Origin of the sequence: Rhizobium sp. BG4 (assembly GCF_016864575.1) — a bacterium.
Lineage (GTDB): Bacteria > Pseudomonadota > Alphaproteobacteria > Rhizobiales > Rhizobiaceae > Rhizobium.
The window spans coordinates 281,688-338,618 of record NZ_CP044127.1 but is presented as its reverse complement, the minus strand read 5'-3'; the positions used below and the strand labels follow the sequence as shown (position 1 = coordinate 338,618).

Sequence of the window (56,931 nt, the reverse complement as noted above, 5' to 3'; positions counted from 1 at the left end):
GCGGCGTCGGCCTCAATATCGCGGCTGGGATCGCTCAACTCAAGCTTCAAAAAGCTGGCTGAAGCCCCTGAGAAAGAAGTACTGCGCGCGGCCGCCTGCGCGCAGTTTACCTTTCAATTCTATGCTGCCTTAAATCCAAGACGCTGGAACGCGCTCGGGTCAGCACCGGGTTACCGAGACCTTGCTGCGCCATTTGTTTGAGATATCGGATTTGCAACAACTGTCAGCGTGACTTTTCCTTTAACAGAGCCGTCGATCTGTCCCGCCAGCTGGAACCGGAGACTTCAATTCGAGTTAGAGCGAAATGAACGAGATGTTTGCGAAGATCGATGCGATGGATGCGGAGGCGAAACTAGCTTCCGGACTTGTCTACATTCCAGGGCTGGAGAGCGGTATCACGCGAAAGCCTGGGGCCAGCGGATTTCTGTATTACCGACCCGACGGGCGTCGGATAACGGAACCTTCCGAAATAGAGCGCCTAAACGCGTTGGCCATCCCTCCCGCTTATACCAACGTCATCATCTCTACCAACCCGCTCTCCCACCTGCAGGCGATCGGAACAGATGCGCGAGGCCGACGGCAGTATCGGTACCATACCGAGTGGCATGCTGAACGTGGGAAAGCAAAATTCGAGCGGCTCGGCGCGTTCGCCGGCCGCCTTCCCGATCTTCGCGAGAGGGTTGATTTCGATCTTCGATCGCGCGGCCTAAACATGGACAAAGCGCTTGCAACCGTTGTGTGGATGCTCGACAATCTGTACATCCGCATCGGAAATACCGCCTATGCGCAGATGAATAACTCCTTTGGGCTCACCACGCTACGAAGCCGTCATGTGAAGGTCGAGGGCGGAAGCGTGAAGTTTCGTTTTAAGGGAAAATCCGGCAAGGAATGGAACCTTGCCCATAGTGATCGCCGGATTGCAAATGTCGTCAGAAAGCTGCAAGAGCTTCCAGGGCAACACCTGTTTAAGTATGTATGTGATCAAGGCGGATGCCGCCAAATCTCCTCACACGACGTCAACGCATACATCAGGGATATCACCGGCGACGACTTTAGCTCCCGTCAGTTTCGAACATGGGGTGCAACCTGTATGGCGGTGGAGGTTCTGGCATCGCTGGAAGCTGCGACAACGAAGCGGGCGCTCGCACGACAACTCAACGATGCCGTTGATCAGGTTGCTGCCAAACTTGTGAACACCCGTTCGGTCTGCCGCTCATCCTATATTCATCCGGCGGTGTTTGAGGACTTTCAAGCTGGTACGCTTGGAGACGTCCTAAAGCTGACGACTAGAAGCGCGCGGCTGCTGCAGTGGATGGATGAGGAAGAAATCAGGGTGGTGAGATGGCTAAAGAGTAGGCAGGGTGGCACGAGGACCAGCGCCTAAGCTGCGATCCACGGCTGGCGACTTTCCCGGCATTGGCGTCCTCTTTGGCTCTACGACACTGTCAACGACCAAGAGTGGTCCCCCGACCATTGTCGGCGCCGTGCCATGCTCTGGCAATTTCGTCCGTGCAGATCACGACCTGAAGGCCAGGCAGGACTTCCTGCCTGACGCCGATGCGCCGTTGCGAGGATCGCGCAGATTCCAGGCCGTTCGGCCCAAGGCCTCCGCAGCCCACGCGCCTGAGGACACTTCCATTTTGCCATCCGGGATGACGTCCCCGAAGGCCTTGCAGGTAAAAGTCACCGGCACTATTTCTTAGGCGATGACGATGCAGGGCAAAGATTGATGGCAAATCCTTATGAAACGCTCGGCGTCTCACAAGACGCGACGCAGAAGGAAATACAGTCCGCATACCGAAAGCTCGCCAAAAAACTGCATCCCGACCTCAATCCGGGTGACGCGTCAGCCGAAGAAAAGTTCAAGGCAGCCTCCGCCGCCTACGCGATCTTAGGGGATGAGGATAAGCGTGCGAGGTTCGATAGGCATGAAATCGACGAGACCGGTGGCGAGCAGGGAAAACGTAGCTACTATCGCGACTATGCATCAGGGGAGCATAGCCGCTCTCGATACCATAATCCCGGTGGGTTTGCCGATTTTGGTGATCGGGACGATATTTTCTCAAGCTTCTTTTCGGGGGCAGGGGGCAGGGGCACCGCACCGTACCCTGGAGACAATACGCACTACCGGCTGGAACTCGAGCTTCGCGAGGCTGCCAATGGCGCCAAGCGCACCGTTTCCCTGCCAGAAGGCGGCACCCTTGAGCTAAAAATCCCGGCAGGGGCTCGCGACGGACAGATCTTGCGCTTGCGGGGAAAGGGCGCCCCTGGGTACAATAACGGACCCGCGGGCGACGCCCTCGTCGAGATCCACGTTCTTCCTGACCGCCAGTTCTCTCTTGAGGGAGATGATGTCAGGATTGACCTGCCGATTTCCCTTCGGGAGGCCGTTCTGGGTGGAAAGGTCGAAGTCGCCACCTTGTCGGGGACGGTGTCCGTTACGGTTCCGCCATATTCCAGTACAGGCAGAAGGCTTCGTCTCAAAGGCAAGGGGTTTCCCAACAAGCACGGTGGCCATGGTGACCAATATGTCGTCCTGAAAATCGCTCTGCCGGCGACACCGGACGCAGAGTTGACGGACTTCATGACCCGGTGGGAAGCTGGTAAATCCCATAACCCGAGGGGCTTATAGGAGGAGGCGATGAACGATCTTGAGTACTGTCGTATCCTGCAAATCGAAAGTTCAACTCTTCAGATGTGGGTGGAGGAGCGATGGATTATCCCCGGCAGTTCTTCGCAAGCCCGTTCCTATGAGGACGTTGACCTTGCGAGAGGGCGTCTGATCCTCGATCTCATCGAAAGCATGGGCGTCAATCACGCCGGCGTTGATGTGGTCATCGAGCTCGTCGACCAGGTGCACAGCCTGCGTGAGCGGATGCGCTTGCTGATGGACGCGATCGGCAAACAGGATCCTGCGGTCCAAAACGCCCTATGGCAGGCGCTGACCCCAATCCGTTGAGTTAGCGCGGCAATTGCTCAGTCACTCTTGCTCCTGTCGCTCTTATACTCAAACTCCGCACTGGCTGGTCGATCCACGTATCTATGCTTGAAAGCCTCTGCCTTTTCCAAGCGATCGAAGCCAACCGCAACCCAGCGAGATGCAATCATGCTGAAGTTTGCACCGATGACAAAGACATCGGTTTGCGGGAATTCAGCTCCCACATGTCAGCCTGATCAGCGAGCAGCTCGTTGCTGCTCAAGATAAAGGTGAATAGCGCCCGCGCGGCGCTACCAGAGCGGAAAGAGGCTGACGAAAAATCAGATCGGAGTGGCTGGCAGCGTCCGCTTGTGTCCCGAAGCATAATACATTGCCAGCATGCGATTTCTAGAGGTGACGCTGATCTCTCGCCCTTCCAAAAAATCATCGATCTCGTCGTATGTCACCCCGTAGGCATCTTCGTCAGGCTTAAGCGGCGCGTCCGATTCCAGATCGGCCGTTGGTACTTTCAGGACAAGGCTTTCCGGTGCGCCCAAAAACTTGGCGAGTGCCCGAACGCGACGCTTGTTAAGACCAGCCAAGGGGAGCACGTCCGCGGCCCCATCGCCGAACTTTGTATAGAACCCCATCAAAGCTTCCGCAGCATGATCGGTGCCGATAACAAGCCCGCGAGTGGCGCCCGCCAACGCATATTGTGCGATCATACGCTGACGGGCTTTGATGTTCCCCAGGTGGAACTGGTAACGATCGCCATCGACGATCCCCGGAGCGTTGCGACTGATCTCACTCATGATAGCGTCTGACGCCGGCTTGACATCGATTGTAATGACGCGATCGGGTTGAATAGTCGAGAGACAAGCCTGCGCGTCGGACTTATCGGCCTGATCGCCGTACGGGAGCCGAACCGCGATAAACTCCGCCTGATGTCCGCCGCTCCTGAGCCTGGCGACAGATTTTTGCGCCAGAAGACCTGCCGTCAGTGAGTCGACGCCGCCGCTGATCCCAAGCACGAATGACCGACGCGACGCTGCTATGCAGTAGTCTTCCAGAAATGAACATCTCCGTATTACCTCGTGTTCCGCATCGAAATGTTCATGCACACCAAGGGCTTCGATGATGGATTTCTGTTCAGGCGACACTAAGCACCTCCGGGCCGAGAAACGACGGGACTTACAAACTCTTGAGGAGGCAAGCGAACGCTAGTAGCCTGTGCCCGCCGAGTGGGATTGACCAATAACTGCAGGTCGAAACCCTTGAACAATCAGGTGAGCTGATAGTTCCGATTTCATCGTCTTCGAAAAGCCCTCTGTCCAAAATCGCACGAAAAAAGACGCGACGGAACTTCCTCAACGGATCATGGTTCGTCCTTTCCTGGCCACTCGGCACTGTTGGAAACCGGAGGACGCTAGTGACTTGGGTCCATTTGTGCATCGACATGCAGCGAATGTTCGCGGAACCGACGCCATGGCAGGTTCCTTGGATGGCAAAGATTTCTGGCCAAGTTGTCGAGCTGGCCGGACGGTTTGCTGAACGAACCGTCTTCACCCGCTTCTTAACACCGCAACACGGTTCGCAGATGCCCGGAAGGTGGCATGAGTACTATGCCAAATGGGAGTGCATGACACGTGAAAATCTTCCCGACGAACTGCTGAATCTCGTGCCTGAACTGGGATGCTTCGTGCCGCCGGCAAGAGTTTTCACCAAGACCACATATTCGCCATGGGTGAGCGGTCATCTTCACCAAATTCTGACCCACGAACATGTCGACACTGTTGTCATCACCGGCGGTGAAACCGACGTCTGTGTTCTGGCAGCTGTGCTTGGCGCTGTGGACCTTGGATACCATGTAATCATACCGGCTGACGCGGTTTGCAGCGGAGCCGACAACACTCACGATTCAACCCTCGATTTGCTCGGCTCAAGATTCAGTGTTCAAGTCGAGGTGTCCTCGACCGAGCAAATCCTATCCTCAATGCGTTGATGCGAGGTACGGTCGAGAGCTGTGTTGCCGCACGGTCGCGTGAAAGTCCACACGTTGACGAAAGGATCTGTCCTATCGTCGCCAAGCTGGAGCGGACGCCGCTGAGGGTGGGTTCCCATTGACGCGGTGGAACCATCTCCTTCTGAGCCGGCTAGGCCTTACGACAAAGGAAAGTTAAAAATGTTTGTTTCCTCGCCGGTCAAGATCAGAAGCATTGCGATCAGGTTTGACGGGTCGGATCGCTGGCACAAAGCGGTCTCCGTCACAGATCTTGCGGAGCTCCTATTGTCGAGAAGGTGGCCGAGATCATCAGACGACGCGATGTGGCGCACAGCACTCGTAGCCTGCCTCGCTTCCCAACGGAGCGAGGCGAAGGCCGGCAAGGCTCGCAAGGCGTTCATCAAAGCTGCGCTGCGTGCTGCGCTTATCGTCAAGGCCGACACCCGGGTCCATTGATCCTCGCGGCCTTGCGGTACGGCACGTGCGTAGAGACAAGCCGCGCTGATAGCCAGATGCTTGCCGCCACGAACGTGCTCGTTAACCGTGGTCTTGACTTGGACGATCGCATCGCCTTGAGACAGGATCCCCAATGAGGGGTCCGGCACGGAACATCCTGCTCCCTTGTTCATTTCAGAAGCGCTGCAAGCAGTATGGAGGATCAGATGGCTGACGATAGCGTGACAACATATGTCGACCGCCTCTTGCGCGAAGGGTTTGCCGTGGACGTCACGGAAAATAACGTGATCCTCATTCTAGATCCTGCCGACGCTTCAGGCTTGCTGGATGCGCGCGACCCGGCACGCGGAATCGATTTGACGATGCACAAGGATGCCGTCATTGCCTATCTTAGGCAAATTGGTCGGTCGGTGTAGTCGAAGAGTTGCCGACCGTCGCCGGACAAGCTACCAGTTCTCGTTGTGGGGACCTTGACGGTATCTGGGGCATTTTGAACCTCCACCGCGATAGGAATAGCCATGCTGGACAACCTATTTGATACCAATCGAAACGCGGCTTTAAGAAGACCGACGAACCGGCTGGCGAAACCACCGCGCACGCGAAATTCGCTATCGGCTTGACGAGCTCGGCCTGATTAGCTTTTGCAAGACGACCGGGGAAGGGACGCCACGTGGTGACGCCCCGCTGCGTAATTTTGTTGTCACAACGCTTGGCAATAAGACCTTCTAGTAGCGAGGCACGGAGGCGTATCAAGGCGGTGCTTACCGCCACCACTGAACGCCCCGATGGCGTAGATCGGCCAGTTTGTTCCGAAGAAACCGTCAGCAGGTATCGCCGAACCATGAGCCGGCCCACCGTCATGGAGACGGCTGTGAAAATAGAGGGGATCGAAGGGCTTCTTCGGGCTGATGTACAAAAACGTACAATGGGTGGCGGCGACTCAAACGCAGTTTCATATTCTATCGATGCTTTCGATTTTTCAAAACAAGCTACTGGCGCTCTTGCCAGCGGAGGATAGGCTAGCGCTCGCTCCTCTTCTAAAGCGCAGGAAGCTTGCCCGCCACGACCTTCTGTTGAGGGCGCAAGATCATGTGGACAACGTCATCTTCATCGAAGACGGCGTCGTGTCGATTCTCGCCCAGGATCGTCCCGGACTGGACGTTGAAGTTGCAATGATCGGACGGGAGGGCATGATCGGCGCCCAATTGCTCCACGGTGTCTTTACCACTTACATGCCGGTCAAAGTTCGCATTGAAGGATCGGGATACGAGATCGCTGCTCCTGACTTCATCGCATTTTCACGCAAGAGCGCACGGTTTCGAGACCGCATTTGCCGTTATCTTGAATGGCGCCACGTGCAGATGGGAATGATTGCGATGAGCGGGCGCCAAGGTGACATCCCACAAAATATTGCCCGTGTGCTGCTTATGCTACATGATCGCTTGGATGGCGACAGCATCCCCATAACCCATGAAGAGCTTGCGCGCCAAGTTGCCGCTCACCGTCCAGGCGTCACGATAGCCCTGCATCTCCTGGAGGGAGAAAGATTGGTCCGAGCCAATCGTGGCAATATTTTTATCAACGACCGACCGGGCCTGGAAACGCTGGCCGGCGACTTCTACGGCATGCCCGAAAACGCCTGGTTTGAAATATTGGGTGGTCCTTCACCTGGTCCGGTGCTCGCTGACTAAGTCAAGCTGCAATTGCGGCCATTCCCGAGGATTCCCAAGCCGGTCGCTAGCCTCGTTCAAAGGCGTCGCATGGCAGGGAGCTGACAGAAATGACTACCCTATCGTCTTCCTTTCCATCCACGCCATACTAAACGTTATTTCGCCCTAGGAAAAAGGACAGCGCCCCTGGCCCTCACTGCGTCTTGGTTGATCTCCATCTGGCTCAGTCGATCCGTGTCGACAAAATCTTCGCTCTTGCCGCTGATGTCGAACGGGCGGCAGCTCGCGCGCGCTTGTCTCGCTCCCTGCCACTGTGGCCATGCCTGAGCGTCTCTGCCGTCCGGTCTATGTGCTAACCCGTCAGCTATTTCCCCTGAACTGAGCCACGGAATCGATTATGGCTCGTTCTCGGCAATGGATCCAAGACAGACGAGTGATGCAGCAGTTCGATTTTTTTCCAGATGAAAGCGAGGCTTCCGCGCTTGGCCCGCGGCGGCGGCGGGCAGTGAATCGGGCCCCCGCTACTAGCCATGACGAACTGGTTCGCCAACTGGAGGCGACTGGTCGCTATCGCGTCCGCAGTAAGCTAGAGCCGAGACCGATAGCGCCGGATCCACGAGCGGGCTTTCCTATGAGGGGCGTCATCGTTGATGCCGAGACGACTGGGCTTAACCATCGCGAAGACGAAGTGATAGAAATTGGCATCGTCAGCTTTTCATTTGACGCGCTCGGAGCAATCGGCGACGTCACTGACGTCTACGGTGCATTGCACCAGCCGACGAAGCCGATCCCGAACGAAATCACCCGGCTCACCGGAATTACTAACGACATGGTGGCCGGCCACATTGTCGACCCCCATCGACTGCGATCGCTGATCGAGCCCGCGGATCTAATCATTGCGCACTTTGCGGCGTTCGACAGGCCATTTCTGGAAGCTTTTTCGCCTGTATTCCACCGAAAGGCCTGGGCCTGTTCGGTGTCGGAGATTGATTGGGCTGCCCGCGGTTTCGATGGTACCAAGCTCGGATACCTGATCGGGCAGGCGGGCTACTTTCACGAGGCTCATCGAGCGGTCGACGACTGCTTCGCGCTGCTGGAGATCCTTGATCGTGGTCACGGTGAAAGCGACAGTTCGCCTTTTTCGGAACTTTACCGGTCGAGCCAGCGCCAGCGCGCGCGTATCATTGCTGAACACAGTCCGTTCGAGATGAAGGATCAATTGAAGAAGCGTGGCTACAAATGGTCTGACGGAAGTGATGGCGGGCCGAAGTCATGGTGGACCGAAGTCGACGAACAGGCTGTGCAAGAGGAGATCAATTATCTCCGCGCGGAGGTTTACGGGTGGGAAGACGCGGACCCGCTCGTGACATACACGACCGCTTTCGACCGTTATAAATAGAATCCGATATCGAGAGGGCCCACCTGACAGGCGTCAGGACATTGGCGGCGGCTATCCGGTCGCTCACAATCCAAAAAAATGCAACCGGATAGCCACCATCGGACGGATGGTGACTCGGATATTGATGATGGCTAATGCTGTCCGGCTGGAGCCGACAGGAGCACTCTAACGGCCCCAAAAAGTCCATTGCATGCGCGGGCGGTCCGAAACAAAAACTACTCAGCAGCTTGCCGAAGAGAATGTCCTTCAAGTGGCTCGACAAGCGCAATGATGTCGAAATCACTTGTCATGTAATGCTCTTCGGAACCGGGAATCGCTAGGGTCCAGAAATCCGGATCGTCGCCAAAAACCGTCGAGACTTGGACGATTGTTGTCTTCCCCCGGTGTGCTCCTCGGAACGAGCCCAATAGAAAGCTTCAGGCACCAGACTCTTCATAACGCCTACTCCCCACAACAGCTTGGACTATATCAAAAATTACGAGAATGAATACCCCGACCTACGACAATCCCCAAGCACCCTCGGTTTCTCTCGACACCCAAGCGCTCCCAAGCAGGCCAGCTTCCTTGACACCGCATGGCAAGAGCATGGGGAACATGACTGACAGGAATTGGCAAATGGCGGCGCTGGTCCACATTGAAGACACGGCTTGGGAAGCCCGTTTCAGGTTGCGGCCTGAGGTTCCTCGTCGATGATCTTATCTAGGTGGTCTCATTCGGGTGGATTTCACGACCTGTGGCTCTGGCTCCAGGAGCGGCACTATGGCCCCAGGCCAGGAGATTGCTTACGAGCGGATCGTCAGCGTCGAAGACGAGGATGATCCTGCTGTGGGAAAATCAATCGAGATTGGATGCGGATCGGCAAAGACTGTTTGAATAATTGAGCTTGCCCGCGCAAATGTCGGCGAGGGGGCCCGGTTCTGTTATCAGTAATTGCGTGATCGACCGATGGAAGAGAAATTCCCCGACTACCGGACGGGCGGAATGCTCAGTTCAGCGCAAACATCGGTCATTGGCTGCGGACCCCTTGGAAATGGATTGCTAGCGCCTTTTTTACGTTCGATACTGCGCCTGCATAGTGAACTCTTTGCTAACTTTTTCAAAGGGTAAACCGAGCGGACCGCCATTGAGAGCCGTGCGCAAGGGCTTATCGCGCCATAAATCCCCGACCGGGCCTTCCCGATCTCGTCAATTCCTGTCTTCAAGGAACGCGTGTCGGCGCCGTTGGTAGCACTCGGCTCGACGTCTCCTGCACTGGAACCCCGCGAGTGATGGAAACCGTGAGCAGCGTGGTGGTTACCCGGATCACTTCCATCAAAGAGAGAAAGTTGGCTATGCCTCCCAAGGGCGACAGTTTCCGATTACGATACAATCCATCCTTGCTGGCCAGCGGCATCATTGACCGGCGTTGAAGCTCAAGCTCCGTCACGTAGCAGAGACCAGCCGTCAGAGCCGCGGTTGAAACAACGCAAATCGCGATGTCAGACTAAGGTCCGGATCGGCATTAGACTGAGGTCCGTGGTCAGGAACAGCCTGCATTGATGGTGGTTTGTCTGGCAGCCTCAAGTCTCATCGACAAGGCTTTCGCTTCGACATTCAATGGAGGAAACCTACATGTTCAAGACAACCAGCATCGCCTTCGCGGCAGCCCTGCTTGCAAGCACCGCTTTTGCCCAATCGTCCAGTACCGTCGGTACGGGCGGCTCATCGGCTGGCGGAGGAACTTCGAGCAGCACGGTTGGGACCGGCGGAAGTTCGACAGGCGGTGATTGTCCGGCGGGCTCGGCCAACTGCCCGTCTGGAAGCTCCTCGACAGTGGGAACCGGCGGTTCATCTGCCGGCGGCGGAACATCAAGTAGCACCGTCGGTACGGGTGGCTCTTCGGCTGGATCTGGTTCCGGATCGTCTTCGACGGTGGGCACCGGCGGTTCGTCTGCTGGTGAGGGAGCGTCCAGTAGCTCGGTTGGAACCGGCGGGTCCGCTACGGGCACGGGCGATGCAGGTTCCGCTTCGTCCGTCGGCACAGGGAGCTCGTCGGCCGGCAACGGGGAGAGCGGAAGCTCCGTCGGCACCGGCTCGAGCCAAGCAGGCTCTTCCCATGACAACAACGGTAAGAAAGGCTGCGCGCCCGGTCAGATGAAGAAAAACGGTACCAGCCACTCCTGCTAACTGCAACGGCCGGCGCCTTTGGACGCCGGCCATCTCCGTTGGAGGCACCAAGATGACTTCTACATTCAGAACTCTTATCGCGACCGCGGCTATGGTCACCGCAAGCTGCGCTGCCGCCGAAGAAATCAAACTAGCCGACGGTACCAGCTGCACCTTGACTGAGGAACACTCTGGGTCGACCGGTATGTCAACCACAGTGACCGCCGGAAATGGCCAGGTAACGGCGTCAACGACAAGCCGGGGCGGTTCGACGAGTTCCTCTTCTGCGTCAACCTCCTCAGCCGGGTCCGGCAGCGTCAACAGTTACTCGAGCGCGAGCGTAACGCGACCAGACGGAACCGTCATCACAAAGCGCTCGGACGGAACCTGCTCCATCATAAAGCCCGGCAAATAGTAGGAGACGATTATGAAAAGGCCAGAATTATTCAGCGCGATCGCACTCTCATTCCTGTTGGCCACCGTGCATGCGACGGCACAGGACTGCAGCGCGGCAGGAACTGTTGCGACCGGTGGGAGCGCAAGCGCCGGTGGAACGTCGGCCAGTTCGCTTGGCACTGCTGGATCATGTCAGACGGACGGCGGCACAAGCTCATCTGTCGGTTCTGGGGGCAGCGCTACGGCAGACGGCGGAAGGGCGATGAGCAAGACCCACGTGAATGACAATGCAGATCGGCTCAAGGCGCAGACGAAATCCCAAGCTGTCGACAAGGGCAGCTTTAGCAAGTCAAGAACCCAAACCACAACGAATGGCGACACGCTTCAGAGCACGACGCGCACCATGTCGCATGAACCGGGACAGAAGCCCGTCAAGAACACAACGCAGCAGAAGATAGTTCTGCCTGAGCAATAAGCCTAGAAAGGATGATCGAATGAACAACTTGATCTGGCTTGTCGGTGCAGTCGTCATTATCCTGGCCATACTGAGCTTATTGGGACTGCGGTAACACCGCACGCTGAACCTCGGGGCGGCCTTACTTCGGGCGCCCCTCGCCTATTGTGCGAAATCGTACGAAAGCAGAAAGGTGCTGACACCCCGCCCGTCGGCAGATAGGGTACGGCGATAGCTTATCTGCCCATACGGAAGCTGCCCACGTGGAATTTCATACTGTTCTCATTTTGGAGAACGAAGCGTTCATCGCGATGGACATCGAAGAGATCGCCTCATCGCTTGGAGCGAAATCCGTCACAACCTTGGACAACAGAGCTGCGGCGATCACATGGCTCGTGGCGCACAGTCCAGATATTGCAATTGTAGACCCTCTGTTGAACGATGGCGTCTGCAGCGATGTGGCGGCTTTACTATCGGCGAGGGGAGTTCCCTTTGTCGTTTACGCGGGAGCCGAAGTTGTCGGAAAAGGTTCTGAAGCCTTTGCAACGGCTCTGTGGGTTGGGAAACCGGCAACGCCTGAAGCCTTAAGGCAAGCAATGCTCGAGGCAGGCGGCGGACAATCGCTCCGCTGAGGATTCGCGCGGGTTCCCTATATCTCGGTCCACCCCTTAAGGGCTACTCGGATGACCCTGAAGTCGCCGTCGTCAGCACCAGGTGTCGGTAGCACGCAATGGTCCACTCGAGACGCTGGAGTGCTCCCAACGGGAGCCCGGCAATGCTGCCACAGGAGGTGTTGCCCGAACCGTGAAGAGCTCGTGAGGCCGTGCCCCGGCACTGCCGATAAGCCCCGCCGCCGGGCTCCAGCACGAGCACGCTCGGCCGGAGCCTCTCCATGTCTCAGGCAACTGAGTTGGGAGATGCGAAATTCCCCGACGCAGGCGCGGTCTCTTCGAGACCCTCGGTCTGGATGTCTGACGTATCGGCCGACGCGGATGCGTCGGCCGATTCTCCGACAGCAACCCCGAACGTCGCCACCTGCACCATCAACTCCTTGGCCTTCTGTAGCGCGGTCTCATCGTCGAGCTGGCCTGCAGCGACCATCTGTACGACGATGGATTCACCGCCTTCTCCGTTGAACGCCACTCTGAATTTGCCGTCGCTCTGCTCTGAGATGTTCGTACTTGTCACTTCCATATTGTCCTCCTGTTTTTTTGCAATAGTGCAAGATGCTGCCCGATAAAGTGCGATCGCGCCTTTGCAGACGGCTCCGCCCTGTCGGGCGGAGATCACTCAACAGGCGGCGAAGCTTTCCCAAGCTTCAAAGACGGCTCGCGGCCCCACACCCGCAACTTTCCGAGTTCTGATAGAAACTCCGTCGCCGATTTAGGATCACTGAGCGCAATCGTACCCTCATCAAGGGACTGTGAGATACCTGCCTTGTCGAGGAGGGGGAGCGCAGATTGGTCGTAGCCGATATATTTGCAATGCTGGAAGGCGTCTGCAACAAAATCCCGTGCGGTCGCCTCCTTGACAAGGTCATCGATCGCCTGGTGTGAAGCGAGCACGGCGACAGCGTCGAAAAGCACCGAAGGACCGCCATCAATCATATGATGAGCCTTCAACCAGGATCCGTCCGATGCCTTCACCCCGCCGACTTTTGGCGCAATAAGTTCCACGATCGCCTTTTCCTTGCCAGCGGCCTTGATGATTGCCTGAAGCAGCTTCGCATCGGTGCCGTCAGTGACCAGGACTCCGAGCTTTCTACCCTCGAACCGTTTCGGGCCGCGCTTCACGATACTGAGTGCCGGCGAACGATCGAGGTCCTGACGGGTGGGCAGCGCCGCTTCTGCTGGTTTTGGCATCGCCTGGAACCCCAGCTTTTCTGCCACCGTGGATGCGAGGGTTTCGTCGATGTTGAGTAGGTGAGAGACCATCCGCTCCCGGATCGCCAGCGTCTCGACCTTGCTCAGTTCGAACGTTAGCGCCATGGCGATGTGGCGCTGCTCAGCGCCGGTCTGGCTGACGTAGAACTGCCGCGCCTGACTGTAATGATCGGCAAAGCTTTCTGGACGCAGCCGGACCTTCTGTCCCTGCTCCTCCGCCGAAAAATGCCGATATCCGCGCGCCGGCGATTCCCTTGGCCCTTCGTCGAACGAATTCGGCTGATAGTTGGCGCGGCCGCTCGGATTTCGCATCGCCATATGCCCGTCCTGCTGAAAAGTGTGAAACGGGCACTTGGGCGCATTGATAGGCAGATGCGTGAAGTTCGGTCCGCCTAGCCGCTTAAGCTGGGTGTCGAGATATGAGAAGTTTCGACCCTGTAGGAGCGGGTCGTTGCTGAAGTCAATGCCTGGAGGGACGTTCTGCGTCATGAAGGCAACTTGCTCGGTCTCGGCGAAGAAGTTGTCGGGCATGCGGTCCAGTACCAGGCGGCCAATGGGGCGCACCGGAAGAACCTCCTCCGGAATTATCTTTGTCGGGTCGAGGACATCGAATTCGAAGCTGTCGGCAAAGTTCTGGTCGAAGAGCTGCACGGCAAGCTCCCATTCAGGGAAGTTACCTGACTGGATCGACTGCCACAGGTCGCGACGGTGGTAATCGGGGTCGGCGCCATTGATCTTGACCGCTTCGTTCCAAGCAACGGACTGCAGGCCGAGCTTCGGCTTCCAATGGAATTTGACGAAGGTGGACTGCCCGTCTGCATTGACGAAGCGGAATGTATGAACACCGAAACCTTCCATGAAGCGGAACGAGCGTGGGATGGTCCGGTCCGACATGATCCACATCACCATGTGCATGCTCTCGGGCGTCAGGCTGATAAAATCCCAGAAAGTGTCGTGAGCGGTCTGCGCCTGGGGAAAAGCACGATCCGGTTCCTGCTTTGCAGCATGAACCATATCGGGAAACTTAATTGCATCCTGGATGAAGAACACCGGAATATTGTTTCCGACCAGGTCCCAGTTGCCCTCTTTTGTGTACATCTTGACGGCGAAGCCACGTACATCGCGGGCAAGGTCCGCGGAACCCTTATTGCCGGCGACAGTCGAGAACCGGACAAAAACCGGAGTCTTTTCTCCAGCGCGCTGAAAGAGGTCGGCGCGCGTGATATCAGCGAGCGACTCATAAGTTTCGAAAAAGCCGTGGGCACCATAACCACGTGCGTGGACGACACGTTCGGGAATCCTCTCATGGTCGAAATGGAAGATTTTTTCCCGGAAATGGAAATCGTCGACCAAAAGCGGCCCCCGCGCTCCGACCCGCAGGGAATTCTGATCATCGGCGACGGGAGCGCCCTGCGAGGTCGTCAGCACATCATGACCGTCCTCAGCGAACTGGTGAAGCTCGCCACCGGCTCCGCGATGAAGCTGTTGGTCATGAATGGTCACGGTTGATCCTGAACGGTCGGTTTTCGTGGCGCGCTTGGCCATAGGGTGGTCCTTCGAAAGATGAGCAAATTGGTGGGCCATCTTGAAAGACGGCCCTCGAGGCAATCACTTGGCCGAGGCTGTGCCCATAGCCTTGACATTCGCCTGCGACCCGGCGAGCGCGGTCAGCTTTTCGTCGGTGGCCACTTCCTCCGCGAGGTTTGCTTCAAGGAGCGCAACGGCGTCCTTCAAGCCGAGCTGATTGGCCCATGCAATCAGGGTGCCGTAGCGGGCGATTTCGTAGTGCTCGACTGCCTGGGCCGATGAAATGAGCCCGGCATCGAGGGCGTCAGAACCGTTGTATTCCTCGATAATCTCTTCACCTTCGGCAATAATTCCTTGGATCGCTTCGCAGGTCTTGCCGCGGGCGGACTTGCCGAGAAATTCGAACACCTGTTCAAGCCGCTCGATTTGGCCTTGAGTTTCATCGCGATGGTGCAGAAATCCGGACTTTCCTTCTTCCGACTGAGCGGCCCGCGCCATTTTCGGCAATGCTTTCAGAATCTGCTTTTCGGCGAAATAAATATCCTTCAACGTGTCGAGAAAAAGGTCGTCGAGGGTCTTTGTCTTTGCCATTGTTAGTCCTCCAGAACTGGCTTCCGCGGCCGCAATCGCCCCGGCCTGAGATTTCGCAGCACCAAACGGCACAGCGCTTCCACAATGTTTGCTCGCTGACGTTGTTCCGGTACTGAAGCGTACAAAGGAATGGAAAGGTGCAGCCAAATACACATGATCTGAGCGCGACAGCGCCACCTCACGTGGCAAACACGCCAATTATTGGTGACGCGCTGCTGCACGAAGACAAACAATGGCGCACGCGAGGCACGCCGGGGGGGCCTTGGCATCAAAAGCTAGTTGGCGGCCTCGATCCGGCTGCCACACAGGAAAGGGGCGGGAGATCGCGATTTTCCGCGTAGAGGCCGCCAAGGCGGCCGGTGCGGCGCTGGATGGGGACTGGTACCGGTCGCCCGGGCGACAGAAACAGCGGCGGCTCTCCGCTGAATTGTCGCTGGGCTCGCAGACACCGCTTTGCTCTTCGTCTTTTGCCTGATGCTTTCGGCGCCGTGCGGAACTATCTGCCTCCGGCAGCGTAGATGTACGAACATCGGCATTGGCAGTGGAACGGCCGACGGAGACATGAAATGACAGACAGCAAAGTCCGACCAACTCTTATAGCTGAATGCGCCCGCCTGGGAGAAACCGTGCCGCGGGCGGTGATCGATAGAGCGACCGCCTCAGTCGGAATACCGCCCGAGCCGGGCTTTAACGCGGGGAGGAAATTGACATCATTCGAAAGCGGCTGGAAGACCTGCGTCAGCAGCTTAACGCCGCTTCTGATATGGTAAGAGGTGGCGCTCGTCAGGGAGCGCGGCAAGCGGAAGCGGGGGTAAAGCTTTACCCGATGTCTAGCCTTTTGGCCGCAGCCGCAGCAACGGCAGCATTGACGCTCGCAATCGTCGGCCTATCCCCTAGATCGCGCCGCTCGCGTTACGAGAGAGTCTTTGACGATTTACGCGGCCTTTATGACAGCGCTTTTGAACGTCTGTAGCCGAAGTATATTCGGACAGGCGAGACTGCCTGTGTCAAGCAGGGTCGCACCTCCTCAGCATCATCTTTCGGGCTTCTTGGCGTTTCTTGCCGTGAAGATCGATGTGACGTTCGAACCGAAAACCGCGCGAGCGATGGAAGCGTCCTCTAAATCGGACGTTCGGCGTCTCTGTCGCTCCCGAAGGAGCTCCTGGCGCGGCTGGAAGAATGCCGGCCTGTCAAGCGGTGACAGCCCGAATTCTCGTTCGATACGATCAGCCAATTCGAATGCCGCAAGCCCGAGTCGGACGTACTCGCTATTCCGCTTTTCGAAATATTTCTCGTCTGACGTCTGCGTTTGGAGATGATCCAGTGCGTGACTGACGTTTCGCGTTGAATTGGGCATTCTGATGAGAGCTTCTTCCAAATCCGTCCCGAGGATAGACCAATCTATATCCGCGGGAAGTGCGAAAATCGGTTCGTCAGTATGCATGAAGTAGTGCTCCGGATCGTCCTCATCGAACTCCGGCTTGTCGAAGGCAGCCGCGTGGCACGCGATTGCAAAATCATCCAAGAGAAGCAGAGCGCGCAATGCTGTACGCGCCGCAGCAATTGGTGGGCGACCCCAGTTCCAGCCCCCTAGCGCCACTAGCCCGACAGCTATAACCGCAACCAGCGAAGCTCCCGTCAGGAAACCGACAATCAGACCCGAGATTGGAGACGCGAGACTTTCCAAAGAATCCTACCTATTTTTCCTCAACGATGCATCTGCCCTCTTATCACGAGAGTAGCATGAGTCGGCGAGATGGTCAGTTTGCAACTCAGACATCTGGACAGCAAGGCGGTAGAGCCCCGGGTACGGGATCGCACCAAGCTGGGGCGACGAGGCAAAGGGATGTCATCCCGGACAATCTCTGCCGGCAGAGGCCGGCCCAAGCCTTGTCGCGTTGTCCTCGCCAGGCTGCAAAATTTCCGTCTGCATCACCAAGCAGTCAACGCCGCTTCAGTAAACGCCCCAGAACGAAAGGCCTCAATCTCGATCGAGATGTCCTTCCGCCGCCTTGTGAAGATATTGGGCGCAGATCAGCCATCCCTTGAGTGGTCGCAAAAGCGACATGCATGCCGCAACGGTCAGCGGCAACGTTGACAGCAAGTGCACCCAAATTGGCGGGTTAAAGCTGAACTGAAGCCAAAGCGCAAAACCGAGCGCGGGAACTGCAACAACGCTCATGGCAAAGAACGCGGGGCCGTCGGCGGGGTCTGCGAAATCGTAATCGAGCCCGCAGATTTCGCATGACGGTGCAAGCGACAGGTAACCGCGAAAAAGGTGGCCGCGTTGGCAGCGTGGGCATAACCCCCTCAAGCCCGCATAGATCGATATGGTTGCTATGTCACGATCTGGTTCCATGACCTTCGCCTTTGCTAACGCAAACGAACCGCAGTTGACGGCGATGGTTCCAGCCAGACCAAACGTGAACCAAGACGCTAGTCTATCCGTATGACGTCACGAAACCTGATGACGTCCAGTACGCTTCCCTTCTCGTCAGCGATTTCGAACGACAACCCGTCGATCGGCTGATTATGCAAAACCATTTCGGCAACCATTTCTCGTGCGGCGCGCCGCGCTTCGCATCTCGCGTGGTCTAGGGAGGGCAAATCCATACCTTCTGCGTCCGTTTCCCGCTCCCGGTCGGAGCTGATATTGAAATAAAACATCATCTTGCCACCTCAGGCTCAATAACGGTGAGGGGCCCTTTGCTGTTCCATAAGCTAGCACCTGATCGCGGACACAGTCTCGCTCAGTCAACAGCAGCGCGGACAACAGCTACCGGCAACACTCCTTTCGATCCGTATGGAGCGCCTGCGGTGTCTACGGACATCCGCGCCATGTGAGACCTAGGTCAACCGGGGGATCAGAGATCCTTCTTGATGCTCAATCGAAGCGCAGCAAAAACAAAATGCGTCGCGCTCGCGCGCGACGCATTGTCTTCATGGGTAGCAACATGAAGGTCGCTCTTTCGGGCCAGACCATCTCGGCTTGCACCAACGAGGGGCAGACTGAGTGACACACCGTAACCACGCTGGCGATCAATGGTTCCCGAGCGAAAGACTTCTTCTGATCCGCGACGTCTACCTTGATCATGTTGTGCTGCATCGATCTTAGGTCTTCGTGCGATCCCATCGCAAAGCCGATGTGGCGACCTTGCCGGACCGCAGGGGCCAACGTCGCATTGTAACAATCGGACGTAAGCGCCGAGATAGGCAAGGCAGCTCGAAGATGAACCCGGCGTTACCCACGGTAACGCCGGGTTGTGAATTACTTGTTCAGATCTGTTGCCATCTTGAGGTGATGCTCGAGTGCAGGGCGCGTTTTGGCTGCCCAGGCCTTCAGTTCGGGGTTGTCACCTTCCTCCCCATATCGCTTGAAGAGATCGACGGCATCTTCGTGCACATCCTGCTGATCAGCGTGATACTGCTTCGTGAAATCGTCGCCGTTAAGTTTCTTGAGGTCATCGAGCATGCTTTGCTGTGCCGAACTCATTGCAGCTGGGATGGTGGCCTTCACCTTTCCTCCAGAAACGAGTGCCTTCAACTCGTCCGACGTCTTTGTGTGATCAGCTACCATCTGCTGCGCAAAACTCTTGGTCGCAGCATCCTGTGACTTTTCGGCGGCGAGTTTGCTGGATTCAATTTCGAACATGTCGCTCCCTGCGGCTTCGGTGACGAAGTCTTCGGTTTTGGGGGCGACACCCATTACTGAATTGACGCCCGTCTTTTCTGCTGCCGACTGGGCGAGGACGGGCGAGGCGAACAGGACAGAAAGTCCGGCAATGGCGAGGGCGTGCTTCATCATTTGCTCCTATGTGTCGATATAGCAGTAGCCAAACTTCGAAATGGATCATCTGTTCCAAGGGTCAGCGGTTTCGTGCAGTCAGACAGCCCAGCATATCTCGATTGATCGGAGCAACCTGCGCCGTTGCAGGTTCAAGGCCCATGCGGCCACCTGCGGAAGCGAGGAGCGCGAGCCGAGGACTGCGCACCCTCCGGCTTCAATATCTACGCCCCTTGGGAGGGTCGCGCATATAAACTGTTGAGAGCCTTGCATGGCACGGGGCCGCATACGGGAGGATAGAATGGATACGCCTTCGATCGTTGGCTATTGCGCATCCGCGTGTTCGGTCATTAGCTTTGTGCCCCAGGCCGCAAAGGTCATCCGCACGAGAGACACCGCGGCGATTTCGGGGTGGATGTACGCTCTGACAGTTACCGGTTTCGCGCTGTGGACGGGCTTCGGTGTCCTTCGCGGCGAGCTTCCAATCATTCTGACCAATTCGATTTGCTTCTGCCTATCTGCATTCATCCTGACCATCAAGATGATCGGGCATCGGTAACATGCAGGTTTCGTCGGTAAAGCATCATGATGTGTTCGCGAGAAAGGGGAGTTTCGCCGGCTGGCCCGCAAACTACGGCATGTGGTTGTGGGAGAGGGAAGCTCTTGTCATTTTTGCGGTTGGAGTTCTTGGAGACCAAGGCAGGCTACATGCTCGCGACAAGCATAGCGACTGCCTGCCAGTTCAGAGCCGGAGCCTCGACGGAGGTAGGACATGGCGATCGGAACCTTTCTGCGGGATCGTGCCCGGCGGCCGCAGCCTGTCGGCGAACGAACATGTGGATCAATCACTCCGGTCCGGTCCAAGGATAGACCTACTCCCGTCAAGCAGCCAGTCGTCCAGAATCGATTTCCAGGATCCGGAAGTCGTATTCATGGCAGCCCGCACAGGCATCGATGGAGGCGCTGAAAGCTGGTTCTATGTCAGCCGCGACAGGGGACGAACGTGGAGTGGGCCTCACGCCTTTACTGGCCTGCATCAAACCGGGGTTGCGGCCCGAACTGATCTGATCGCGATCGACCGCAATCATGCACTGTTCATGCTTAGCCGTTCCAAGAGAGACGGCAACGAAGGGCAGTGCATGTGCGTTGAGACGATCGATGGAGGGTTAAGCTTTTCTTGGAAAAGCGATCTTCCATTCGATGGTGACGGCTATGCCATCATGCCCACAAGCGTACTGCCAGATCGTTCCGTTTTGACTGTCGTTCGACGCGGCCGCGGTATCGAGGAGGGCGGATGGCTTGAGGCCTTTCGGTCAATGGACTACGGAAAGACTTGGGAGCCGCTGGGGGTAGCACTGGGCCTGGCGGTAATCCTGGCGCCTTGGTCGCGATAGGCAGCGGTGAATATGCCTTGCTCTATGGCTACAGGGGCAGCCCCGCCGGCATAAGAATGAAGCGCACGACGAATGGCACGCATTGGTCGGTGGAAAGCATTATCCGGTCGGATGGCCTGCTGCCTGATCTCGGTTATCCTCGTGCGGTAAGCCGACAGGATGGCAGCGTACTGACCGCTTACTATATGAATCGCGGCGAAGAACGCTTCATATCGTCTTCAACGATTTTCCTTGCCTAAGACCGGGGCGGGTCGTATCGGCGGACACCGGCGCCGGTTGAACAGTCGGAGCGGTCATCGATTGGTGCGGTGAGAGGCGACAAGTATTGGTTTGAGCGCGCGCGGCGCTGTTTTGTGGAACCAAAGCATCCTGATCGCCGTTGCAGCGCAAACAGGAATGGTTGGCGCGATGACGGGCAGGCAGATATTGACGTACATGCTGATCATAGTTGGTATCAGCGCCGCCGCGTACCTTCTATACGAGACATTCAGCGAATACTCGTTGCGGGAGGTCATCGGTTCCGTTCGAGAGATTCCTGCTCAGAACCTCGCCCTGGCGATGCTCTTTGCCTTCGGTTCATATATTTGCCTGACCGGTTTCGACTGGGCAGGCGTCCGTCATGTTCACAGCGACCTTCCTTACCCGAAGATCGGCTTGGCATCCTTCATCGCGCTGTCGATTGGCCAAAGCGTCGGCTTTTCGGGGCTTAGCAGCGGCGCACTGCGATACCGGTACTACGCGCGTTGGGGATTGAGCACCGAGGATGTCGCCAAAATCGTTCTCCTGTCGGGCGTTACAGTCGGTGTCGGCATGGCAATGCTATCCGGCATCGTTTTGACATTGAACCCTGCAGACGCCAGTGCGGTGCTCGGTCTCAGTGAAGCAGCGGTGAGATCGATTGGCATTGCAAGTATAGTCGCGGTGGCGGCATATCTCCTGCTTGCTTCCTTTCTAAGGACCCCGCTGCACATCCGCTCATGGACATTCCAGATGCCGACGCTACGGATTGCCGCCCTCCAAGTGATCGTCGGGACAGTCAACTTTGCACTGGTCTCCGCATGTTTGCGCGAAGTGATGGCAGTGGGCGGCGATGTCAGCTATCTCAAGGCCGCGACCGCCTTCACCTTGGCTAATATCGCTATTCTCGCCACGCACGCTCCAGGCGGCCTCGGCGTCCTGGAGGCCACAGTCACCCATGTAATGGGAGACCAGGCCTCAATTGGATCACTTGTCGCCTTCCGCGCGATCTATTTCTTCATTCCTTTTTTCATTGGTCTTCCTCTGTCGCTGATTACTGAAGCAGTCTTTCGCGCCAACAAGAGAAATCGAAGCCCGGTGATAGCAGAAATCGAGCGCGCGTCGGCCTGACTGTATTATTCCGACGCCATGCTGGCCTTACGCGCGCGACAGTCGACTCGCTTCGAACCGAGCCAGATTAACCGGTCGCAAACACCGTCACTTTGAAGACTTTGCCAGTCGGTCCGCGAGGTCAGAGGCACTGCGATCCAAAAAGCGGTCGCTGACCCCGCCGCAAACCGGGCATAGAACGAACGCGAAATCTGGTCTTACTGTGCAACCGCTCTGACTTCGATGCTGGAGAGTGCCTCAGTCAAGCCATCATTAGCAGGTTGCTTTTTGGCGCATGAGAGATACCCATTTTGAAATTCAAATGTGCCGGTCTGCTTCAATGTCCGACCGAGGTAGTTCATCACCTCCTCGCGCCGGCTGATACGAGGGTCGGTGATCGGGATCGTTATATCCTGATCGTATACAACGACCGTTTAAGGAATTGTCGTGCCTATCTGCGGTTGCCGAAACCCAGAGGCGCCCGACATGCGGATAGTCCGGTTGATATTCGGCCGGGTAGGCGTGATTGGTAACGTTGCTGTTCGCCTCGCTCAGGCCGGTCAGTACGTTGATCATGACACTCTCTGGAGCAGCCTCGTCTTCGCATCGACAGGTGCGCCGGTCAGATAGATGGTCTCCTCGCGGCTGCCGTCGCTCGTTTTAGTCCGGCCGAGATCGATGGCGATCGACGGGAGAAGAAGCGCCTCGGGCGCCGGCCAGGGGAGGGGGCTTGCCGTCGCGGCCAGTGCCCAGGCTTGAAGATAGGACAGATCCGAGGTGAGAGCCCTCAGCGAATTGGCGCCCATGCCTTCGTTGACGAGATGACGAAGGGTTTCGACGTCCTGGTCGGTCAGTAGCTCTGCGGGCTCGTCGCGCCGCTCGATCGGCAGGACCGCGGCGATCGTATCGAGCTCGCTGGCTCGGCGATCGACGGCACTCATCTCGGCATTCCGTTTTCGTCGTAGAACTCGTCGTGGTTTGAGCTGGCGCCGGGCGGCGCGCTGGCGCGCCCTTCCGCTGCGAGCGCCCGGAGGTCATCCATGGTTCCTGCGGCCTTCGGGATCGCGGTCAGCTCCGCGATCGGTATGCCGCCCCGGCAGATCACGAAGACCTCACCACGCAGCGTGCGTTCAATCAGTTCGTTAAACCGCTCGGTAGCCTCGTTCACATCAAATAGGATAGGCATTCATCTTTCCCCTGTCCGAAACGTGACATAAATACTGGAGCGACCACGGGGGTGCCGGCTAACCGGTAACTCGAGTTGCGTGGACCGCCACCGCCCGGGATTACAAAACTTCCGTAAATTCCGTATATTCCGTAAAAAGGCAGTTCTCACATGACTTCTACAGTTACGGCGGCCACGGTCTCGAAAAATTTCGGCGCCTATCAGGATGCCGCCGTCCGTGACCCGGTGATCATCACCAAAAACGGGCGCCCGAAAACGGTCCTGATCGCTTACGAAGATTACCTGCGGCTGACGAAACGCGAACGGCGCGTCGAACTGACCTCCGCCATTGGCGACGACGACCTTGCTGCGATCGAAGCGTCCGAGATGGATGAGGCGCTCGATCATCTCAATGCTGAGGTCCTGACGGGCAAGCATGCTGCCGACTGAACCAAAAGTCGGCTGGCTCTTTCGCTACTCGTACCTCTGGCATTGGCAGTTTCTCGAAGGTCGCGAAGAGGGCGACAAGGATCGGCCGGTGCTTGTGTTGGCGATGGTTGCGCATGTTGACGACGGCAGACCGGCCGTGCGGGTACTCCGATTTTCCATACCCCACCATCCAACCCTGCGGACGCAATCGAAATTCCGCTGGCAACCAAACAGCGCCTGGGCCTCGATGACGACCGCTCCTGGATCGTCTTGACCGAAAGCAACCGGTTTGTTTGGCCAGGACCGAATATCCGGCCGCTCAACACTAACACGGGCTACCACGGCCCTTTGCCTCCCGCGCTGTTTGCCGAGGTCAAACGCCGGTTCGTCGAGTTGGCCCGCGCCCAACGTCACCAAGCGGCCGCGCGTAGCGAATAGCTGATTCAGCTTCAATGTTCGATCCCCGGGGCTGTCGAGGCGGCCCGGCGCGTCTCTGCGCCGGCGCGATCTTCAGCGATTTGCGACACGCAAAAAGCCGAGCAATTGCAGCGCTCGCAGGCGCGCCTCGAAAGCAATCACCATCGATAAGGGATACTTATCGATGGTAGACAGTTCCGTTCAATACGCTCATAGCCGACCCCAGGCTTTGTGAATGAGGCCCTGGATTTCGAAATTGACCGCATCCATACATTGACGGCACGATCGTAGGTTTCGCGTGTGAAATTCGAACGATCTAGTTCATAAAGTGTGCGCTTTGCCAGTCCGGCGTCAGAGATGGCTATGGTGTTCACCATCGGGCTGGTGAGCATCTCCTCTACCAGGAGCGATTGCATGAAACCCATCATCTGGACTTGTGGCACGTCGGATGGCTCATAGCCGGTGATCAGATAGCGCAGCCAGTCCATCTTGACGTTCGCCCCTGCCCGCTTGATTGTCTTCTTCCCTTATCGAACTGATCTCGGCACTTTAGGCTTTTGAATTTTGCTTGTCGCGCGTCCCGGTAAAAGAAGGGCTACAAGGAAAAGCTATCTTGCGCCACCCCACTCCCTCCACATTCCGAGAAAGGTATGCGCAGATCGGTCCGGCCTCAGGATCGGCAATCATCTAGATGGCGCACCCAGATGGCGTTTTTCGACGATCTGAACGGGTGATGCCCCATGTCCTTTTTGAATGACCATTTCCTGAAGCTTTGGTATATCCAGTCCGCAAAGCAGCCGCGGCCGTGGCAGTACCTAATGCGTCAGGAGGCGTGCATGCTCAACCAAAACATCGATCCTGCGCTTACCAGCGCATGCGATCTTGAGCCCATCCACATCCCGGGGGCAATACAAGCCCATGGCCTCATGCTGGTGTGCGACGCCTCTATGACGTGTATCGGCGTAGCAGGACGGCCCGAAAGGTTTCTTGCGTCTCCCGCGCTCGGTAAATCTCTATCCGAGGTTTTGGGTTTAGATTTAGAGGGGCTCGCCCATAAGCTCCGCGCCGGCGCTCTTTCGGTTCTCGGTCGCATCGAGGCGCCTTGCGGGCCACTCAATGCCGTGGCTTACCGGTCTGGAAACTATCTGGTTGTGGAACTTGATCGAGCAGAACGAGATACCGTACAGGCAGTGCCGTTCCTGGTCGAACTGGACGCCGCTTCCTCAGCCTTCGAGAAGACCAGCAAACTCGAGGAACTCTGCAAGGCCGCCGCTCAAGTCTTTCGGGAGATGACTGGTTTTGGACGCGTGATGGTCTACCAGTTTGTCGACGATGATGCCGGCGTGGTTGTCGGGGAAAGCATCGACAAGGATTCATCGAGTTTCATGAACCATTACTTCCCTGCTTCCGATATTCCCAGACAAGCGAGGGCACTTTATGTTCGCAACCGCGTCAGGGTTATTCCCGATGTCTCTTACGAACCACAGCCCATTCACTCGATCACAACGGACTTACGCGAACTCGATTTGAGCGATTCGACGCTACGAAGCGTATCTCCAGTCCATCTGCAGTATCTGCGCAACATGGGGGTTGCTGCCTCTGCATCCTTCTCAATTATTAAGGACGGGGTTCTCTGGGGGCTGATTGCCTGCCATCATCACGAACCGCGCGAAATTCCGTTGGCCGTGAGGATGGGCGGACAAGCGCTGTCCAACGCGCTGGCCAGGCAAATCCGCGCCAAGGAAGAGGCGGCCCAGTATCGCGAGCGCATTCGAAGCCGCTCGCAGGAAGATACAGTGATCTCCCTTCTTGGTAGTGATCGATCACTTGAAGACTTCTTCAGTGACGGTGGCGCGGAAATCGCCCGTCTTCTCGCGGCCGACGGATTTGCCGCGGTCCAGGGAACCGAGCTCTTTACCTATGGAGCTTGTCCGGATCCGATCGACGTGCGCGAGATCGCGAGCTACGCGCGCGTGCCGGCCGCCACGCAGCCGATCGCAACTGCAAGTCTGTCTCGCCTTTTCGAGGCGGCCATCGCATACCGGGATCGCGCCAGCGGCCTTCTTGCGGTGACGATGTCGACGGAAGTCCCGACAATTCTCATGTGGTTTCGGGCCGAACACGTGGAGGTTCTAAAGTGGGCCGGGAACCCGCATAAGGACGTGCCACTGGAAGCCGGTGCAACGCTGACACCGCGCGCGTCCTTCGAGGAATGGTCCGAGAGCGTCCGGGGAAGGGCGAGGCCGTGGAGTCACGCTGAAGAGGACGTTGCGTCGCGCATTGTCAAGCTTATGCTGGAGCATCGGAATAACCACCGCCTCCGCGAGCTCAATCGCGAGCTGACAACCACTTTGAAGGAAAATGAAAGCCTCCTCGTTCAAAAAGACTTCCTCATGAAGGAAGTCAATCACCGAGTACAGAATTCGCTGCAACTCGTATCAGCATTTCTAGGCATGCAAGGCCGTGCGACCGTTAACGACGAGGTCCGCGTCAGCTTGAACGAGGCTCAGAACCGTTTGAATGCGGTCGCTCTCGTGCATCGTCGGCTTTACCAGGACGGCAGCCTGGAAATCGTCGACCTCTCACGCTATCTCGAGAATCTCTTATCTGACATGTCCACAACGATGGACAGGAAATGGTCAGAAAGCCTCGATGTAGATTTGTCACCCATTCTGGTCTCTACCGATCGCGCAGTCAACATTGGCCTCGTGTTGACGGAACTTGTCATCAATGCACAAAAATATGCCTACGGCGGCGACGCGGGGCCGTTGCTGATCAAACTTGAACAGCACCGGAATTCGTTGCGTCTCATTGTCGCCGACCGCGGGAAGGGCAAGTTACCCAAGGGGAGGAGTGGCTTTGGAACCCGCATGCTTGCTGCGATCATTGATCGCCTTCAAGGGAGCATTGACGAGGAGCCAAATGGTCCAGGGCTGCGCGTTGTGGTGACTGCCCCGGTCAGGGCTCCTTGACAGACATTCAACCGGCGCGATGGATGTCTAAAAACTAGCCGTGCCCCTCGGACGTCCTGGTTGCACCTTGGCTCGGCGTTGAAGGCGCCCGGGTCGAACTTGGGAAGGTCGGGCTTGCATCCGAAGTTTTCTTGGAGCCGGTCCGTTCAACAACCGGTCGAGCTCGCGACACCTCGCATGGTAAAAAGGCCGAATCGGGGTGGACAATTCGCGCCCTTCCATGCGGCAGCTTGCCGGACAAACTCGATCATCGGTCACAAAAAGCAGCAACCATAGTTACAGCGAACAAAATTTTGATCCAGGCGTGACTGGGCACGTACATGCAAGTGGGAAGCGCCGGTGAGAAACAACGATGTTTGCAGGAACGGCATTAAAGCGTATGCCTCGCGTGCACGTGAGGAAGCAGAGCATGGAAGGCCAGGAGCCTGAAAACGATCAGACGAGATTGAAAAGACTGCTGGAGGCGGTGGCGCAGACGCGCGATCCTGCAGCATTTGAGGAGCTTTATAAGCATATTTACCCTCGGTTGCGATCGCATATGCGACGGCTCGCCAAGGATTTCGTGATTGCCGACGAGCTCGCCCAGGAGGTTATGCTTGCGGTATGGCGTAAAGCTGAACAGTACGATCCCGCGCGGGGTCAGGTATCGACTTGGGTCTTTAGGATTGCTCGCAACCTCTATATCGACTCTCTTAGGCGCCGGATGCCTGAGTTGGACGAGAATGATCCTGCCTTCGTCCCGCAAGAGGAGATTGCGGCCGATCGAGCGATTATTAATGCTCAGGACGCGCAGGCGTTGACCAGAGCACTTGGGTCTCTAAAGGATGAGCACCTTGAAGTCCTGCGGCTTTCATATTTCGAGGAAATGCCGCACTCCGCGATTTCTTCATTGCTAGGTATCCCGCTAGGGACAGTGAAATCAAGAATTCGAATGGCATGCGAGAAACTAAGATGGGCACTACAGCAGAGCCGATAATCCGACATCATCTCGAAGACGAGATGCTTATGCTCTATGCCGCCGGCAGGCTGTCCGAAGGCTGGAGTGTTGCTGTTGCGACACACCTTGCGCTTTGTCCCTCATGCCGTGGCCGCGTTGGGGTCTATGAGGCGATAGGCGGACACTTTCTGGACAATGAAGAGCCTATTGAGGACGATGATGCGGTTGCTGAGAGCTGGTCACGCCTAAAAAGCCGTATCGAAAATGAAGAGTTTCCCAACGTTGTGACACTTCGCCGGCCGGCAGGTGACAGGTTGCTACCGCAACCGCTTCGATCGTATGTCGATCGCGCTGGAGGGCTTAAATGGAAGACGCTGGGAACGGGCGGCGCCGCGCAGATGATCGTCCCAACCGAAGATAAAAGTACAACCGTGCGTCTGCTTCGTATCCCTGCAGGCCTGCCGGTCCCGGAGCATACGCATCGTGGCGACGAGCTCACTCTTGTGCTTGCTGGAAGTTTCTCGGACCAATTTGCGACGTTTAGACGTGGCGATGTGGAAATGGCTGATCCCGATGTGTTGCACACTCCGCGAGCCGGGCATGGACAAGACTGCATTTGCCTGGCGGTTACCGACGCACCACTGAAGTTTTCGAGCAGGCTACTGCGCTTGCTGCAGCCCCTCTTGGGTATCTAGACTAGCTCTATCGAACCAGTTGGAGTTCGGGCGGGAGCAATTCGAAAGGCGCGGCTGCATTTCGAAGACAGATTGCCAGGTTGGCCAATTTGTCTTCAGCAATAGCGGGTCTCCCGTGAAGGTTTCGCCGTTTGGAGGCGACAATCACGTGGTTCGGAACGAAGACCACTCGGCTGGCGTTCTGTCACATAAGTCGCAATTTCCCCCAGGAGCAAAGTGATGACGACAGCCACCCCTGTGCGCTACTCAGCGGATCTCGAACAGATCAACCCTAACGAGCAGGAAGTGGTCTCCGGTCTTAATGACGCCTTCGACGTCATTCTGAAACGGACTGCTGAGGACTATGGCCACGCCGTCCGGTCCGTGCATGCAAAGGCACACGGAATCCTTAAAGCCAAGATGATTGTCAGGGACAACCTACCTGCCGAACTCGCCCAGGGCCTTTTCTCGCGTTCGGGCAACTACGACGTCTATATGCGGATGTCGACGAATGCCGGCGACATTCTGCCCGACGCGATTGCACTTCCGCGCGGACTCGCCATGAAAGTCGTCGGCGTCGAAGGCCCGAGGCTTTCCGATGCGGCCGGCTCGACCCAGGACTTCGTGATGGTCAACGGTCCGGTTTTCCAGGCGCCGAATGCGGAAAAATTCCTCGGCAATCTGAAGATGCTCGCCAAGATAACAGACCGGATGGAAGGGACAAAGGAGGTACTCTCTAGCGTTCTCCAGACGGTCAATAAGGGTCTTGAGGCGGTCGGCATATCCAGCCCGGCCGTGCAGTCGCTCGGAGGTGCTCCGAATGTCGATCCGCTTGGCGAGACCTATTTCAGCGTTACGCCGTTTCGGTACGGCGACTATGTCGCTAAATTCCGGCTGAAGCCCGTATCGGTCGGCCTCACGGAATTGATGGGCCGCGAGATCGATACCAGCGTGAGCGAAAATGCTATCCGCGAGACGGTCCAGGCGGAGATGCGAGATATTCGCGCGCAATGGGAATTTCAGGTTCAGCTCTGTCGCAACATTGAAGATCAACCGATCGAAGACCCGACCGTCGAGTGGGACGAGACGGATGCGCCCTTCGTCACGGTCGCGATCGTTAGCGCCGGGCCGCAGGATAGCTGGAGCGACGAGAAAGTCGATGAGGTCGATGAGCGGATGCGCTTCAGCGTCTGGACGGGCTTGGCCGCCCACCAGCCGCTCGGCAACATCAATCGCGCGCGCAAGGCGCCTTACGAACATTCCGCCCAGTTCCGGCAGGGGTTCAACCGCTGTCCGATCCACGAGCCACGTTGAGCTTATTTCTAATTCGGGTCGCGCACATCGAAAGACCGGAGATACCAGCCATCCGCCAGATTGACGTTCGCGACCGGCTGCAAGGTGAGCAGACTCGCCCGGGCTTCAGGCCAAGCAGCAATCCGCCAACTCTGAAGAAGCAGAAATCCTCGCTCACGGCGCCCCAACCGTTCGCATTTTATTAAACATGTCGGCAAATACTCCGCTTCGAGGGGCAATCTAAATGTGGATACGCGAGTTCCTCTCGTGACCACGGAGCGGAGACTGCCATGTACCAACCTACGGTTCTCATCGTCGATGATGAATTCCTGATTCGGATGATGCTCGCCGACACCCTTCTCGACGAGGGCTACGATGTGGTCGAGGCTGCCAACGTCCTTGAAGCCGTGGCCGTCCTCGGACAACGGAAGATCGACGCCGTCATCACGGACGTCGACATGCCGGGCGGCCTGAGCGGTCTCGATCTCGCAAGGATGATTTCGACGAGCCACATGAACGTACCCGTCATCGTCGCTTCGGGCGGACATCGGCTCCAATCTGAAGAACTCCCCGGCGACACCGTATTCATACCTAAGCCATACGGCCTGGACGTCATTGCGGCTTTGGTCGGGGACATGACCGTGGGCACGGTACATAAGCTCGTGGGCTAGCAAGGGCACCGATCCTACTTGTCGGGAAGCCGACGTTCAGATCGCGTTGCGGTAGAACAGTTGTCCGTTACGGCCGCCGGGACAAACCCTTAATCGACGCATTACACCTCCTCCCGCGCAAAGAAGACTGTAGGAAGTCATGCAAAATGTCCGCAGCATTTTGAAAAAACACAATGAAAATACGGAAAATGGGAACCCATTCCTATCTGACCTGAAACGCATTCGTAAAATGTTCTAATGCCTAACGCGCAGAAATTGCTTAAATATTACCTGGTGCTTATGGAATGCGTTGCTATTGGCTTTCCCGGCACGATGTAATGCCAGTCGACTTTGTGATCCTTCGACCAGGCGAGGATCGCATTCGAGGTGAATTCCGTGCCGTAGCACATCGGGAATCTTGCTCTGACAGAGCCGGCGGCGCGCGTAGCCGTGTGTAGCGGAGCGCGCCGCCGGCGGTGGTCATGGCCGGTCAACAGGTCTCTAAAGTGAAGTTGTCGAGGCAACACTTTGGAGGCGACAAGCCATGACCAAATATCTTTCTACTCCCACAAACGCCGTGCTGGTAGCGATTGATATGTCGAAGCACCGTCAGGAGGTCCTTATCGAGCGGCCCGAAGGTGGCCGGCGCCGGCGTATGTCGGTGATGGCGACCAAGGATGACTATGATCGCACAGCCGCTCACCAGTCCCTGGATTGCCCGCCAAGCCTCGTCGAAAGGGGGCAGCCTGAGGAGCTGCCCCGCGCTTTTATCGCATCGACTTGAATGCCGCCCGTAGTTCTTCGGCGAACAGCTGCGGCTGTTCCCAGGCGGCGAAATGTCCACCCTTGGCGGCCTGATTGTAGTAGACCAGCGTCGGGTATGCCTGCTTGCTCCAACTTTCCGGTGCCTTGTAAATTTCCTTGGGAAAGGCCGTGATGGCAACCGGCACCTTGATGTCCCTGGTCTTCTGGGTCTCGGAGCTGAAGTTGTTGTTGTTGTTTTCCCAGTAGAAGCGGGACGACGATGCGCCGACGTTGTTGAGCCAATAGAGGGTGATGTCGTTGAGCATGTCGTCGCGAGATAGCACGCGTTCCGGCACCCCATCGCTATCGCTCCACTGAGCGAATTTTTCATAGATGAAAGACGCCAGACCAGCCGGCGAGTCAGACAGCGAGTATCCGATGGTCTGCGGACGGGTGACCATCATTGCGCCGTATGCAGCGTTCCTGCCAAAGAAAGTGCTCAGGGACTGGTAAGCCTCCTTTTCGTCGGGCGCGAGGGAGGCCGGTGCGGGGTCGCCTGCGTTGATGCCCTTCATCAGTTCGCCAGGAACGGTGGCGGGCATGTTCAGGTGAATGCCGCGAAGGCCTTCAGGGGCTTGGCGTGCCAGAGCATCGGAAATAACCGATCCATGGTCGCCGCCCTGCGAGACGTAATTCTTGTATCCGAGCCGCTTCATCAGGACGTCCCAGGCCCTGGCGACACGATCCGGACCCCAGCCCAGTTCCGTTGGCTTTCCGGAGAAGCCGTGGCCGGGGATCGAGGGAATCACCACATCGAAGGCATCTTCCGCCCGACCGGCGAACGCGGTGGGCTCGGTCAACGGGCCGATGGCCTTGATAAACTCGAATTGGGAGCCGGGCCAACCGTGCGTCAGGAGCAGGGGAAGGGCGTTCGGATGGCGCGAGCGAACATGGATGAACTGGATATCGACGCCGTCAATTGTGGTGATGAATTCCGGAAGGTCGTTCAGCTCCTTTTCAGCCTTCCGCCAATCATAATCGGTGCCCCAGTACCGAACCAGTTCCTGAACGCGTGCGAGCTGGATGCCCTGGGAGATGTCGCCGACGGTTTCCTTGTCCGGCCAACGGGTCTCGGCGATACGCTTGCGCATGTCGTCGAGCTGGGACTGTGGCACATCGATCTTGAAAGGGCGAATACTGTCGTCCGATGTCTTGTCGGCGGACGTCGTAGTGATTGGCTCGGCAGCCTTTGCATCCTGCAGGGCCACCACCGGCAGCAGCATGATCGAGCCCAGCGCAAATGCGAAAGCACGGCCGGTTGTCGAGTTTCGGCGGGACAATGTTCTGATAGCAGTCATGATGCCTCTCCTTGGGTTATGTCGTGGTGACGACACTTGGCGAGGGGGTGTAGGGAACCGGCGTATCTGGCTTGTTTCTGAAAAATGCGAACTTGTATCGGGAACGTTGGTCACGGCTCTGAGATACGATTTGGTACAAGGTCTCAAAGATTTGAGGCCGTTGAAGTCCACTCCATGGACGAAGGCCTGGATTAGGCGCGAGTTCCGTCGTCAAACAGGCCAAATGCGCCGGGACGATCCTGTTGCTCGCCGTGCTGTCTCCACCTGCGAACGCGCAACAGGTCCGAGCCAGACCGATCTCGACGTAAGCCGAGCGTTGGAAATTGCGGCCAACGGGAATGCCCGTGATGTTGCAGGTTGAGGTCAATGTCACCTCCGCACCAAAGGCTAGTAAGGGGCGAGCATGCCCAAGCACTGCGTCCGCCATCTCCGCATGTCGGAACTCCAGATCCACGCTTGTCCCGAGACGAATGCGAGCTTGCTCTGGCATGGCCGATGATCCGCCGAGCACTGCAAATCTTTTGAACCTGGAACGACTTGTAGGACCTTTGCAGAGAGGAGGCCGGCCCCGGCCCCTATGTCGAACACCGTCAACTTGGCACAGGTCTGCCATTCTTGGTTAACTCCAGGGCGGTCCCGTAGAACTTATCGAAACAGGGGATCAACCGTCGGCGCAGGCTGTCGCACCCTTCGGCGTCACGAGAAAACAGAGTTGATGCTGCAGCGTCGTTCTTAATCATCCCAGGTTCCTCGATATCGTCTTGTTACTGGCCATGTTGTTGCCGGGTGATGCTCGGGTTGAGCGAGTAAGTGGCAGTAGCAATGCCCGTAGAAAGTATATGCCCCCTCATGGCCTTCGTGACTGTCTCGCCGTCGAACACACCACCGAGGCCGAGAGAAGGTACGTCCAGTGCGAACACTTGCAGTACGTACCGATGTGGGCGCTCATCATTCACTGGCGGGCAAGGGCCATCATAACCACCGTACGTCCCAGCCATTTCGGCGTCTGACGCGAGAAAGCTGGAATAGACGTTAGCGCCCCTGCGTCCGTGCGCTGTTTCGCCAACTGGTTTGCCGTGCGGAACCAGGCCCGCGCTTTCAATCCCTTCTGCAAGCGACCGCAGATCGGCGGGAATGTCTACGAGAACCCAATGAAAAACCGACACACGGGGATCATTGCGGTGGATCACGACGCCGGACTTGTTGATTTGGCTGAAGTCCTTCGGCACATCGGGGTCCGTCATCAGTAGGACGTAGGAGCGCGTGCCGCCCGGTCCTGCGGACCAGGTAACTGGTGGGCTGATGTTGTTTCCAGAGACAGTAGACGGCGCGCAAAAGGCGGCCTTGTCGGGCAAACGTCCAGCCTTGCCAAGACCAGGAATCGTGACCTTGAGGCCGATAATGTCGGATGATCCAGCCGCCGTTGTGGCAAACGCTGCAATGAAGGCAGCGCTCATTGTTCGCAGGTAGTGGTGCATAGTGGTTATCCTCACTGTTTCTATTGGTGAGGATACCGATGCGCCTGCGAAAATCTGGACCCGAACCGATCAGCTTTGGGCCGGATTCAGTCAGGCAGCCGCGTTTGTGACCTGTGTAACCGTACCTCTGACGGTGTCGCACCAAAGCGCTGCTGAAAGTGCTTCGAAAAGTGCGAACGAGATTGATAGCCAGTCGCCGCTAGCGCCTCGGCAACGGATGCGTCACGGTCGTTCAAGATGGTGAAGGCAGCTTTCATACGCTCATCTAGCAAAAGGTGCTCAAGCGAATGGCCCTCCGCGCTGAGGCGGCGGCGAAGGGTGGCCTCAGACATCGAGAATTCCGAAGAGACTGCTGCCGTGGTCCACGGGAAGTGCAGGCGGTGGCGAACGAGGAGACGCACAGCCTCCACCACTGAACCATCCACATATTTCGGCGTCAGCGAAATCGCGCCCTGCTCAGCCAGTATCAGCAGCACCTCAAGCAAGCGGTGCTCTGCGACCCTGCGGGAAACTCGCGTTTGATAAGACAGGGCTTCGGCCGCGTGGAGAAGTGCGGAGCAAAGGTCGTCTGTCAGCAGAGGCTCCCGTAATCGTAGCTCCTGGTTCACGAACTGTGGCCACAAGCGTGCGGCCTCTTTGATCAGAGCGCGATCAAAGCGCACGAAGAGGGCTCGATAAAAGCCGGATTTATGATCTGGTTCATTGACCACATCGACATGCTCGTTGGCATTGAGAATGAAGGCGTCGCCGCTTCGATAAATTCGGTGCTCGGTACCCGAGACAATGTCCTTAGTACCTTCCAGGAGCACGACGAGCCCCGCCGTAGGCATTACGAGACGGTTTAGCGTCTCGCGTACACGAGTGACGAAAGCGGAGATCACTGGAGGATGGCTTTCTCCCTCAACGGCTATGCGTGTGTCTTGCCTGGCAAGCTTGAGCAGCCTGCCCACGTCAGCTGTCTTGCTTGGCACAATCACTACTGCATCACTCATCGCATCTCCTTCTTCCCGAAGAGATTTACACCCGGGCGAAGGGCGAAAAAAGGGTGGTTCAGAGCGGTTCGGTGGGTTGTGGCGGAACGAATTTTAGGTTCGCGCCGATATTATCGAAGCCTATTGGTGGTTGGCATCCCATCCGCCCCTTGGAAATTTAGCCGCCGTGACACGAACCGTCAGCCGACATATCGTACAGTCTTTCTAGAAGTCTGATGGGTGTAACTCGGTTGTGGATGGAGCAACAATCTACGAGACGCCCGCGAGTTGGCTATGCTTGTCGGGATGGCCTCGTATGGCGAGACAAAAATCCGTTTGTAACTTTGCCGGCTGGCAAAGATTGGCACGACATCGACCTGTGCCTTTGCGGCATCGATATCTCGGCTTCTCGGCGCGACTTGAATTCAGTGTGAACGGATGACAGCGGACTGGATGGAGCTGAAGATCGTTCGGTGATGTCGGATGTAGCCCTATTGCCGAGGAATTCGCACTGCTTATGCAGGAAGGCCCTGATTAGCCAGGGCCGTCTGATGTAGAGGAACGCCGCCGGTACGGCTATCCTTCGGCGGCCACTGTCATTTGACTGCGGAATTCCCACCATTCGCGTAAAGCGGTGAACCCATAACAAAGCTCGACATGGCAAGGAAGAGGGCGGCATTTGCGATTTCCTCGGGTTGTGAGATCCGTTTGATCGCGTGCAGCCGGGCCGCCCCAACGCCCTGGCAGCAGTAATCCGCCGTGATACCCTTCACCAGACCCATCAGGCCGCCTTGGCAGTGGCACCGGGGAGCCCGACGCTCGTGCCAACAACGCTCGATTTAAAGATGATGCTGCCGCCTCCAGTCTGATGCATCGCCGGAATTTAGATACGGCTAGCAAAGGAAAGCATACGTCAGCGTTGTCGAGACGGTATTGTGCCATTCCGTCAAGTCGACCTCGGCCAGCGGCTTTCGGGGCCGATGAAAACCGCGTTGTTGAAGGCGATGGCTAACCGTCCGAAGGACTGATGCGCCAGTGCTACCAGCCTGTCATGTTGTCTCCGGCAGGCCGACGTCGCCAGGAACTGCATCAGCTGTCCCTGCTAGAGCACGAATGCTGTCGAACACATGGCCGAGCGCTGCTGTTTTTCTCCGATTAAGCACAACCGCCGCACCCTCGGCGCTGAACAGCAATGCGGCCGCGCGGCCGATACCTGACGATGCACCCGTGACAATAGCTACCTTGTTTACAAGCAACCCACTCGTGGCCTCCATTGTTGAAGGACGAAGGATATCAATGCTGGTGACCCTCGCCGTCACCCGTGTCATGCGGGACCGGAGACGGAGCGCCGCAAATCCTTCAATGACGCTGAGTGAGATTGGTCGACCGGCAGGTCGAACGTATTGTGGCCAGATGTCCTCGAAGACCGTGCGCTTTCGTACGAAATAAAATGAAAGCGGAACGTCTTCGCTGCCTGGTCATTCATCTTCTGAGATCGCGGCTGTGTCAACCGGACGCGACGGGGATGGTGAACGCAGCGGTTTTTCCGGTTTCTCGCTGCGGGCAACGAAACGCCAGGCGAGCACCCAACCTGTCCGACCGCGATCTCTACCTGTTCCTTAGGAAAACCGATTGGGGTGGCTTGTGCAAAGTGTTAATGAGAATGCAGAAGCTCCGCTTCTTCAGGCGATTGTCGAGTGGTTTAGCTTCTACTCGGTACCTTTCGAAGAAGAGGTAGCAAACGTTCTGTGTGATCGAGCCATTATGCTCTACAACCAAGGTGCCAGCGGTTCAGAAATCACCGAACACCTTCTCACACATTTTGTAGGCTTAGTTTCCACTAAAGCAAACGCGCCTACGTCTTCCGCACTTCATTAAGCGCACGGCGAGCGGCTCAGCGTTGATGTACGAGAAAGGTGGCCTTGCGCACGGTGCGCGAAACGGTCAGGCGCTCGGTCTCGCGCTGGCGCAGAAAGCGTTGAATCGGCGACGATGGCAGCATGATTGTTAATGACACAGCCACCCAATGGCTTCCACTTGTAGAATTCGCTGGGTAACCGCGAAGCGCAAAACGTTGCTATTACTCACACGGCAGAGCAGGTGTCGTCGGTGAATGGGCTCCCCGTAACAGCTTACCATTCCGTCGCTAACGTTGGCTTCCAATGCCCTCGGGAACCTCCAAGGTCTGGCCAAGTTTTCCCTCTCTAGGATGGAGTTGAAACAATGCTGAATTTAGTCACAGCGGTGATAGCGCTTTCACTTATGACAGCCAGTGTGGCCGGGGCGGAAAGCCTCCCGGACCAAGCTGGTCCCACTCCTGGCCCAAGTTCCTCTTCATCGTCTGTTGAGGGTGACATCACCAACCCGAGCGGTTTCGGCTCGGCCGCTGGTGCCCAGAAAGCTCCGGATGCGACGCCTGAGGACGAGAAGAAAACAAGGTGCGCCGATGTGAGCGGGTCTACAAACGATGAGCAAAAACGGGACTGCGTGCGGTAGCTTCGATACCGTGAATGGCCAAGGTGGACCTCGCCTGACTGGGGGACCGTACGCTGCCCGGCGCTCGAAACAGATTGCGGAGAGCGGTCTCCACGGCTTTGTCAGCCAGCCTTGCGAGACTTCAATTCCTTCTGGACTGACTTTTTCAGAGCATCCATTATGTTGACGACGTTGTCGGACTTTGTTTTGTCATCATCCCGGCTCTTTTCCGCTGTTTTCTTCGATGGCTTCTTAGCCTTCTTCTTCTCGGCGATGAGCTTCAACAAGCTTTCCTGGATTGGGTCGGACACCATCTCTGGCGACCAATTCTTGGTACGCTTCTTGATGACCTTTTCGAGCGCGTTGACACCCTCTGCGTCCGATTTCTTGTCGATACCGGTGAAATATTCGTTCTCAGGCCGAACTTCATCGCCATACCGCAGCGTCCAGACAACGATACCCTCGCCACGTGCCTCCAGTATAACGGCGCGCTCGCGGCGGCCGAGAACCACACGGGAGACACCGACAACATTCTGAGCTTTCATTGCTTCTCTAATAACGGCAAAGGCTTCGTCCCCGATCTTGTCGTTCGCGGTGAGATAGTAGGGGGTATCGAGATAAATCCATTCGATCTTGTCACGCGAAACGAATTTCTCGATATCGATGGTGCGCACGGTCTCTAGCTCGACGGATTCCAGGTCCTCGTCGGTGAGACTGACGTAGTCGTCTTCGCCGCGCTCGTATCCTTTGGCCTCGTCTTCGTCCTTGACCGGTTTGCCCGTCACGCTATCAATGTACTGGGAGACAACACGATTGCCGGTTCTTTCATTGAGGGTATGGAAGCGAACCTTCTCGCTTTCTGACGTCGCGGGCACCATTGCGACAGGGCAAGTAACGAGCGACAGTTTCAGGTAGCCTCTCCAATACGGACGACGCGGAGCCATTGTCAGCTTGCCTTCCTATGTGTGGTTTTGGACTTAGAAGAAGTGGTTGAAGATTTCTTCTTGCCAGAATTTGCGTTGGCTGCTTTCGGCTTCCCTGAGGAACCGCTGCCCATGCCGGCGCTCTCTCTTAAGGCCTTCAGGAGATCGTTGGGCTTCGAAACCTTTACCGGCTTAGGCTTCGGGAGCGATTTGCCCTCGGCCTTGGCCTTTACGAGCGCGGCTAGCGCAGTCTCATATCGGTCGTCAGTCTTGCCGGGATCGAAATCGCCAATTTTGGTTCCGATAATGTGTTTGGCCAAGTCGAGCATCTCCCCTTCGACCTTCACCTTCGCAACGTCCTTAAACGCTTCTTCAGAAGGTCGGACTTCATAGTCAAAATTCAGGGTAGTGGCGATCAACCCGCTTCCGTGCGGCCGAATTAACACGGTTCGCATGCGTCGGAACAAGACCGTCCTCGCGATCGCAGTGGAATTGGTCTTACTTAGTGCGTCTCGAATGCTGGTGAAAGCATCGTTTGCTTCCTCATCCGCCGGGACGAGGAAGTACGGTCTGTCGAAGTACACATCATCGACGTCGCCGCACGGAATGAAGGCCTCGGCTTCGAGCATCTTGTCCGATTCCGGCATCACTGCCGCAACTTCCTCCGGGTCGATCATAATGTACTCACCGTTCCCGGTCTCGAAACCTTTGACCTGCTGGTCACGTTCGACGACTTCTTCGGTTTCGCTGTCAATGAGCTCGCGCTTCAAGCGGTTGCCCGTCTTTCCATTGAGCATGTGGAAACTTATACGTTCCGAGGTCGACGCTGCCGTGTATAGTCCTACTGCGCAAGTCAGCTCGCCAACTTTGAGATGGCCTTTCCATTGAGCACGATGCGCAGTCATGTCGTTCTCCTGTTGATCCAGCTAAATCGTTCTATCGGTCTAGTTGTTCCGACCGCAGTGTGGCCATCTGCGCTCCTTTTCTTTATAACGTCGCAAGTCGGGAAAAGATCGGATTGGAACAAGTCGGTCCGATAATTGGCCTGCTTGGCCGGGCGCATGATGAGCATCTCTTCCTCGCGCACTGTTGCGCGGCATAATCCCATTCAAATTTACTATCCATTGAGCACCGTACGATGCGTCGGCCCGGTGTTGTTTCGGGATCAACTCCCCCGCGATATTGGCTGCCTGCGTGACGTCGACGATGACGTCGCGGCCTGGTCGTGCCAATCTTTGCCTCTGACCGAACCAGACTTCGTCGTCAAACGTGCCGACGTCAGCTTCGCAATTGATGGCCTTCGCGATGACGCTCCACCGCCCTGGGTGCGCGAGGCAGGGCATGCATATGAGCTGATCGAAAGCGATGCTGTCCCGTACGTCCGGTTGAAAAACGCCAAGGATCTTTTGCGCTACGCACGGCACGAAGCCGCATTGTCGGATCGCATCCGATTGCTCGCGGCTCTGGATGAGCATTCAAGCCTAACCGTTGCGGAAGCGCTGATGGTATTCCGTGAGACGATCCCGTCGCGGGCTTAGCCTCGCTCTTCTTATAGCGCTTCATCACCTGGATCTGGACGACAGGTTTATTGGACTGGAAACGATAGTCGCCGTGAACCCCGGTAATTCATTAACACGATCGCAAATTACAGCGCCGCAATCGCGGTGGAGGGATAACTATGCCTATCGATCTCGCAGATTTGGCCATTACGTGGTCGGTCAAGAAGTTCGCACACTACCTTTGCATTTGATCGCTCCCTTGAACGCTCCCCAAGCTTCAAACTGGAAGGCGGCCCGCTGTTTGAGCAGCGCCAGCGCAGGTTCAACTCTCTGGAACCGAGTCGGAAGGGCGGGCTGGTCTGGAATACGTTTGCGGCGCGGCCGTGATCTGATCGGCGCATCGTCGTCTTTAAGGAGCGGCTTTGATTTCGGCGGCTTGCTCATCCTGCTTTATCGCGAGCACCTAGCGGTTGCTGAAAGCTTGGCGTGCGGGAACTTAGTTCTCAGATGATACTTCTATTCCTATCGAAGGAGGACGAAAATGTCAGGAAGCAAAAACAATGAACCGCACCGGGTTTGCCGGAGGCCATTTCGTTTAAGTTATGCGGCCACGGCCGGTGCGTCCAGCATGGCGTAATATCGTTCTTCGGCTTCGGCTGGCGGTATGTTGCCGATGGGCTCCAGAAGGCGACGGTTGTTGAACCAATCTACCCATTCCAGCGTGGCGAACTCCACGGCTTCGAAGTTTCGCCACGGTCCTCGCCGATGGATGACCTCGGCCTTGTAAAGACCATTGACCGTTTCAGCGAGAGCGTTGTCATAGGAATCTCCAACACTCCCGACCGACGGCTCGATGCCCGCTTCCGCCAGCCGTTCGGAATAGCGAATGGACACATATTGCGATCCGCGGTCGGAATGGTGAATCAGTCCTCCACGGTGGACGGGTCGCCGATCATGAAGTGCCTGGTCGAGGGCATCGAGCACAAAGCCCGCGTGGGCAGTCCGGCTTGCCCGCCAACCGACGATCCGGCGGGCGAAGGCATCAATGACGAAGGCCACGTAAACGAAGCCCTGCCAAGTCGCGACATAGGTGAAATCGGATAACCACAGCATGTTCGGCGCGGGAGCGTAGAACTGCCGGTTCACCCGATCGAGTGGACATGGCGCGGTCTTGTCACTGACCGTCGTGCGGATCGGTTTGCCGCGAATTATGCCCTGCAGCCCCATTGCCCTCATAAGCCGAGCGACTGTGCAGCGAGCGATGTCGAAGCCCTCCCGCTGCAATTGCCGCCAGACCTTGCGCACGCCATAGACCTGGAAGTTCTCGTTGAACACCCGGCGTATCTCGACCTTCATGGCAATGTCGCGTCGAGCGCGGGCCGACAGACGGTCTACGTCCGTGCGCTTGGCGATGACCTCATAATAGGTGGACGGGGCAATCGGCAAAAGCCTGCAGATCGGCTCGACCCCGAACACGCCACGGTGTTCGTCAATGAACGAGATCATCGTTTGAAGGGGCGGTCGAGCTCCGCCATCGCGAAATAAGCAGACGCCTTGCGCAAAATCTCGTTGGCCTGACGAAGCTCGCGGTTCTCCCGCTCAAGAGCCTTCATCTTCTCGGCCGCGTCGCTCGGCAAGCCTGCTCGTTTGCCGCTGTCGACCTCGGTCTTCTTCACCCATTCATGCAGCGTGGCTGGCGAGCAACCGATCTTGCCCGCAATAGATGAAACGGCAGCCCACCGCGACGGGTGGTCAGCCTCGTGATCAAGCACCATACGGATGGCGCGTTGGCGGACTTCAGGTGAAAACTTGTTCGTTGTCTTGCTCATATCGGCTCCACTCTCTCAGAAGTTGGAGCCTCCGGCAAACCCGGTGCGGTTCACAAAACCGTGACCGCAACCTTTGAAACGCGCGAAGCAGCGGACCTCGCGGTCGAGCATCTGGTGCAAAAGATCGGTATCGAGCGGACAGATGTGTTTGTTCAAGCCGCCGGTCGTCAGAATTCCTCGGGTGTTGAGGCCAGTGGTGGTGATGCTTCGTCCGCAAATGAAGATGGACGAGAAGACGCTACACTTAGTGGCGAGATCGAAGTCTCAGCGGACGTAGCTGATGATAAGATCACGACGCTCCATCGGACGTTTGGCGATCTAGGGGCGCTGCGTGTCACCGCCAAGTAATGTCGAAGCGCTGAAGATTCGAACGCGTCGTTGAATGGAGTAGGTCATGAGCAAGGACCTGAAGAAGGGCGACCATGTCGTCTGGAAAACCAGCCAGGGTGAGACGACTGGGACCGTCGTCAAGAAGCAGACCAGCCCTACAAAAATCAAAGGTCACCAGATAAAAGCGTCCCGATCAGACCCGCAGGTCATCGTCGAGAGTTCGAAGACCGGAGCAAAAGCAGCTCATAAACCGAGCGCGCTCAAGAAGAAATCTTAATTCGAGTGGGGCGAGCTTACCGTTTCCTATCGCAGCGCGATCTAGCAGCGCAATCTCAGGCTTGAAGTAGAGTGTGACGACGGCGCCTGGTTCGGATCGGTCAGTGCAGGGTAGGTCTATTGCTCAAGCCGATGGAAAGTTTGGGGTGTATGCGCGAGCCCACCATCGTCAGTTGCTCGAACGCGTACTCCGCTATCGGCGCGATTGTTCTGCAAGGACCCGCTTCCCGTCTTCAGTCAAAATGAGAGTCGGTTCGCCGTTGAACGCAACCTCCCTCAGGAGAGATTTCTGCTCGAGTGCAGCGATGGCGCCTGACGGGATCCGCTTGTTGCCAACGAGCCAACCTCTATTTGACCGGTACTGACGGCGAAATCTCGCGATAGCCCCCAGGTTGTCGATAGCAGTTTTCGAAATGGACCCACCGTTTGACATGAGAAGGCTCCCAATTGAAGTTCTCTTTCTGTTCATGTGCGCATTCGAGTCATTGCTTTCAAGTGGCCGGTTATGGACGCGCATCGAACCACCGGCCGTGGAACCCTGTGAGCTCGCAAATGTTTGAGAGTACCGCGACATGCGCATGGCCGCCTCCTGCGTGAGCCTCGCTGCAGGTCGTCCAGACCAGAGCCCTCGGACCGCCACAGGACGACCGCTTTGAAATCAACCGGCTGCGGCCTTGTGGAAAGGCCGCTTTCTGCATAGGTCAGTCAAATCGACTTCTCCTCGAAAGTGGCCAGAGCGAACAATGATCCTCACCCTTGACGCCGTTCGCAAATCATACCCATCCACTGAAGGGCCAATCGAGATCCTGAAAGGGATCAACCTTAGTGTATCGGCCCGTGAGAGCGTCGCTCTTACAGGAGAGTCTGGAAGCGGCAAAAGTACGCTCCTTCATCTGGCAGGCGGTCTCGATCGGGCAGACAGTGGCTCTGTTGTCATGGACGGCGACGATCTGAGCACATTCTCCGAGGACCAGCGGGCCCGATATCGAAGAACCAAGGTCGGCCTTGTATTTCAGCAGTTCAATCTCATTCCGTCCTTGACGGTCGCTGCAAATATATCCTTCCACGCGAAACTGGCGAAGCGACACGACAGCGTCTGGGAAAGGAAGCTGATCGAGGCCCTGGGATTGGAGCAGTACACTACCCGATACCCGGAACAGTTATCTGGAGGACAACAACAGCGCGTTGCGATAGGCCGAACCCTCGCTGCCAAGCCTCGGCTTATCCTTGCCGATGAACCGACCGGCAATCTGGACGAACAAACCGGTGACGCCGTACTTGATTTGATGCTTGATCTGGCGGGAAGCGCTGGATCGGCGCTGCTGCTTGTCACGCATTCGACCCGTTTAGCGGCTCGACTGGATCGTACCGTACTCCTTCGAGGCGGGAAGATTGCCGAATGAGCGTTCAAGCTTTCAGCGCCCTCCTGTCCCACTGGCGTCGGAAACCCTTGCAGCTCCTGACGCTGGTGATGGGTATCGCGCTCGCAACGGCACTGTGGTCCGGTGTGCAAGCGATCAATACCGAGGCAAGGGCAAGTTATGCTCGGGCGGCTTCGGTCTTAGAGCAGGGAGCGCTAGCGCAAATCGTGGCTAACGACGGCACCGGCATCTCCACGGAGATCTATGGGAAGATTCGGCGCTCAGGTCTCAAAGTCTCGCCGGTTATTGAAGGGATAGTGCGCCTTGAGACAGCCCGCATCCGGTTAATCGGCATAGACCCTTTGACCATGCCCCGAGATAGCCAAACGGTCGCCATTGAGAGCGGAAGCGAGCTCACGAGCTTCTTCGATCCGCGCGGGCAGCTTTTGGTGTCCAGCACCACAGCTGAACAGCTCCGTGGCAATACGGATATGAAAGTCCGGATTGACGCGAACGTGCCGGAGGGCGCAGCCTTCGTGGACATCGCTGTCGCAGATCGACTCTTGGACAAGCGCGGTCGGATCGATCGTCTCGTTGTTGCCCCGGAGCAAAGTCTAGCTGCCAGTTCCCTTGGCCAGTTCTCACCCGCGCTCGTTGTCCGCAGACCGGCGGAGCAACCGGATGTCGCGCGATTGACTGATAGTTTCCATCTGAACCTAACCGCTTTTGGTTTCTTGTCCTTTGTCGTCGGTCTTTTCATCGTCTACTCGGCAACAGGTCTTACGTTCGAGCAACGACGCGGCACATTTCGAGATCCCTTGGGATCTCTCTCCGTCAACTGACAGCGATGCTCGTTGTTGAGCTTTCGATGCTCGCTCTGGCATCTGGCGTGATCGGGGTCATACTGGGCTACGTGATTGCGTCGATTCTCATGCCGGGTGTCGCGGCCACCCTTCGAGGACTTTACGGGGCCAATGTCTCCGGGTCGCTCTCGATCCGCCCGGAGTGGTGGCTTGCTGGACTGGGTATAGCGCTTGCTGGGGCGGCGATTTCTTCCGCTCAAAGCCTCTACAGGGTCTGGAAGCTCCCAATTCTCGCCGCGGCGCAACCGCGAGCTTGGGCACGGGCGTCTGCGCGAGGACTGATGATCCAAGCAGGGGTTGGGGGATACTTCTGTCACTTGCTGGCGCTTTAGCGCTGACCGCATCGGGCCTGGTGGCTGGTTTCGCGGTGTCAGGGTGCCTGTTGCTGGGCGCAGCACTCATGCTTCCGTCAGTTTTAGCAGCCGTATTGATCGGCATGCAGCGTTTGTCACGCAGCGCCATGACCGAATGGTTCTGGGCTGACACGCGTATTCAACTTCCCGGGTTGTCGCTGGCTTTGATGGCACTTTTGCTGGCGCTGTCGGCTAACATCGGCGTTGGCACCATGGTTTCCAGTTTCCGGCTGACGTTTACCGGGTGGCTCGATCAACGTCTCGCCGCCGAGCTTTACGTCACCGCCAAGGATGAAGACGAAGCGACGAGGTTGCGGGCTTGGCTTCCCTCGCACTCGACCTCCGTCCTGCCAATCTGGAGCACTGAGGGCGATGTTGCAGGGGAGCAGATTCAGGTCTTTGGGGTCGCGGACGACCCGACCTACCACGAGCATTGGCCGCTGATCGCATCACAGGTTGGCGTCTGGGACACGATCGCAAAAGGTGAGGGTGCCCTCGTCAACGAGCAGATGTGGCGGGGCGGTGCGGCGAAATTAGGTGACGCACTAGCCATGCCCGGCGGCTGGAATGCAAAAGTCGTCGGAGTCTTCTCTGACTATGGAAACCCAAACGGGCAGGTCATCATCGGGATTGACGCTTTGACTGCTCCTTACCCGCAGGTCGCCAAGCTCCGATATGGCGTGCGTGTTTCTCCTAATAAATCGGGTGATCTGAAGCGACAATTGATCGAGGACTTCGGCCTCCCGGAGACTGCTGTCGTAGATCAAGCCGCGTTGAAGAGGCAATCGCGAGCGATTTTCGACCAGACATTCAAGGTTACTGATGCGCTAAACTTCCTCACCTTGGCCGTAGCCGGTTTCGCCATGTTCTCCAGTCTCCTGACCCTTTCCGCAATCCGGCTTCCCCAACTTGCGCCCGTCTGGGCGATGGGGGTGCGTCGGCGTAATCTAGCTTTATATGAGGTCGCCCGAACGTTGGCGCTGTGGCTAGCTACGTTTATCGCGGCAATACCCGTCGGTCTTGTATTAGCGTGGGTGTTGCTGGCAATTGTGAATGTTGAAGCCTTTGGATGGCGGTTGCCGATGTACGTATTCCCCCTGGACTGGCTGTTGCTTGGTGCAATCGCCTTTCTTGCGGCGCTCGCTTCGGTGTTTCTTCCTGTCCGTCGCCTTGCGACGATAAATCCGGCCGATCTGCTTAGGATTTTTGCCAATGAGCGGTAGAGCAGCTGCTTTGATTTTGGTGGTCGCCGCCATGATGGGTTCAGCGGGAGAAACGCTAGGGCAAGGGTTCGCTGGATTAGGATCGGACGCCCAGGGCTTCGCTATTCCAGAGCGCGGCCATGAACTATCTTTTCCGAGAGATCATGGGGCGCATCCGGAGTATCGCATCGAATGGTGGTACGTCACTGCCAATCTCAAGGGGCAGGACGGCAAGCGATACGGAGCGCAGTGGACACTTTTCCGATCAGCACTCGCCCCGGAAAGCAAGGCTGGCTTCGCTGACCCTCAGATATGGATCGGACTTGCCGCTGTCACGACGCCCGACCACCAATACGTCGCGGAGCGGCTCGGCCGTGGCGGCGTGGGCCAAGCGGGGGTCAAGGCTGCGCCCTTCCGCGCCTGGATAGACGAATGGACAATGTCCGCCGTCGACAATTCCAGCTCCGATCCTTTGGCAAACCTCTCACTAAAAGCCGCTGGGCCAGACTTTAATTACGCTTTGAACCTCAAGGCAAACGGTCCGCTTGTGCTCCAGGGCGACAACGGGTTCTCGGTGAAGTCGGCAAGCGGCCAGGCGAGCTACTACTATTCTCAGCCGTTCTATGAAGTCTCCGGAACAATAGAGGTGTCGGGGAAGCCTATCACAGTGAGTGGCAATGCGTTGCTTGACAGGGAGTGGTCCTCGCAACCGCTGGCTTCGAACCAGACGGGGTGGGATTGGTTCTCGCTGCACTTGGCGAGCGGCGAGAAGCTGATGGCTTTTCGTCTCCGCGATGACAAGAACGGGTTTATCTCGGCAAACTGGATCTCTCCTGATGGGCGCACATTGCCGCTGACCGGAGACCAAGTTCGTCTCACCCCACTGCGGACCGCGACGGTCGATGGGAAGCAGGTCCCGGTGTCCTGGCGGATTGAGGTCCCGTCGAAATCGCTTGATGTTCAAACTCAGCCGGTGAACGATCAATCTTGGATGGCTACGTCCACGCCGTACTGGGAAGGCCCTATCTTTTTTGAAGGCTATACCACAGGCGTAGGTTATCTCGAGATGACAGGGTACGAGTAGGCGGTCAGCGAGGTCCGTAACGGCCAGTGTCGAGCCAATAATGGCGATAGACCGGCGGATGCCCCCTGAGGGTACGTTGTGTTTTGGGAAACGGTTGCAGTAGGTCGGGTTCTCGATGCCCGGGGCGCGCCAGATAGTCGCGAGCTGTTCAAATCCGAGTGATCGCCGTATGCGACACTTGCAAAACAAACGATTGCGCGTAAATAGATTGTGCACAATCAAATAGGAGAGTGACCATGTTCAAAGAAGTTTTCACCGCAGCAGCATTGACCGTTGGCTTGGCGTTTGGTGCCCATGCTGCAGATAAGCCCACGGTGGTGCTAGTCCACGGAGCGTTTGCTGACGCCTCTAGCTGGAATGGAGTGATCACTCGGTTGGAGAAGGACGGGTATCCCGTTGTTGCAGTCGCCAATCCGTTGAGAAGCGTGAAGGGCGACGGCGATTACGTCCGCAAGGTACTGGCAGGCCTTAAGACCAACGTGGTTCTCGTAGGCCACTCATACGGTGGGTCGGTCATCAACGAGGCAGCCAAGGGCAGCTCAAACGTGAAGTCATTGGTCTTCGTCGCCGCATTTGCGCCTGACGTTGGCGAAACAGCACTCGCTCTTTCGGGGAAGTTCCCCGGTAGCACGCTGGCACCGACACTCGCAGAGCCCGTTTCCCTGGATGATGGATCGAAAGATCTCTACATCCAGCAGGATAAGTTTCACGACCAGTTTGCCGCTGATGTCTCGGCAAGTGAAGGTAAACTGATGGCTGCTACCCAGCGACCGATCGCCGACAAGGCACTCGGCGAGGCTTCGACTGTCGCAAGCTGGCAGACGGTCCCCTCCTGGTTTGTATATGGTGACGCGGACAAGAACGTCCCACCTGAGGCGCTGGGCTGGATGGCAGAACGAGCTCACTCCAAAGAGACGGTCGTGGTGAAGGGCGCGTCCCATGTCGTAATGGTCTCCCACCCTGAGAAGGTAGCGAAAGTCATCGAAGACGCAGCCGCTGGTAAGTGATTGTTATTGGCGGCTGCTCAGGCAGCCGCTTTCAGCTCAACAGGGTTTCTTCAACGGAGGCCGGCGGCCCGGGCTTTTGGGTTCGGCGCACGACTTGGGGAAACACTATAGCGCGGGTGGTCGGGGCAGGGCGTCACCCGTCGCGCCTCCCTACTTCGGAAATCCGTCCGTCGTAATGGACGTTACGGTGACGACAGTGCGCTCAAGGATGCGCTTGCTCCTGTCACGGTGCCTGGCACCTTCGAGACAGGCGAATGATCGATCCACCTTTATTGGGCGGATTCCGCCGAGCTGCGGCCGCTGGATGATCCACGGATTGCAATGGCGATCGAGGTTCTGGACCGGACGGGGAAAACGCCGGTGATAGCCCAGGAGGGACGAGATACCAGAAGGATACGCGATCCTGGCACGGCAAGGCTTGGACGGCCGCTCGAATTTAACGCTAGTTTCAATAATGGGTTGCGCATACCGTTGCCGAGGCCATAGCGAACGCATTGCCCAATGCTGAGCAGGTTGCTGATCGCTGGCATCTAATGGAAAATTCCAGTCGAGCCTTCCTCGATACAGTCAGCAAGACGATGCGACAGATCAGGCAGGCGGTCGGCAGCAATGTTGTTGCTCCCAAGCTTCTCACATACGCTGAAAAGCTGCAGTATGAAGGGTATCTACGCCGCCAGGAAACGAACGAGGCGGTTCGTGAGCTGTCGAAGAATGGAACATCAATTCGGCAGATTGTGCGGCAAACCGCCCATAGCCGAAAGCTCTTTCGCGTTTCAAGGGGGCAGCGTCTCGACGTATTCCGAACACGGCCCAGCTCTCTGGATCGCTGGCTGCCTTGGCTCACAACCGCTGAGAAGAAGGGGCACGTAACGCGCTTCGGCACTCTGGCGTGAACTGAAGACGAAGGGCTTTACGGGACAGAGTGGCGTCGTATCGAAATGGGCTCAACGCCGTCGTCTTGCGGAAAAGGCTAATCAGAGCGGGCTCGCCAGAACGCCATCGGCACGTGTCATCGCTCGGCTCATGACCACCGCGCGCGATGACCTTGCAAAGTCCGAAGCGATCCTCGTCGCGGCGATCGAAGTGAACGTCCCGGACCTTGTGGTTGCCCGCACGGTCATCGGGGACTTCCAGTCCATGATCCGCTCGAAGACTGCGCGTAAGCTGGACGAATGGCTGGAAGCTGCCAGGAGCAGCTTGGTCGGATCGTTTGCCGCGGGCATTGGAAAGGACCTCGATGCCGTCAGAAATGCAATTATCTCACCTTGGTCGAACGGCCAAACAGAAGGTCAGATCACACGCTTGATGCTCATCAAGCGCCAGATGTACGGAAGAGCAAAACTCGATCTGCTGCAGGCGCGGTTGATAGGCGCGTCGTAGGGGCTGCACATCAGCAAAAGTGCGTCAGAGCCAACTCTCAGCGCAAATCGACAGCGGCGGGGTATCTGTAAGGGTGCGGGATCGTCATGTCGGTCTCCTGATGTCTTCAGGAGTTTTTGGGAGCCGCCTGCAAGAAAGAAGCGCTGGTTCGGTTCGAAGAGGTCGACAGGTGCCGTTTTTGAGCTAGGGCTTATATCCTATAAGTGTAGCGCGTCCTTGAGCCGTACATAAAGTTCCATAAGATAGATTATGCGATACATCCTTGTAGCCACAAAGTTAGAATGTCCTGTTTCTGCAAAGTTGGAATGTCACACTCCCCGGGTCTGAAGGATGCGTGGGAGATTGCAGATGGGATTGATAGCGATGAGCGAGCGCGATCTGCAGCGGATTGAGATTTTATCGAAGGTGGCCGCTGGCCGGATGACGACGGTGTCAGCGGCGCATGTGCTTGACCTGAGCGAGCGCCAGGTGCGCCGACTTCTGGAACGGATACGGATTGGCGGCGCGGCATCGATCCGCCACAAGGCGATTGGCCGGCCATCGAACAACCGGATCAGCGACGGCGTTCGGGACTATGCGATGACGCTGGTTCGCGAACGTTATGCGGATTTCGGCCCGACGTTGGCGACGGAGAAGTTGGCTGAGCGCGATGGCTTGCGGGTGTCACGCGAGACGGTGCGCGGTTGGATGTCCGAGGCCGGACTGTGGCTGTCGCGCAAGCAGCGCCGGACGTTTCACCAGCCGCGGCTTCGACGCGAGGCTTATGGCGAGTTGGTGCAGATCGACGGATCGGAGCATCGCTGGTTCGAGGATCGCGGGCCGCCTTGCTCGCTGCTGGTGTTTGTCGACGATGCGACCGGCAGGCTGATGCAGCTGCGTTTCGTGCGCTCGGAAAGTGCCTTCACCTACTTCGAGGCGCTGGAACTCTATCTCCACCGTCACGGCGCGCCGATTGCCTTTTATTCGGACAAGCATTCGGTGTTCCGGGTGGCGAAGAAGGATGCCAAAGGTGGCCAGGGCATGACCCAGTTCGGGCGTGCACTTTGCGAGTTAAACATCGAGATTCTATGCGCAAATTCGAGCCAGGCCAAGGGTCGTGTCGAACGCATGAACCGGACGCTGCAGGACCGCCTGGTCAAGGAGCTCAGGCTTTGCGGCATCGACAGCATGGAGGCCGGCAACGCGTTTTTGCCGGACTTCATGGAGGACTACAATGCGCGTTTTGCGGTTACCCCTGCCCGGTCTGATGATCTGCATCGGCCGCTGAATCTGGCGCCAGATCGGTTGACGGAGATCCTGTGCAAACGCGAGCAGCGCTATGTTGGATCGCAGCTGACGTTTTCGTTCGAGCGCCAGCGGATCATGCTGGAGGAGACCGATGTGACGCGTGGGCTGGTGGGGCGCTATGTCGAGACCTATGCCTATGCCGACGGTCGTCTGGATGTGCGGTGGAAAGGCTACTCCCTGCCCTACACGGTGTTCGACAAGGACCAGCGGGTGACGCATGCCGCGATCACCGAGAACAAGCGGTTGGGTGATGTTCTGGCCTATATCAAGGAGCGCCAGGAGCAGCAGGACAAGCCGAAGGTGAAGAGCAGCAGTGACAAGAATGGCTACGTCAAACGGGCTCGCGGACCTGGCCGGCGGAAGGATTTCATGAACGATCCGGCAGTGATCGCACGGCGCCAGAAAGCATTGTCGCGACAGCAGGCTGCGGAGTGAGGCGTGTCAAAGCTAAAGCCGAAGAGGTGTATTTACCACCCGCCCCGATCTGATCTTGCAACCGGGATCAGCCGCTCAGATCGGGGCTGACCGTTGTGCCGTGTGATGACCACGCGGACATTTCTACCTTGCAAACCGCCGGACATTCCAACTCTCCCGCCACAATCCTTTGTAGCGGGGTGGGTTCAAGGATGAAGTGCGACTTGCGAATGATGCCAATGGGTTGTCACTCGCAAGGAATATGCAATGAACCGTATCTACTCCCATCTCGACTTGGATGAACGACGCAAGATCGCCCGCTGGCGGATGGCTGGGCTTGGCATTGGGATTATAGCTGAGAAGCTTGGCCGACATCGTTCGACAATCTTTCGGGAGATCAAGCGCAACATGTTCGTCGACAAGGTCGTACCGGATCTCAACGGCTACTACTGTGTGACGGCGCATGACATGGCTTGCGAACGGCGTGCAAAACTGCGGAAGCTGGTACGCTTCTCGCATGTCCGGCAGTCCGTCATTGACAGGATCATGCACGGCTGGTCGCCGCAACAGATTGCCGGCCGGATGCGCCTGGAGCGGCATCCGATCTCGGTCAGCCACGAAACGATCTACAAGTTCGCATACTCGTCTGATGGCCAAGCGATCAAGCTGTGGCGACACCTGCCGGAGCATCGGGCTCGGCGGCGACCGCGGCATGCAAGACGCAAGCATGGCCAACGGTTTAGTCCGGAACTCAACATCCTACGCCGCCCGAATGTCGTGGCCGATCGCAAGCAGTTTGGGCATTGGGAATGCGATCTCATTCAGTTCCGAAAGAAGTTTGGAAAGGCCAACGTAACGTCACTCGTTGAACGGGTCAGCCGCTTTGCGATCTTTCTGCGCAACAATGATCGGCAGTCTCGACCGGTCATGAACGGCCTTGTGCAGGCGCTGCAGGCCCTGCCCCACCTCGCCCGTCGTTCCATCACCTTTAACCGTGGCACGGAGTTTACCGACTGGCCTTACCTCCAAGCGAGCATCGGCACCCAGACCTGGTTCTGCGACCCGCAATCGCCATGGCAAAAAGGAACCGTCGAAAACACCAACGGCCGAGTACGGAAATGGCTTTCGAGAGAGGTCGATCCCTTGTCGGTAACCGACGCAGATCTGATCGACATCTGCAATCGGCTCAACAGCACGCCGCGAAAGTGCCTTGGCTTTCAAACGCCAGCCGAGGTCTTCCGTAAAAAACTGCTCGCGCAGATCAGGCACGCCGGATAACTTGAACCGCCCGCAAGTCGCAGCTCAGCATGAATTCACAGGGCTATTTAGTAATGCGACAGTTGGGCCAGTTAGAGATGCGACAGTCTCGCCTCTCGACGCGCTGGTCAAAGCCAACGTTGGGAGAAAGGATGACGATCCTCAGCCTGGTCGAGACCATGAGCGGTCGGAGTCGTCACGTCCTGTTTGATCACTATGTCGCAGAAAGAGTTGCATCGCCTTGAACTTATCCAGAAGATCCGTGACGAACGCCTGAGCGTCGTCCAGGCTGCCGAACGGCTCGACCTCAGTCGAAGCCAGGTCAATCGGCTGCTGCAGGCCTATTACCGGGATGGTCCGGCCGGTATGGTCGAAATATGGCTATACCTCTGCTTGGCGGCCCTAGGCTATTGCTATCCCACGAACCGTTATCGTCTGCCAAGCAAGCCGATTCCAAGGGCAGTTGGACATGGCGAAGCTATTGGCCAATGCGATTCGCAGCAACACCGTCAACAAATTGAAAGGGAATTTCTACGACATGGATTATCACAGAATTAGGCAGCAACTGCCACCTGTCTCTGTGGCGGTAGACTCTCGGATCAGCGTGTATTCGTATGATTCAGAACGTCACAGACCATGCCGGCGCGGCACCTAGGAGTCGATGGGTTTTGTTGTGATAGATTCAGGTTGGTGAACTCGGACTGATAATTTGCGCTTTTCACCACAAACATAGATACTTGATGAGTATCCGGGATACGCCTATATTGTCCGCATATAGGAGTTGTAACCATGTCTGCAAAAGAACGCATCAAGAAGTACCGGGAGACTGGAGGAGCGTCTGATCTCGTGAGGGTGGAGGTTCTCGTTCCCAAAGCACGTAGAGATGAGATCGTGAGTGCAGCGGCTGAATTGCGCTCTGCGCATCGGGATGAAAAGAGTCGTCTTGCGGAATTTATCAGGATTGCGACCGAGAGGTACGGGCTAAGAGTTTTCGATAACATCGACATCGAAAAGCTGAATGATTTACCGCAGAAGGTGCGAGTTGTCGCCAATGCCCTTATGGAGCGCGGCGATGCGAGGGCTTATGCGATGGGACGAAGAATGGTCGTTCAGCTAGGAGACGGGCGCTGATGGCACTAACGCTGATCCAGAAAGAAATCATGGCCTCCATCGCCGGAAACAGGTCTGACACCAGTTACGTTGCTGGCGGCTTGGTTTTGAACATGGATTGGCCACGGATGTCCGATGACATTGACATCTTTCATGATACCGACGAGGAAATTGGTGTCTCGGCGGATACTGATATCGCGAAATTAGAGGCTGACGGTTTCAAAGTATCGATTGAAGTCAACGTTTACGGTTGCGTTGAGGCAAGTGTAATTCGCGACGGAGAACGCACCCTTGTTCAATGGATGAGCGAGACCCGGACACGCTTCTTCCCACTGGTCAGGGATGATGAGTGGGGATCGCGCCTACACCCGTCCGATCTTGCAGTGAACAAGGTGATTGCCGCGTCTACGCGGACGAAGGCTCGGGACTATGTCGATCTGCTGATGATCGAAAACCACATGTGCCCGTTGGGGCCAGTAATTATGGCCGCAGCAGGTAAGCCTCCCTACTTCTCGCCACTGCGTATCGTTGATGAGATTCGTCGTAAAGCGTTGTCCGTCACGAATGAGGACTACACGACGGTTCGCGGCCTACCTTCTGATTGGACTGCCGCAATGATCCGCGACGAGCTTATTATTGCTCTTGATCACGCAGAGAACTACCTGCGCAATGCGCCCCCAGAACTCGTAGGGATTTTGGCCATAGACATTTCCGGCGTTCCGTTGGAGGTCTATGACCTTAGCGCCCCTGGGGTCGGGTATCGAAAAGCGACTTCCGAGCCTGAAGTGATACCAGATTTGCCTGAAGCGGGCAGTCGCTGGGGGGATCTAGCCTAACCTAGCGCACGAGTGGGCAGGGTGTTCTCCTCAGAAGCATGCCGCGAACGAGTGGTGACAGCGCGGCGACATTGACGTCACCCTGCAGTTTGATTTCCGGAAGCATCGTGCAGCTTTGATCCCTACCCGCTCAATTCAGATAAAAGCGAGTATCAGCCGGCGACTGAACAATTGCTATTGAGAAAGCTAAAGCCGAAGAGGTGTTCTTTCACCCGCCCCCGCTCCGCCCTTTCAACCCGGCCCAGCCGGTCGGATCGGGGGCTGATCATCGGTGCCAGTGTCGCGTTTCTAACTGGCCGACAGCGTCGCAGCCCTATTCAGCTTTAACATCGGATGGACGTTGGTACATTCTATTTCCAAGTGCGACATGCCAATGATTTCAAGGGTTTCACTTTGGAGATTTCGCCATGTCCCGATGCTATGCGGCCCGGCCAGCAAAGATGTATTCTTTAATTGCCGTCTTTTTCGAAGGGTGGGCGATTTTCACGCCAAGTGTGTCCCGCCGTCTTTACTCTGGAATATCGGCGACAGATGCGCCCTCCCCATCCTCCACAGTGCCTCCCGCAGGCGTCCCAATCGCGTCAGCGGCGACAGTCCTCTTCAGCCTGGCTTCACTAGATCTTTCCTGAGGGTCGCTTGTTGACCCCATCGCTTTACGCAGGCCGGTAGCGGCCTCGTCGGCGAGCTTGGCGCGTCGCACGTCTGCACCGTCCGCGGTCCTGCTGTCGTCTGTCGCCGGAGATTTTTGTTCGGTCATCTTGGAATCCGTTCATAGCTTCCGATTAAGTGTCCGGACCTAACCCTGGGAACTACCGTCTGTTCCAACCGCGCACCTTCCGCTTATTGATCCACGACATTGCGAAGCCTAGAAAAGCGGAACTGACGCGTTCCAGAGCCACGATGGTGCTTCGAACGAGGCGTCTCTGCTCCTGCCAAGTTCCGTAAGCTCGACGCGATCGGCACGGTGAATCCATTCATAGAAGCGCTTTGTGCTGCCACGAACGTACGCGTGTGCCGATGCGGCCATCTTGGTGTTTTTATGAGCGAGGAGGAGGCGTAAGCGATCTGAAGGAAGGACAGTCGTTTTCATCGTGGCCTTAATTGTTGAGAGCACCGTGTTAGGAGAGGGTTTGACAAGATCGCCAACCTTGTGATGCGTCAATTCGCTCCTGCGTTCGGCGCGGGCTCTTCGGTCGAAATAGCGTCCGTCGTCCGTCCCGGAAGTTCGGGCGTGCCGTCCGCATGCTCGATAGTGATCACGACTGGTCCCGCCTCCATCTCACCGAACGGAGACGCGAACGCGATCTCGGCCGCGTCTCGGCCGACGCCGATACGAACAAGACCATCGAGATTTGCCTGCCGAGTAGCGTCGAAAAGCCACCACCGGCCGCCAAGGTAAGCCTCGAAGACGGCATGGAAGTCCCGTGGCTCGAGTCCGTAGGCGTAGCAGGATACATACCGCGCGGGGATGTTGAGCGCGCGGCAGAATGCAGTGCCGATATGAGAGAAGTCGCGACAGACACCGGCCCGCTTGATGAGACTCTCCGTCGCGGTCGTCTGTTCGTTCGAGGCGCCGCGCTGATAGTCGATATTGTCGTAGATCCAGTTGCATATCGCGGTCACCCGCCGATGCCCCATGGGCTGTTCGCCAAACTCCCTTTGGGCGAATGCCGCAAGCCTATCGGAAGGGACGAAGCGTGAGGGCAACAGGAAAGGCATGATATCGAGCGGGATAGCATTCAATGGCACTTCGTCTATGGTGTTCGGGTCCGCACGAAAGACGTCCAGCGAGATGTCGGCTTTATACCGTACGTTGAGCGGGCCAGGCTGCGCCTCGATACTGAAATATCGATTGCGGATGTCCGGAACGACGTGAATCCGCCGCTCATGATCGGGGGTGATCACCAGGCGTTCCACCAGATCGTGGTGGCGCACGAGCCTGGCGACTTCCAAGTTAAAGATGAAGACCGTTGGCGACTTCACCTCATAGGAAAGGTCGCAGCCAAGCGTATAGCGTACGGTCATAGGGATCCGATCGATAAGAGGTGTTGGTACAGCTTGAAAGGCTACAACCGGTAACTCAGAAATGGCTGAAGTTGTTCCTTCGCCTCGCCGCTCTGCGGGCCTGTGATACTGGGAGAGCGGTCATCCTCAGCACAATCTCGGAAGGTAGCTGAACGGGCGGCGTCTGCATCGACATCTGCTATATTTCTGGCACCCTTGTCGCGCCATTTCAGCGCATGCACGAATTCATCGTACAGCATATGGTTCGGGCGATCCCGACTTTGAGGATGTAGTTCGCAACATCGCGAGCATCGGCGAAGAAGCGGTCGATGACATCGTTCCGACCGGGCTTTGCCGCGGACTCGATGCCTGTTAGCCTGGCGTGAGG

The 56,931-nt window shown here is 57.0% G+C and carries 51 protein-coding genes, 10 pseudogenes and 1 other annotated feature (1 of these 62 cut by a window edge); of the genes and pseudogenes, 38 read left to right on the top strand and 23 right to left on the bottom strand.

Annotated elements, in window-relative coordinates; translation table 11 throughout:
- The 4 genes from F2982_RS29325 to F2982_RS29310 form a co-directional block, all read left to right on the top strand.
- Positions 1 to 62, top strand: the end of a protein-coding gene (locus F2982_RS29325; RefSeq protein WP_203431570.1) for a DUF992 domain-containing protein. The gene continues 463 nt to the left of window position 1, outside the view; only the last 62 of its 525 coding nucleotides appear in the window; its start codon lies off the left edge, out of view; its stop codon occupies positions 60 to 62.
- A 242-nt stretch (positions 63 to 304) separates the two neighbouring features.
- Entirely contained in the window at positions 305 to 1,384 is a 1,080-nt protein-coding gene (locus tag F2982_RS29320; protein ID WP_203431569.1) for a DNA topoisomerase IB, read from the top strand.
- Between the two features lie 342 nt (positions 1,385 to 1,726).
- Positions 1,727 to 2,632, top strand: coding sequence for a J domain-containing protein (locus F2982_RS29315; protein ID WP_203431568.1), 906 nt, complete (start codon positions 1,727 to 1,729; stop codon positions 2,630 to 2,632).
- Positions 2,633 to 2,641: 9 nt separating this feature from the next.
- A complete protein-coding gene (locus F2982_RS29310) occupies positions 2,642 to 2,959 on the top strand; it encodes a chaperone modulator CbpM (protein ID WP_199629675.1) in 318 nt (105 codons plus the stop codon).
- A 299-nt stretch (positions 2,960 to 3,258) separates the two neighbouring features.
- Here F2982_RS29310 and nadE read toward each other — a convergent pair whose 3' ends face one another.
- Positions 3,259 to 4,077 carry an ammonia-dependent NAD(+) synthetase gene (gene nadE, locus F2982_RS29305; RefSeq protein ID WP_203431567.1) on the bottom strand — a complete coding sequence of 273 codons (819 nt, stop codon included), beginning with the start codon at positions 4,075 to 4,077 and terminating at the stop codon, positions 3,259 to 3,261.
- Between the two features lie 296 nt (positions 4,078 to 4,373).
- Here nadE and F2982_RS29300 point away from each other — a divergent pair, with 296 nt between their 5' ends.
- Positions 4,374 to 4,919: an isochorismatase family cysteine hydrolase gene (locus F2982_RS29300; protein WP_112716057.1), complete on the top strand. Its 546-nt coding sequence runs from the start codon at positions 4,374 to 4,376 to the stop codon at positions 4,917 to 4,919.
- Between the two features lie 158 nt (positions 4,920 to 5,077).
- Here the strand turns inward: F2982_RS29300 and F2982_RS31870 are convergent, their stop codons facing one another.
- Positions 5,078 to 5,548, bottom strand: a complete 471-nt coding sequence (locus F2982_RS31870) for a hypothetical protein (RefSeq protein WP_246777751.1) — start codon at positions 5,546 to 5,548, stop codon at positions 5,078 to 5,080.
- A gap of 33 nt (positions 5,549 to 5,581) precedes the next feature.
- Here F2982_RS31870 and F2982_RS31865 point away from each other — a divergent pair, with 33 nt between their 5' ends.
- The 3 genes from F2982_RS31865 (at position 5,582) to F2982_RS29280 (ending at position 8,444) form a co-directional block, all read left to right on the top strand.
- The gene (locus F2982_RS31865; protein WP_246777750.1) at positions 5,582 to 5,791 is read left to right on the top strand and encodes a hypothetical protein; all 210 of its coding nucleotides are present in this window, start codon (positions 5,582 to 5,584) and stop codon (positions 5,789 to 5,791) included.
- Between the two features lie 492 nt (positions 5,792 to 6,283).
- On the top strand, positions 6,284 to 7,066 hold the full coding sequence (locus F2982_RS29285) for a Crp/Fnr family transcriptional regulator (RefSeq protein WP_203431566.1): 783 nt from the start codon (positions 6,284 to 6,286) through the stop codon (positions 7,064 to 7,066).
- A gap of 415 nt (positions 7,067 to 7,481) precedes the next feature.
- Positions 7,482 to 8,444, top strand: a complete 963-nt coding sequence (locus F2982_RS29280; protein WP_203431565.1) for a 3'-5' exonuclease — start codon at positions 7,482 to 7,484, stop codon at positions 8,442 to 8,444.
- 215 nt (positions 8,445 to 8,659) lie between these two features.
- On the opposite strand, the pseudogene F2982_RS31860 reads toward F2982_RS29280, so the two are convergent.
- A pseudogene (locus F2982_RS31860) lies at positions 8,660 to 8,880 on the bottom strand (hypothetical protein).
- A 1,175-nt stretch (positions 8,881 to 10,055) separates the two neighbouring features.
- Between F2982_RS31860 and F2982_RS31855 the strand changes: the two are divergent.
- The 4 genes from F2982_RS31855 (at position 10,056) to F2982_RS29270 (ending at position 12,071) form a co-directional block, all read left to right on the top strand.
- On the top strand, positions 10,056 to 10,610 hold the full coding sequence (locus tag F2982_RS31855; protein ID WP_246777749.1) for a hypothetical protein: 555 nt from the start codon (positions 10,056 to 10,058) through the stop codon (positions 10,608 to 10,610).
- A gap of 91 nt (positions 10,611 to 10,701) precedes the next feature.
- Positions 10,702 to 11,004, top strand: a complete 303-nt coding sequence (locus F2982_RS31850; protein WP_246777763.1) for a hypothetical protein — start codon at positions 10,702 to 10,704, stop codon at positions 11,002 to 11,004.
- Between the two features lie 12 nt (positions 11,005 to 11,016).
- Positions 11,017 to 11,460, top strand: a complete 444-nt coding sequence (locus tag F2982_RS29275) for a hypothetical protein (RefSeq protein WP_112716071.1) — start codon at positions 11,017 to 11,019, stop codon at positions 11,458 to 11,460.
- 242 nt (positions 11,461 to 11,702) lie between these two features.
- Entirely contained in the window at positions 11,703 to 12,071 is a 369-nt protein-coding gene (locus tag F2982_RS29270) for a response regulator (protein ID WP_112716073.1), read from the top strand.
- A gap of 265 nt (positions 12,072 to 12,336) precedes the next feature.
- Here the strand turns inward: F2982_RS29270 and F2982_RS29265 are convergent, their stop codons facing one another.
- From F2982_RS29265 to F2982_RS29235, 7 genes are all read right to left on the bottom strand, one after another.
- Positions 12,337 to 12,633 (bottom strand): hypothetical protein, encoded by a 297-nt coding sequence (locus F2982_RS29265; RefSeq protein WP_130279517.1) that lies wholly within the window; start codon positions 12,631 to 12,633, stop codon positions 12,337 to 12,339.
- A 92-nt stretch (positions 12,634 to 12,725) separates the two neighbouring features.
- Positions 12,726 to 14,867, bottom strand: a complete 2,142-nt coding sequence (catE, locus tag F2982_RS29260) for a catalase (protein ID WP_203431564.1) — start codon at positions 14,865 to 14,867, stop codon at positions 12,726 to 12,728.
- Between the two features lie 63 nt (positions 14,868 to 14,930).
- Positions 14,931 to 15,440 carry a ferritin-like domain-containing protein gene (locus tag F2982_RS29255; protein WP_203431563.1) on the bottom strand — a complete coding sequence of 170 codons (510 nt, stop codon included), beginning with the start codon at positions 15,438 to 15,440 and terminating at the stop codon, positions 14,931 to 14,933.
- Between the two features lie 1,033 nt (positions 15,441 to 16,473).
- Complete coding sequence (locus F2982_RS29250; protein ID WP_112716083.1) at positions 16,474 to 17,127, bottom strand: hypothetical protein; 654 nt, start codon at positions 17,125 to 17,127, stop codon at positions 16,474 to 16,476.
- A gap of 294 nt (positions 17,128 to 17,421) precedes the next feature.
- A complete protein-coding gene (locus tag F2982_RS29245) occupies positions 17,422 to 17,799 on the bottom strand; it encodes a DUF983 domain-containing protein (protein WP_112716085.1) in 378 nt (125 codons plus the stop codon).
- Positions 17,800 to 17,876: 77 nt separating this feature from the next.
- Positions 17,877 to 18,110, bottom strand: coding sequence for a hypothetical protein (locus F2982_RS29240; protein ID WP_203431562.1), 234 nt, complete (start codon positions 18,108 to 18,110; stop codon positions 17,877 to 17,879).
- 598 nt (positions 18,111 to 18,708) lie between these two features.
- Positions 18,709 to 19,242 carry a DUF4142 domain-containing protein gene (locus F2982_RS29235; protein ID WP_112716091.1) on the bottom strand — a complete coding sequence of 178 codons (534 nt, stop codon included), beginning with the start codon at positions 19,240 to 19,242 and terminating at the stop codon, positions 18,709 to 18,711.
- A 283-nt stretch (positions 19,243 to 19,525) separates the two neighbouring features.
- Here F2982_RS29235 and F2982_RS29230 point away from each other — a divergent pair, with 283 nt between their 5' ends.
- From F2982_RS29230 to F2982_RS29220, 4 genes are all read left to right on the top strand, one after another.
- Positions 19,526 to 19,783, top strand: coding sequence for a SemiSWEET transporter (locus F2982_RS29230; RefSeq protein ID WP_112716093.1), 258 nt, complete (start codon positions 19,526 to 19,528; stop codon positions 19,781 to 19,783).
- 373 nt (positions 19,784 to 20,156) lie between these two features.
- Complete coding sequence (locus F2982_RS31845; protein ID WP_246777748.1) at positions 20,157 to 20,618, top strand: sialidase family protein; 462 nt, start codon at positions 20,157 to 20,159, stop codon at positions 20,616 to 20,618.
- Positions 20,619 to 20,674: 56 nt separating this feature from the next.
- Complete coding sequence (locus tag F2982_RS31840) at positions 20,675 to 20,857, top strand: hypothetical protein (protein ID WP_246777747.1); 183 nt, start codon at positions 20,675 to 20,677, stop codon at positions 20,855 to 20,857.
- Positions 20,858 to 21,026: 169 nt separating this feature from the next.
- Entirely contained in the window at positions 21,027 to 21,986 is a 960-nt protein-coding gene (locus F2982_RS29220; protein WP_112716181.1) for a YbhN family protein, read from the top strand.
- A 671-nt stretch (positions 21,987 to 22,657) separates the two neighbouring features.
- Here F2982_RS29220 and F2982_RS29215 read toward each other — a convergent pair.
- Positions 22,658 to 22,906: pseudogene (locus F2982_RS29215) on the bottom strand (integrase); the annotation flags it as partial.
- A complete protein-coding gene (locus F2982_RS29210) occupies positions 22,903 to 23,151 on the bottom strand; it encodes a prevent-host-death family protein (protein WP_112716097.1) in 249 nt (82 codons plus the stop codon). The pseudogene F2982_RS29215 and the gene F2982_RS29210, both read right to left, overlap by 4 nt.
- A gap of 150 nt (positions 23,152 to 23,301) precedes the next feature.
- Here F2982_RS29210 and F2982_RS29205 point away from each other — a divergent pair, with 150 nt between their 5' ends.
- Together F2982_RS29205 and F2982_RS31835 are read left to right on the top strand one after the other, a co-directional pair.
- Positions 23,302 to 23,580 (top strand): type II toxin-antitoxin system Phd/YefM family antitoxin, encoded by a 279-nt coding sequence (locus F2982_RS29205; RefSeq protein ID WP_112716099.1) that lies wholly within the window; start codon positions 23,302 to 23,304, stop codon positions 23,578 to 23,580.
- Positions 23,567 to 23,997 (top strand): annotated as a pseudogene (locus F2982_RS31835) (plasmid maintenance toxin (PemK-like)). Before F2982_RS29205 ends, F2982_RS31835 begins: the two are co-directional and overlap by 14 nt.
- Positions 23,998 to 24,186: 189 nt before the next feature.
- Here F2982_RS31835 and F2982_RS29200 read toward each other — a convergent pair.
- Positions 24,187 to 24,497, bottom strand: a pseudogene (locus F2982_RS29200) (plasmid partitioning protein RepA); the annotation flags it as partial.
- Between the two features lie 315 nt (positions 24,498 to 24,812).
- Between F2982_RS29200 and F2982_RS29195 the strand changes: the two are divergent.
- From F2982_RS29195 to F2982_RS29170, 6 genes and pseudogenes are all read left to right on the top strand, one after another.
- Positions 24,813 to 26,948 (top strand): histidine kinase dimerization/phosphoacceptor domain -containing protein, encoded by a 2,136-nt coding sequence (locus tag F2982_RS29195; RefSeq protein WP_246777746.1) that lies wholly within the window; start codon positions 24,813 to 24,815, stop codon positions 26,946 to 26,948.
- A gap of 409 nt (positions 26,949 to 27,357) precedes the next feature.
- Positions 27,358 to 27,924: a sigma-70 family RNA polymerase sigma factor gene (locus tag F2982_RS29190; RefSeq protein ID WP_165402643.1), complete on the top strand. Its 567-nt coding sequence runs from the start codon at positions 27,358 to 27,360 to the stop codon at positions 27,922 to 27,924.
- A complete protein-coding gene (locus F2982_RS29185) occupies positions 27,900 to 28,580 on the top strand; it encodes a ChrR family anti-sigma-E factor (RefSeq protein WP_130279511.1) in 681 nt (226 codons plus the stop codon). Before F2982_RS29190 ends, F2982_RS29185 begins: the two co-directional genes overlap by 25 nt.
- A gap of 219 nt (positions 28,581 to 28,799) precedes the next feature.
- The gene (locus F2982_RS29180; protein ID WP_130279510.1) at positions 28,800 to 29,873 is read left to right on the top strand and encodes a catalase family protein; all 1,074 of its coding nucleotides are present in this window, start codon (positions 28,800 to 28,802) and stop codon (positions 29,871 to 29,873) included.
- Positions 29,874 to 30,142: 269 nt separating this feature from the next.
- Entirely contained in the window at positions 30,143 to 30,523 is a 381-nt protein-coding gene (locus tag F2982_RS29175; protein WP_203431561.1) for a response regulator, read from the top strand.
- Between the two features lie 523 nt (positions 30,524 to 31,046).
- Positions 31,047 to 31,193, top strand: a pseudogene (locus tag F2982_RS29170) (IS110 family transposase); the annotation flags it as partial.
- Between the two features lie 76 nt (positions 31,194 to 31,269).
- Here F2982_RS29170 and F2982_RS29165 read toward each other — a convergent pair.
- From F2982_RS29165 to F2982_RS29140, 6 genes and pseudogenes are all read right to left on the bottom strand, one after another.
- On the bottom strand, positions 31,270 to 32,604 hold the full coding sequence (locus F2982_RS29165; RefSeq protein ID WP_203431626.1) for an epoxide hydrolase: 1,335 nt from the start codon (positions 32,602 to 32,604) through the stop codon (positions 31,270 to 31,272).
- 764 nt (positions 32,605 to 33,368) lie between these two features.
- Positions 33,369 to 34,082 carry a YbhB/YbcL family Raf kinase inhibitor-like protein gene (locus tag F2982_RS29160; RefSeq protein WP_130279508.1) on the bottom strand — a complete coding sequence of 238 codons (714 nt, stop codon included), beginning with the start codon at positions 34,080 to 34,082 and terminating at the stop codon, positions 33,369 to 33,371.
- A gap of 86 nt (positions 34,083 to 34,168) precedes the next feature.
- Positions 34,169 to 35,074, bottom strand: a complete 906-nt coding sequence (locus tag F2982_RS29155) for an AraC family transcriptional regulator (RefSeq protein ID WP_203431560.1) — start codon at positions 35,072 to 35,074, stop codon at positions 34,169 to 34,171.
- A 575-nt stretch (positions 35,075 to 35,649) separates the two neighbouring features.
- Positions 35,650 to 36,327: pseudogene (locus F2982_RS29150) on the bottom strand (SDR family NAD(P)-dependent oxidoreductase).
- Between the two features lie 1,323 nt (positions 36,328 to 37,650).
- A complete protein-coding gene (locus tag F2982_RS29145) occupies positions 37,651 to 38,472 on the bottom strand; it encodes a Ku protein (RefSeq protein ID WP_203431559.1) in 822 nt (273 codons plus the stop codon).
- Between the two features lie 2 nt (positions 38,473 to 38,474).
- On the bottom strand, positions 38,475 to 39,356 hold the full coding sequence (locus F2982_RS29140) for a Ku protein (protein ID WP_203431558.1): 882 nt from the start codon (positions 39,354 to 39,356) through the stop codon (positions 38,475 to 38,477).
- Between the two features lie 156 nt (positions 39,357 to 39,512).
- On the opposite strand from F2982_RS29140, the gene F2982_RS29135 reads away from it, so the two are divergent.
- Positions 39,513 to 39,989 carry a hypothetical protein gene (locus F2982_RS29135; protein ID WP_246777745.1) on the top strand — a complete coding sequence of 159 codons (477 nt, stop codon included), beginning with the start codon at positions 39,513 to 39,515 and terminating at the stop codon, positions 39,987 to 39,989.
- A gap of 261 nt (positions 39,990 to 40,250) precedes the next feature.
- On the opposite strand, the pseudogene F2982_RS31830 reads toward F2982_RS29135, so the two are convergent.
- Positions 40,251 to 40,394: pseudogene (locus tag F2982_RS31830) on the bottom strand (ATP-dependent DNA ligase); the annotation flags it as partial.
- Positions 40,395 to 40,550: 156 nt separating this feature from the next.
- Positions 40,551 to 41,779, bottom strand: a protein-coding gene (locus F2982_RS29130; RefSeq protein ID WP_203431501.1) for an IS3 family transposase whose coding sequence is annotated in 2 segments (ribosomal slippage) — positions 40,551 to 41,485 and positions 41,485 to 41,779 — 1,230 coding nt in all. Because the reading frame shifts where the segments join, the coding sequence is not laid out codon by codon here.
- Positions 41,382 to 41,498 (bottom strand) — a sequence feature (AL1L pseudoknot). It overlaps the preceding gene by 117 nt.
- 60 nt (positions 41,780 to 41,839) lie before the next feature.
- Between F2982_RS29130 and F2982_RS29125 the strand changes: the two genes are divergently transcribed.
- The 13 genes and pseudogenes from F2982_RS29125 (at position 41,840) to F2982_RS29065 (ending at position 54,539) form a co-directional block, all read left to right on the top strand.
- Complete coding sequence (locus F2982_RS29125; RefSeq protein ID WP_246777744.1) at positions 41,840 to 42,127, top strand: hypothetical protein; 288 nt, start codon at positions 41,840 to 41,842, stop codon at positions 42,125 to 42,127.
- Between the two features lie 46 nt (positions 42,128 to 42,173).
- Complete coding sequence (locus F2982_RS29120; protein WP_112716125.1) at positions 42,174 to 42,386, top strand: DUF2945 domain-containing protein; 213 nt, start codon at positions 42,174 to 42,176, stop codon at positions 42,384 to 42,386.
- Positions 42,387 to 43,128: 742 nt separating this feature from the next.
- Positions 43,129 to 43,788, top strand: coding sequence for an ABC transporter ATP-binding protein (locus F2982_RS29115; protein ID WP_112716129.1), 660 nt, complete (start codon positions 43,129 to 43,131; stop codon positions 43,786 to 43,788).
- Positions 43,785 to 46,185, top strand: a pseudogene (locus F2982_RS29110) (ABC transporter permease). Before F2982_RS29115 ends, F2982_RS29110 begins: the two are co-directional and overlap by 4 nt.
- Positions 46,175 to 47,248 carry a lipocalin-like domain-containing protein gene (locus F2982_RS29105; protein WP_203431557.1) on the top strand — a complete coding sequence of 358 codons (1,074 nt, stop codon included), beginning with the start codon at positions 46,175 to 46,177 and terminating at the stop codon, positions 47,246 to 47,248. Before F2982_RS29110 ends, F2982_RS29105 begins: the two are co-directional and overlap by 11 nt.
- Before the next feature lie 236 nt (positions 47,249 to 47,484).
- Entirely contained in the window at positions 47,485 to 48,255 is a 771-nt protein-coding gene (locus F2982_RS29100; RefSeq protein WP_203431556.1) for an alpha/beta hydrolase, read from the top strand.
- Positions 48,256 to 48,749: 494 nt separating this feature from the next.
- On the top strand, positions 48,750 to 49,148 hold the full coding sequence (locus F2982_RS29095) for a hypothetical protein (protein WP_165402641.1): 399 nt from the start codon (positions 48,750 to 48,752) through the stop codon (positions 49,146 to 49,148).
- 130 nt (positions 49,149 to 49,278) lie between these two features.
- Complete coding sequence (locus F2982_RS29090; protein ID WP_246777743.1) at positions 49,279 to 49,635, top strand: transposase; 357 nt, start codon at positions 49,279 to 49,281, stop codon at positions 49,633 to 49,635.
- 348 nt (positions 49,636 to 49,983) lie between these two features.
- Positions 49,984 to 51,357 (top strand): ISNCY family transposase, encoded by a 1,374-nt coding sequence (locus tag F2982_RS29085; protein ID WP_203428885.1) that lies wholly within the window; start codon positions 49,984 to 49,986, stop codon positions 51,355 to 51,357.
- 246 nt (positions 51,358 to 51,603) lie between these two features.
- The gene (locus F2982_RS29080) at positions 51,604 to 52,614 is read left to right on the top strand and encodes an IS30 family transposase (protein WP_148194840.1); all 1,011 of its coding nucleotides are present in this window, start codon (positions 51,604 to 51,606) and stop codon (positions 52,612 to 52,614) included.
- 195 nt (positions 52,615 to 52,809) lie between these two features.
- Positions 52,810 to 52,965: pseudogene (locus F2982_RS29075) on the top strand (helix-turn-helix domain-containing protein); the annotation flags it as partial.
- Positions 52,966 to 53,382: 417 nt separating this feature from the next.
- A complete protein-coding gene (locus tag F2982_RS29070) occupies positions 53,383 to 53,724 on the top strand; it encodes a hypothetical protein (RefSeq protein ID WP_025555477.1) in 342 nt (113 codons plus the stop codon).
- Positions 53,724 to 54,539, top strand: coding sequence for a nucleotidyl transferase AbiEii/AbiGii toxin family protein (locus F2982_RS29065; RefSeq protein ID WP_112712689.1), 816 nt, complete (start codon positions 53,724 to 53,726; stop codon positions 54,537 to 54,539). The genes F2982_RS29070 and F2982_RS29065 overlap by 1 nt, the downstream gene beginning before the upstream one ends.
- A 964-nt stretch (positions 54,540 to 55,503) precedes the next feature.
- Here the strand turns inward: F2982_RS29065 and F2982_RS31825 are convergent.
- Both F2982_RS31825 and F2982_RS29060 read right to left on the bottom strand, forming a co-directional pair.
- Positions 55,504 to 55,629: pseudogene (locus F2982_RS31825) on the bottom strand (DUF2252 family protein); the annotation flags it as partial.
- 68 nt (positions 55,630 to 55,697) lie between these two features.
- Positions 55,698 to 56,564, bottom strand: a complete 867-nt coding sequence (locus tag F2982_RS29060) for a transglutaminase family protein (RefSeq protein WP_148194842.1) — start codon at positions 56,562 to 56,564, stop codon at positions 55,698 to 55,700.
- Between the last annotated feature and the right edge of the window lie 367 nt (positions 56,565 to 56,931).

Bases quoted from the DNA above. Each gene is read 5' to 3' on its own strand.
- F2982_RS29320 (WP_203431569.1), top strand. From the start codon at position 305: ATGAACGAGATGTTTGCGAAGATCGATGCGATGGATGCGGAGGCGAAA.
- F2982_RS29310 (WP_199629675.1), top strand. From the start codon at position 2,642: ATGAACGATCTTGAGTACTGTCGTATCCTGCAAATCGAAAGTTCAACT.
- F2982_RS29300 (WP_112716057.1), top strand. From the start codon at position 4,374: ATGCAGCGAATGTTCGCGGAACCGACGCCATGGCAGGTTCCTTGGATG.
- F2982_RS31870 (WP_246777751.1), bottom strand. From the start codon at position 5,548: ATGAACAAGGGAGCAGGATGTTCCGTGCCGGACCCCTCATTGGGGATC.
- F2982_RS31865 (WP_246777750.1), top strand. From the start codon at position 5,582: ATGGCTGACGATAGCGTGACAACATATGTCGACCGCCTCTTGCGCGAA.
- F2982_RS29285 (WP_203431566.1), top strand. From the start codon at position 6,284: ATGTACAAAAACGTACAATGGGTGGCGGCGACTCAAACGCAGTTTCAT.
- F2982_RS29280 (WP_203431565.1), top strand. From the start codon at position 7,482: ATGCAGCAGTTCGATTTTTTTCCAGATGAAAGCGAGGCTTCCGCGCTT.
- F2982_RS31855 (WP_246777749.1), top strand. From the start codon at position 10,056: ATGTTCAAGACAACCAGCATCGCCTTCGCGGCAGCCCTGCTTGCAAGC.
- F2982_RS31850 (WP_246777763.1), top strand. From the start codon at position 10,702: ATGGTCACCGCAAGCTGCGCTGCCGCCGAAGAAATCAAACTAGCCGAC.
- F2982_RS29275 (WP_112716071.1), top strand. From the start codon at position 11,017: ATGAAAAGGCCAGAATTATTCAGCGCGATCGCACTCTCATTCCTGTTG.
- F2982_RS29265 (WP_130279517.1), bottom strand. From the start codon at position 12,633: ATGGAAGTGACAAGTACGAACATCTCAGAGCAGAGCGACGGCAAATTC.
- catE (WP_203431564.1), bottom strand. From the start codon at position 14,867: ATGGCCAAGCGCGCCACGAAAACCGACCGTTCAGGATCAACCGTGACC.
- F2982_RS29255 (WP_203431563.1), bottom strand. From the start codon at position 15,440: ATGGCAAAGACAAAGACCCTCGACGACCTTTTTCTCGACACGTTGAAG.
- F2982_RS29245 (WP_112716085.1), bottom strand. From the start codon at position 17,799: ATGGAACCAGATCGTGACATAGCAACCATATCGATCTATGCGGGCTTG.
- F2982_RS29240 (WP_203431562.1), bottom strand. From the start codon at position 18,110: ATGATGTTTTATTTCAATATCAGCTCCGACCGGGAGCGGGAAACGGAC.
- F2982_RS29235 (WP_112716091.1), bottom strand. From the start codon at position 19,242: ATGAAGCACGCCCTCGCCATTGCCGGACTTTCTGTCCTGTTCGCCTCG.
- F2982_RS29230 (WP_112716093.1), top strand. From the start codon at position 19,526: ATGGATACGCCTTCGATCGTTGGCTATTGCGCATCCGCGTGTTCGGTC.
- F2982_RS31845 (WP_246777748.1), top strand. From the start codon at position 20,157: ATGGCAGCCCGCACAGGCATCGATGGAGGCGCTGAAAGCTGGTTCTAT.
- F2982_RS31840 (WP_246777747.1), top strand. From the start codon at position 20,675: ATGAAGCGCACGACGAATGGCACGCATTGGTCGGTGGAAAGCATTATC.
- F2982_RS29220 (WP_112716181.1), top strand. From the start codon at position 21,027: ATGACGGGCAGGCAGATATTGACGTACATGCTGATCATAGTTGGTATC.
- F2982_RS29210 (WP_112716097.1), bottom strand. From the start codon at position 23,151: ATGCCTATCCTATTTGATGTGAACGAGGCTACCGAGCGGTTTAACGAA.
- F2982_RS29205 (WP_112716099.1), top strand. From the start codon at position 23,302: ATGACTTCTACAGTTACGGCGGCCACGGTCTCGAAAAATTTCGGCGCC.
- F2982_RS29195 (WP_246777746.1), top strand. From the start codon at position 24,813: ATGCTCAACCAAAACATCGATCCTGCGCTTACCAGCGCATGCGATCTT.
- F2982_RS29190 (WP_165402643.1), top strand. From the start codon at position 27,358: ATGGAAGGCCAGGAGCCTGAAAACGATCAGACGAGATTGAAAAGACTG.
- F2982_RS29185 (WP_130279511.1), top strand. From the start codon at position 27,900: ATGGGCACTACAGCAGAGCCGATAATCCGACATCATCTCGAAGACGAG.
- F2982_RS29180 (WP_130279510.1), top strand. From the start codon at position 28,800: ATGACGACAGCCACCCCTGTGCGCTACTCAGCGGATCTCGAACAGATC.
- F2982_RS29175 (WP_203431561.1), top strand. From the start codon at position 30,143: ATGTACCAACCTACGGTTCTCATCGTCGATGATGAATTCCTGATTCGG.
- F2982_RS29165 (WP_203431626.1), bottom strand. From the start codon at position 32,604: ATGACTGCTATCAGAACATTGTCCCGCCGAAACTCGACAACCGGCCGT.
- F2982_RS29160 (WP_130279508.1), bottom strand. From the start codon at position 34,082: ATGCACCACTACCTGCGAACAATGAGCGCTGCCTTCATTGCAGCGTTT.
- F2982_RS29155 (WP_203431560.1), bottom strand. From the start codon at position 35,074: ATGAGTGATGCAGTAGTGATTGTGCCAAGCAAGACAGCTGACGTGGGC.
- F2982_RS29145 (WP_203431559.1), bottom strand. From the start codon at position 38,472: ATGGCTCCGCGTCGTCCGTATTGGAGAGGCTACCTGAAACTGTCGCTC.
- F2982_RS29140 (WP_203431558.1), bottom strand. From the start codon at position 39,356: ATGACTGCGCATCGTGCTCAATGGAAAGGCCATCTCAAAGTTGGCGAG.
- F2982_RS29135 (WP_246777745.1), top strand. From the start codon at position 39,513: ATGATGAGCATCTCTTCCTCGCGCACTGTTGCGCGGCATAATCCCATT.
- F2982_RS29120 (WP_112716125.1), top strand. From the start codon at position 42,174: ATGAGCAAGGACCTGAAGAAGGGCGACCATGTCGTCTGGAAAACCAGC.
- F2982_RS29115 (WP_112716129.1), top strand. From the start codon at position 43,129: ATGATCCTCACCCTTGACGCCGTTCGCAAATCATACCCATCCACTGAA.
- F2982_RS29105 (WP_203431557.1), top strand. From the start codon at position 46,175: ATGAGCGGTAGAGCAGCTGCTTTGATTTTGGTGGTCGCCGCCATGATG.
- F2982_RS29100 (WP_203431556.1), top strand. From the start codon at position 47,485: ATGTTCAAAGAAGTTTTCACCGCAGCAGCATTGACCGTTGGCTTGGCG.
- F2982_RS29090 (WP_246777743.1), top strand. From the start codon at position 49,279: ATGACCACCGCGCGCGATGACCTTGCAAAGTCCGAAGCGATCCTCGTC.
- F2982_RS29085 (WP_203428885.1), top strand. From the start codon at position 49,984: ATGGGATTGATAGCGATGAGCGAGCGCGATCTGCAGCGGATTGAGATT.
- F2982_RS29080 (WP_148194840.1), top strand. From the start codon at position 51,604: ATGAACCGTATCTACTCCCATCTCGACTTGGATGAACGACGCAAGATC.
- F2982_RS29070 (WP_025555477.1), top strand. From the start codon at position 53,383: ATGTCTGCAAAAGAACGCATCAAGAAGTACCGGGAGACTGGAGGAGCG.
- F2982_RS29065 (WP_112712689.1), top strand. From the start codon at position 53,724: ATGGCACTAACGCTGATCCAGAAAGAAATCATGGCCTCCATCGCCGGA.
- F2982_RS29060 (WP_148194842.1), bottom strand. From the start codon at position 56,564: ATGACCGTACGCTATACGCTTGGCTGCGACCTTTCCTATGAGGTGAAG.